Source organism: Micromonospora sp. NPDC048935, assembly GCF_043197875.1.
GTDB lineage: Bacteria > Actinomycetota > Actinomycetes > Mycobacteriales > Micromonosporaceae > Micromonospora.
The window spans coordinates 1-57,671 of record NZ_JBICTZ010000006.1 but is presented as its reverse complement, the minus strand read 5'-3'; the positions used below and the strand labels follow the sequence as shown (position 1 = coordinate 57,671).

Here is a 57,671-nt window from a genome sequence, read left to right as displayed (position 1 = left end):
GACAGGAAGACGGGCGTCGCGCCGGCACCGAGAATCTGCCCGGCGTGCTGGGCATGGCCGCCGCCGCGGTCGTCGCCGCGCCACGCCTGCACGACCCGGCCTACCGACAGCAGCGGTGGCACCTGCGCACGCGCCTGCTACAGCACCTCAGCGCCCTCGACGACACGCACGTCAACGCCACCGACCCCGTGATGGCCGAGACCATCAGCGTCTCCTTCGCCGGAGTCCGCGCCGACACCGTCGCCGACATCCTCGACACGCACGGCGTCTGCGTGTCCACCGGATCCGCGTGCCACGCCGGGCAGGACTCCCCGTCGCACGTGCTGACCGCCATGGGCATCAGCGACGAGCGGTCCCGCGCCACGCTGCGGTACTCGTTCGGACCGGCCACGACCGACGCCGACATCGACGCCGCCGCCCGCGCCACGATCGCAGCCGTGAACCAGTTGCGGCGGGTGTCCGGGCACCGCCGTCCCGCGACCGTGCGGCCCGCGGAGGCGGCCGGTGCCCACTGAACCCCGCGCCGGCCAGCCCTGCGCCGAGCGCAGCGCCGCCCAGCAGCCCACACCGAAACGGCCCCCTGCCGCACGGGTCGGCCTCAACGCGCCGGTGCGGTCACTGAAGATGCTGGAGTTGCAGATCGCCGCGGGCGCCACCGAGGTGTACCTGGCGTTGCTGCCGCCGGCTGGCGTACCGGTCAGCTTCGACGCGATGCCGGCCCGCCGCGACGGCGAGCCCACCCACGTCCCCAGTGTCGCGCTGCTCGGCGAACTCATCGCCGCGTCACACGCCGCGGGCCTGAGCGTCCACTTCTGCGCCGACGCCCCGGTCATCACGACCGAGCACGCGACGGCGTGGCGCGCCCACGTCGAGCAGGGCGTGACAGCCGGCGCCGACAGTGTCGTGGTGGGCGCTCTACCGGCAGTGGCGTGGCTGGCCAGCGACTGCGAGGTCCCGCTGGTAGCCGGCATGCCGATGGGGGTTTCGACAGTCGCCTATGCCGCCCACCTGCGTGACACCTACGGCGTGCGGCGCGTCGTGCTGCCCCACACCCTCACGTTGGCGGAGATAGCCGCGTTCTGCGACCTCGACGGCGTGCAGATCGAAACCCCGGTGCAGACCGGTGCCGGCCTGGACTGCACCCGCTGCCGACTACCCGACACCGCCGGCATCGGCCTGGGTTGCCGCGCCGGCTACACGGGCAACCGCGACGGCGATCCGACGCAGGACCTGGGCGCGTTCCTCGACGGCGCGTCGGACTGCGCGCTGTGCGACGTCCCCGCCCTGATCGAGTTGGGCGTGGACGCGCTGCAGATCCCCGGACGGGAAAGCCCGAACCTCCGGCAGAACGCCAAGATCACCCAGATGTACCGCAGGGCCGTGCAGGGCCACGCCACCGGAACACCCACCACCGAGGTCATCAAGGCCATCGACCGGGTGGAACTGATGTGGCAGATGGGTTGGATGCCGCGGCTGTGCGACCAGCAACGCTGTCGATTCCGCGACACCCCGCAACAACGGGCCTACGTCTAGGAGGGACGGCATGCACACCGTCGAGATCCGTCTGAGCACACCCGCCCGCCTGGACGAGGCACTGTCACTGCCAGCCGACGCCATCGGCCTCGGCCAGGAGGGCTGCCTGGCCAAACTTCCCGACACCGACCTGCTGCGTACGGCGGCCGACCGTGTCCGGGACGCCGGACGCAGCCTGGTCGTCGTCGCCCCGATCGCCTGGCCCCGTACCGCCGAGTTGCTCCTGACCCGGCTGCTCGCGGTGGCCGGCGACGGGCCCACCAGCATCGCCGTCAACGACGTCGGCACCGCCCTGGCCCTGGCCGCCACCCGGCCGACCGACTGCACCCTGGTGGCCGGCCTCGGTCTCACCCGCGCCCGCCCCCACAGCGCGAACCCGGACGATTCGGTCGCCCCACCCGCCACCCTCGACGAGGCGCTGCTGAGCATCCTGCGGCCACACGGCGTCACCGCCGTCGAAGTGGACACCGACACCGACATCCCCGCCGGCCCGCACTGGCAGGTCCGCCAACTCGTCGACGTGGTCCCGGTCGGCTACGGCCGATCCTGCCCGACCGCACGCCGCCACCAGACCGGCCCACCGAACTGCCAACCGCTGTGCGACACCCCGTACACCATCCACACCCACCAGCGATGGCAACTCAACCACGGTCACCGAGAGCCCCTGCCCGCCGGCACCCGACGGCCCGCCCTGACCGTGTGGGGCAACGCCGTCTACCAACCCGCCACCGCCGCCGCGAGCGTCGGCTACCGCATCATCGACGCCCGCTGGCACACCCCGGACACCCTCGCCACCACCGTGCGCCACCTGCACGGCCAGGTGCCCGTTCCCACCGGACGCTAGGAGCAACCCGTGGTCGACTTCACCCTCACCACCCGCCAGCAGGACCTCATCGACCAGGCCCGCGCCATCGCGCAACGCTGCCTCGCGCCCCGCGCCACCCAGTACGACCGCTCCGGCGAATTCCCCGCGGAGAACTTCACCGACCTGGCCGGCACCGGCCTGCTCGGCCTGCTCATCCCCGCCGACCGCGGTGGGCTCGGCGCCGACCTGGTCACCTACGCCCTCACCGTCGCCGAACTGGCCGAGGCATGCGGCTCCACCGCCCTGATCTTCGCCATGCACTGCGGCGCCACCCGCCTGCTGGCGGCCAGTCACGACCCGGCCGCCCACCAGGTTCTGCAATCAGTCATCGACCACGGCAAGCTGATCGCGTGGGGCTTCTCCGAGCCCGGCACCGGCGGCAACGTGCTCACACCCCAGCTGCGGGCCACTCGCACCGACGACGACAGGTTCACCCTCCACGGCACCAAAGCGTTCTGCACCGGCGCCGGCCACGTCGACCACTACCTGATCAACACCCACTCCGGTGAAACCGAGTTCCGCCGTAGCCAGTCGATGTTCCTGCTACCCGCCGACACGCCTGGCCTGACCGTCAAGGAGACCTGGGACGCCCTCGGCATGCGCGCCAACTGCGCCAACACGGTGCTACTGGACGCGCAGGTGCCGGCCGGCACCTGCGTTGGCGGGCACGGCGGCGGCATGCCCCTGCTCGCCCACGCCCTGCCCGCGCTCGTCGTCGGGCTCGCAGCCGCCTCCCTGGGGGTGGCCCGCGCCGCCAACACCTTCGCCACCGCCCACGTCACCCGTCGCGTGCACGCGAACACCGGCGCCAACCTCGCCGCGTACCAAGGGGTGCGTTTCCAGATCGCCGACATGACCACCACCCTGCACACCGCGTACCTGACGTTGCTGCACGCCGCCGTCACCGCCGACACCGACCCTCTCGACGCGCTGCCGGCGATGAACATGGCCAAGTACGTGTGCAACAACGCCGCGATCACCGTCGCCGACACCGCCATGCAGGTCTCCGGCGGGCACGGCTTCCTGCGCTCCAACCCCCTTGAGCGCCACTACCGCGACGCCCGCGCCGGCGCCGTCATGGGCGCCAACCTGGGCGCCCTGCGCGACATGATCGGCAAGGCCGCCCTCGGCCTGGACCCCCGCGATGCCTGACCCTGCGAAGGAGCAACCCGTGGCCGAGCCCACCAGCCCCACCGCCACCCACGTCCCCGACGCCGACGAGATCCTCACCGGCCTGCGGGACGCGCTGACCGGCGTGCTCGACGCCACCGATCTCGCCAGGATCAACCTCGACGCGATCGACGCCGACACGCCGCTGCTCAGCCTGCCCATCGACTCCCTGGCGCTGATGGACCTCATGACCCGCATCGAGGACCGATTCCGCGTCTACATTCCCGAGGAGCGCGCCTACGCCTTCACCACCGTCGGCGAGGTCATCGACCACGTCCGCGAAAAGGCAGCCGCCAAGGCCGCCCGCAAACGGAGCTGACGATCATGCCCACCAGGACCCTCCCCACCGCCACCGTCGACTACCGCGCCGTCGTCGCCAGCGGCCCGCCCATCGGCTTCTTCGACTCCCGTGCCATGACCGGCGAACTCGACCGCGGCGTGCTCCTCGACGACGCCCGCACGGCGGCGGCCGGGCTGGCCCAGCACGGCATCCACCGGGGCGACCGGATCATCCTGCTGGCTCCCACCAGCCCCGACTACCTCACCGCCGTGATGGCATGCCTGCTCACCGGCGTCGCCCCCTGCACCGTCGCCCCGCCACCCAAGCCGACCGACAGCAGCTCGGCCGGCGTCAAGCACCTGCACGCGGCCATCGCCGCCGTCCAACCCGCCGCCGTCATCATCGCCGACGCCCAGCTGAGCGCGGCGGTGCCCGCCGGAGTGGCCACGCTGCACCTCGACGCGCTACGACAGCACGGCACCATGCCCGCCGACGACCTACCGGCGCCCGACCCGCACCTGGTTCACCACATCCAGCTCACCTCCGGATCCACCTCCGCGCCCAAAGCCGTCGCCCTCACCCACGCCAACGTCGCCGCGAACCTCGCCGTGCTGGCCGCCGCCACCGACCTGCGACCCGGACGCGACGGCATCTTCAGCTGGCTGCCCCTCTACCACGACATGGGCCTCGTCCAGGTCCTCCTGGCCCTCAGCCACGGCATCGGCCTGGACCTCATGCCGCCCGTCGCGTTCATCCGCGACCCCCTGTCCTGGCTGCGGCACCTCGGGGACCGCCGCGCCACCATCACCGCCGCGCCACCGTTCGCCTTCCGCGCCGCCGCCGACCGGCACACCCGCCAGCCCGACCCCACCATCGACCTGTCCACCCTGCGGCAGGCCTACGTCGGCGCCGAACCCATCCCCGTCGGCGTCCTACAGGACTTCCAACACGCCTTCACCCCCAACGGGCTCGGCGGCGACGTCCTCATCCCGTGCTACGGCATGGCCGAAACAGTCCTCGCCGCAACCCTCGCCCTCAGCACCACACCGACGAGCGACACGTCCTTCGGCCGAGTACGGTGGCGACACTTCGACCGCGCCTGCCTCGACGAGCAGCGAACAGCCACCCCCGCCATCCCCGGCCGCCCCGCGCGCAGCATCGTCTCCTGCGGCACCACCGCGCCCGGACTCGTCCTGCGCGTCACCGACGACACCGGCCGGGAGATCCGCGAGGGGCAGGTCGGCGCCATCCACGTCCGCGGCACGTCCGTCATGGCCGGCTACCTCACCCCCGACGGCATCGACGCACCCCCCGGGGGCTGGCACGACACCGGCGACCTCGGCCTGCGCCACGACGGCGAGTTGTACGTCGTCGGCCGGCGCAAGGAGATGCTCATCGTCCGCGGTCGCAACCTGCCGCCGTACGACGTCGAAGCGGTCATCGAGGAGCACCACCAGGTCGCCGCCGGCGGCAGTGCCGTCTTCTCCTGTCCCACACCGGACCGGGGCACCGAACCGGTCGTCGCCGTCATCGAAACCCGGGCCGCCAGCCCCGACTGGCCCGCCCTGACCGCGGCCGTGACCACCGCGGTCCGCCAGGTCTTCGGCCTCTCCCTGCACGACGTGGTCGTCCTGCCGCGCGGCGGCATCCCGCGCACCACGAGCGGAAAGCGGCAACGCGCCGCGCTGCGTAACGCCTACGTCGCCGGCAAACTGCCCTAGCTGACCGTCTGCTCCATCAACCGGGCGCGAGCCACGATGACTGGCACCAGATGGGCAGCATCACGCCCGACGCCGTCCAACAGCGCCGACGCCCGCTGCGACTGCCACGGCAAACCAACGAAGTACAGGCCCGGCACCCCGCTCACACCGCGCGAGTGCACGGGCTGCCCATCGTCGTCGACCGCGGGAGGCCACAGCCACGGGTACGCGTTGCGGTAGCCGGTCGCCCAGACCACCGCGGACGCCTCGACCTGCCGCCCATCGTCGAACACCAGCCGGCGTCCCCGCACCGCGACCGTGCGAGGAGCCAACCGCAGCCGCCTCTGACGCTCGAGTCGACGCAGGTCCGTGCCGATCACCGGCTCACCACGTCGGCGCAGCAACCGCCCTCGCCACGAGTTGGTGGGGGCATGCAGCAACCTCAGCCGATGCAACCACCAGAACAGGTCGTGCCCACCGATCCGCTGGGCAACGTGCGGCGGCTGCCGACCGGACACCACCACCCGCCGACCCGCCGCCGCCAGCTCCGCCGCGATCTGTGCGCCGGCGTTGCCAGCCCCCACCACCACGGTGGTCTCCTGCGCGGGCAACTGGCCCGGGTTGCGGTAGTCGTGGCTGTGCACCTGCACCACACCGTCCAGCTCGGCGGCGAAAGACGGACTCACCGGCTGCTGGAAGGGGCCGGTGGCAGACACCACCTGACCCACGCGCCAACGGCCGGCAGAGGTGTCGACGTCGAAACCGGCACCGGTTGGACGCAGCCGCTCCACCCGTACGCCCTTCCGCACCGGCAGGTCGAACCGACGCGCGTAGGCCGCCAGGTAGTCGGCCACCTCGTCCTTCAGCGGATGCCTGTCACCGGGTCCGGGAAACGGCATGCCGGGCAGCCCGCTGTAGGCGGCCGGCGTGAACAGCCGCAGCGCGTCCCAACGGGACCGCCACGCGGCGCCCAGGCGGTCGGCCGCCTCGAAGACCACCACCCGCACACCCGCACCCCGTAGAGCGTGTGCCATGACCAGGCCAGCCTGTCCACCACCAACCACCGCGACGTCGGCGTCCATCAGCGGTCCCCGATCACCCAAGAGTCAGCGCACCTACCCGATCGCCCATCCCACCAACACGGTACAGCCTCCGCTGAACCAAGATGGGCAAGTCGTGGGCATGGGGCCCAGGCCGCTGGCACGCAGCGGCGGTTTCCGCGGCACGTGGCAGGATGCGCCCGTGCGCCCTCGGCCGTTCCTCCTGTCCGCCGCGGCCGTGTGCGCCGCCCTCCACGTCGCAGGCGTCCTGACGGCCCGTCCGATCTGGCGTTACGCCGAGGTGCTGAGCGTCGGTCTGCTCCTTGCCTACGCCATGGTCAACCGATCGCCGGTCTCCCGCTGGGCGCTGGGCCTGGCCCTCGCGGTCCTGCTCGCCGACGCGGTCCGGACGATGCCCGCCGCTCGGGACAGCGATGGCTACGGCGTGCAGGTGCTCACGCCGGGCCCGGCCCCGGAGATACCGTCCGCGTTCGAGTTGGGTCTCTCCCTCTGTTGGCCCTCGCTGACCGTGGTACTGGTGCTGCTCGTCGCGTTTCGCCGCGGTGGTTGGCGTTGGCGGACAGCGGTGCCGGCCGTCGTGGGAGCAGCGCTGGTCCTCGGGTACGCGGCCGTTCGTGTTGTCGCCACCTGGCGGAGCGCTGCCGCTGAACCTCCGCGAGCGAACGACACCGACGTGGCCGATCTGACGATGGCAGTGAGCACGGCGGTCCTGCCGCCCCTGGTCCTCGGGCTTGCCGCGCTGGCACTCGCCGCGGCGCTTCTCGGCCACGGTCGGCGGCTCGCCTCGACCGGTGCGGCGCTGCTGGCCCTCATGGCGCTGCCACTTGTGGACAGTTGCATCGCCGCGGTCCCGATGCCGGTGTACCTGTGGAGCGACAACGCCGGGTTGGTCTGGGATGCCATCACGCCCACGCTGTCCATGCCGCGACCGATGCCGGCGCTCACGGCGGTGGCCGAACTGACCGCGTACCTGCTGCTCGTCGTCGGCCTCACCGAGTCACCCGAGTCGGCGGCTGCGTCGCCGGCCAACGCGTGAGACGTGGTCAACGCCAGCTAGGCGGGGTGCGGTGATCGGGTCGCCGCGATCCCGCCGAGGACCACGGCGAGCACACCCAGCGCCAGCGCGGCGTAGCCACCCACGATCCCGCTGCCGCTGCCGGGACCTCCGTCGGCGGTGACCACTGTCCACCCCCCGAGGACCGTCCCGATCATCCCCGCCACCAGGGCTACTGTCGATCCCCGGCGTCCGACCCGGCGGGCGAGCACGAGCCCGCCGGCAACCGCGCCGGCCAGCGCCACGAACGCGGCGGTGGTGGCCACGAGGCGTCCTCCGGTGAGGGTGTAGGCGTCAACAGTGGACGCGGCGAGGTGCGGGACCGACATGGAGTTCTCCTTCGAACGGGCCGGACGTCGCCCAATCCTGTCCGTCGACACCGTCCACCGGCGTCGTGCGGACGCGGTCACCTCGCGCTGCCGCGGACGCGGTAGGAGCGGCGAACTACCGCACCCGCGGTAGTTCGCCGCTCCTGCGCGAGCACGAGTCGCCCAGGGCGGACTCCCGGCTAGAGTGCCCACATGAGCAGGGCCCGCATCGGCGTCCGGGACTGGGCGGTTGCGGTCGGTGTGGCGACCGTCGTACTGGTCACCGGTCTGTCCGAACCGCGCGGCCTCGAACCGCTCGGCGGTGTGCTGGTGGCGGCCGGGGGCCTGGCACTGGCCGCGCGTCGCCGCGCCCCGATCCCCGTCCTGGCGTTCACCGGGCTGTGCGCGGTGGCCGGTCAGGGCGCCGGGGTCGACGTGCCAGCCGTCGCGTACCTGTTCGCGGTGTACGCCGCCGTACGCGCGGGGCACCGCACCGGCACTGTGGTGGCCAGTGTGATCATGCTGGTGGCCCTTCCCGTCGCGGCCATGGCGTCGGGCCGGTACGACCCGGGTGCGGCGTTCGCGCAGGCCCGAAGCGTTCTTGAACTGGCCTGGCTGATCGCCGCCGGTGCGGCAGGCGAGGCGCTGCGCCAGGCCGAGCGGCGGGCGGACGAGGCCGAGCGCACCCGCGAGGAGAGTGCGCTGCGCCGTGCCGGCGAGGAACGGCTGCACATCGCGCGGGAGTTACACGACACCCTCACCCACCAGATCTCCGTGATCAAGGTGCAGGCAGAGGTCGCGGTGCACCTGGCCCGCAAGCGGGGCGAGCCGGTGCCGGACGCGCTGTTGGCGATCCGGGACGCCGGTCGCGAGGCGTCCCGCGAGCTGCGCGTGACCCTGGAGGCGCTGCGCGACGACGCAGACACGCGGTCGTGCGGGCTCGACCACGTCGCCGACCTGGTGCGGCGGGCCCGGACGACCGGCCTGGACGCGACCCTGACCGTCGAGGGACACCGCGCCGACGTGCCGGCCGCAGTGGACCGGACCGCGTACCGGATCGTTCAGGAGTCGCTGACCAACATCGTCCGGCACGCCGCGGCCGCCACGGCGTCGGTCCGGATCGACTACCGGCTCGACACGGTGGCCATCCGGGTCGACGACGACGGCGGGGCCACACCGGAGATGGTGCCGGTGGCCGGGGTCGGGCTGCTGGGGATGCGCGAACGGGTGGCCGCCCTCGGTGGCCGCCTCCGTGCCGAACCGCGCAGCGAGGGCGGCTTCACCGTCCAGGCCGAACTCCCACGAGAACGTACGTCGTGATCCGGGTCCTGCTCGTCGACGACCAGGTGCTCATCCGTAGCGGATTCCGTGCGCTGCTCAACGCCGAGGACGGCATCGAGGTCGTGGCCGAGGCCGCCGACGGTGCCGCGGGTGTGGCGCTGGCCAGGCAGCATCTGCCGGACATCGCGCTCATCGACATTCAGATGCCGTTCGTGGACGGCATCGAGGCGACCCGGCGCATCGCAGCTGACCCGGCGCTGGCCGGGGTGCACGTCGTCATCCTGACCAACTACGGCCTGGACGAGTACGTCTTCGACGCACTCCGTGCCGGCGCGGCCGGGTTCCTCGTCAAGGACATCCGGCCGGAGGACTTCCTGCACGCCGTCCGCGTCGCCGCCCGCGGGGACGCGCTGCTCGCGCCCACGATCACTCGCAAGCTGATCAACCGCTACGTCTCCCAGCCGCCGCACCTGGATCCCGGCCTGGCGCTGACGGTGCTGACCAACCGCGAACGTGAAGCCGTCACGCTTGTCGCAAGGGGTCTGTCCAACGACCAGATCGCCAACCGTCTGGTGATCAGCACGGCGACCGCGAAGACCCATGTCAACCGGGCCATGGCCAAGCTGCGCGCCCGCGACCGCGCACAGCTCGTGATCATCGCCTACGAGTCCGGTCTGGTGACCCCGCGCGACAGCTAGGGCCCAGGCGACCGCGCATCTCCTGAACACTTGCGCCCGAGCAGCGAAAAGCGAGATCATCACGCATGCTCGACCCCTCGCCCGAGGACGACGGGACCGCACCGACGGTCTCCACCCCGGATTTCGTGGGCCGTGCTCGGGAGTTGGCGGCGCTCCGGGGCGCACTGGCCCGGCCACCGGCGATCGTGCTGGTGGAGGGCGAGGCGGGCATCGGCAAGAGCCGGCTGCTGCGCGAGTGGTTGGCGGCACCGGACCAGCGCACCGCCCTGGTGTCGGTGTGCCCACCGCTGCGTGAGTCGCTGACCTTGGGGCCGATCGTCGACGCGTTCCGTGGCATCGACCACCCGGTGTCGCGGTTGCCGCTCACCGCGCTCGCGGGCGCGTTACGGCCCCTGTTCCCGGAGTGGTCGGCGGACCTGCCGCCCGCGCTACCACCCCTGGACGACGCGAAGGCCGCCCGGCATCGCCTCTTCCGCGCCCTGGACGAGTTGCTGCGGGCTCTGCATGTCGACGTCCTCGTGCTCGAGGACGCCCACTGGGCCGACGAAGTGACCCTGGAGTTCCTGCTGTTCGTCACCTCCCGGCAGCAGACGGACGGGCCCAGCCTCGTGATCTCCTATCGGCCCGAGGAGGTGGATGACGGGTCGCTGTTGCTGCGGCTGACGTCCCGGTTGCCCGCCGGCGTGACCCAGCTGAGGATCGCCCTGGCACCGATGCGACCCGACGACACCGCGGCGCTGGTGTCCTCGATGCTGGACGGCAACCCGATATCGCAGGAGTTCGCCACGTTCATGCACGAGCGGACCGGCGGCGTTCCGCTGGCGATCGAGGAGTCGGTCCGCCTCATGCACGACCGCGCCGACCTGGTCTTCCGCGACGGGCAGTGGGTCCGGTTGAAGCTGCGCGAGCTGCGGGTGCCGCCGACGGTGCGCGACTCCACCCGGGAGCGGGTGGGCCGTCTGTCACCGACGGCGCAGCAGGTGCTGCGAGCCGCGGCGACGTTGGCTGAGCGGTCGTCGGTGCCCACGATCGCGGTGACCGCCGGCCTGTCGCCCGCCGCGTGTCGCGACGCCATCACGGAGGCGGCCGGCGCCGGTGTGCTGGACGGAGACGACCGCGGGCAGTGGCGGTTCCGGCACGTGCTGGCCGCCACGGCTGTCTACGAGGCGATCCCGTTGACCGACCGCAAGCACTCCCATCTGCGGGCTGGCCGGGCCTTGGAGGACATCCACCCGCCGCCGGTGGCACGTCTTGCCCACCACTTCCGCGAGGCGGGCGAGACGCAGTCCTGGGCGCGCTACGCCGAGCAGGGTGCCGAGCTGGCCATGGCGTCGGGCGACCACACCAAGGCTGTCGACATGCTTGTCGACCTGTTGTCGTGGGCCGTGCTGCCGCCGGCGGACCGGGCACGAGTAGCGCGCATCGCCGGAGTAGCCGCACTGGGCCGTCGCGAACCGGTCGACCAGGTCCATCACCGGGTGATCCGTACCCTGCGCTCGGTGTTGGAGACCCCCGGCCTCTCCGCCCGCCAGCAGGCCGAGATCCGCAACCCGCTGGGTCGGCTCCTGATCACCGCGGGTGAGGCGCAGGCCGCACTCGGCGAGCTTGAGCAGGCGGTGGCCAACCTCGACCATGACCCGGTCGAGGCGGCCCGGGCGATGACCTACCTTGGCTGGGCCTACGCGGGGCCGTGGCCGGCGTCGACCCATCGGCGTTGGCTGGATCGCGCCGCTGAACTCACCACCGAATTCGCCTCGCCCGCGCAACGGCTGAACCTGGCCGGCAACCGGGCCGCGGCGTTGCTCATGCTCGGCGAGGAGGAGGCGTGGGACGTCGTCGCCGGCCTGCCCGTCGACGGCGCGACCTCGGCGGAGCGTCTCGACGTGGCCCGGATCCACACGAACGTCGGGACCGGCGCGGTGATCTGGGGCCGGTACGCCGACGCGGACGAACACCTCGCCGTGGCCATGCACCTCGCCGAGACCGAGCAGGCGTCCCGGTTGCAGCACAACGTCCGACTCGAACAGGCCAACCTGGCGTGGCTCACCGGCCGGTGGGAGGGTCTCGCCGAACAGGGCGCGGCACTCGCCGACGCGGACCGCGACCGTCCGGCGCACTACCTCGGCAGCATCCGACTCGCGGCCCGGTTGGCCGCCGCGGCCGGCCGGCGGCGCGCCGCGGAGGAGCAGTTTCGCCTGGTCCTGGAGGAGTCCGCCCGTCTCGGCGCCGTCGACGACACGATGGAGGCCGCCGCCGCGCTGGCCAGACTGTGGCTGACGGACGGAAACAGCGGCCGGGCGCTGCAGGTCACGAACGAGCCGATGGACACCGTCCGGAGGAAGGGCATCTGGATCTGGGCGACGGACCTGGTCCCCGCCCGGATCGAGGCGCATCTCGCCGCGGGTGACCTCACGGCCGCGACGCGCCTGGGTGACCAACTCGCCAGAGGGCTGCGTGGCCGTACGGCGCCCGCGCCTCGCGCCGCGCTGACCGGATGCCGTGCCCTGCTGCTCGCCGCGGCCGGCGACCACGCCCGCGCGGCCACGGCGTGGGATCGGGCGGCGCGCGCCTGGAGCGCGTTGCCGCGCCCCTACGACGCCCTGCTCGCCCGCGAGCGGCAAGCCGAGGCGCTCATCGCGTACGGCCAGCTCGACCACGGCCGAGAGTTGCTGGCCGCACAGTACGAGCAACTGTTCCGGCTCGGGGCCCGGGGCGACGCGGACCGTGTCGCGCAGCGGCTTCGCGAGCACGGCGCCGAGGTTCCGCGACTGTGGCGCGGCGGCCGACGGGGGTACGGCGACCAGCTCTCACCGCGCGAACTCGACGTGGTCCAACTGGTTGTCGCCGGCAAGACCAACCGGGAGATCAGCCGGATCCTGGCCAAGTCGCCGGCGACTGTGGACCAACAGCTGCGTGCCGCGATGCGCAAGTTGAAGGTGACCTCCCGGACCGCGCTCGCGGTCAAGGCGGTGGAGGCCGGAGTGTTCGCGGAAGAGGACTCCCTCGACGTCCCGTCGTGAAAATTGACGTATCCGCTGGATAGCGACGGCCACTGATCCCGCCGAGCATGGCTCCATGATCCATAGCCCCTGGGCAATGTGTGCCTGAGCGACAGATAGCGCGTGACGACGCCGCCATCGATCACCCGCCACCCCCTGAGCCGCCTCGCGAGCCGCACGTCAGCGCCCCCGACGCCCATGACGCCGACGGTGCCGACGACCACATGAACCACGACCCCTACCAACCCCTGTAGGTCGAAGGACTCTCATGAGAATCACAGCCCTCGCGGCCTCGCTGGCCGTAGCGGTCGGCCTGAGCCTGATCCAGGCGCCACCGGCGTCCGCCGCCGAGCCGGATCCCGGCGCCGCCACCAACAAGATCGCCGCGAACCTGAAGGACCGCTTCCGCACGGAGGCGAAGTCCGACTTCTGGATCACGTTCGACACCGGGGCCGACCTCGCCCCGACCAAGAAGATCACCGACTGGACCGCTCGCGGGCAGTTCGTCTACGACGCGCTGACCGCGGCGGCGAAGACCTCCCTGGCCTCCGTCTCCACCGAGCTCGACCGAGCCGGCGTCAAATACACCTCCTACCCGATCGCCAACACGGTGCTCGTCAGGGGCGGCAACGAGAAACTCGCCCTCAACGTGGCCGCGAAGTCGCAGGTCGCCGAGATCCACGCGACGCCACAGGTCGCGCTGGTCAAGCCCGTCGACGAGAAGAGCCCAGCCGACCAGGAGGCCCGTCCCGCCCCGAAGGCCGCCGCCGAGGCGGGCACCTCCACGTGGGGTCTGGACGCCATCCACGCTCCCGCGGCCTGGGCCATGGGCGCCACCGGTGCGGGCATCACCGTGTCCAACCTCGACTCGGGTGTCCAGTTCGACCACCCGGCCCTGCTACAGAAGTATCGCGGCACGAAGCCCGACGGCACTGTCGACCACAACTACAACTGGATGGCCGCCCGGGGCACGTGCGCCGATGCGCCGTGCGACGACAACGGACACGGCACGCACACCATGGGCACCATGGTCGGTGACGACGGCACCAACCACGTCGGCGTCGCCCCGGACGCGCGGTGGATCGCGACGAACGGCTGCTGTGACAGCACCGGCGTCGAGTCGCTGCTGCGGTCCGGCTGGTGGCTGCTCGCCCCGACCGACGTCCACGGGAACAACCCCGACCCGTCCAAGCGCCCCCACGTCATCAACAACTCGTGGGGCCAGACCGAAGAGCACAGCTTCAACGACTTCTTCCAGGCCATCGACGAGGCATGGAGCGCCGCGGGCATCTTCAGCGTCTGGTCGTCGGGCAACACCGCGCCGTACGCGGCCTGCGACACCGTCTCCTCGCCCGGCTCCGCCGAGAGCGCCTACTCCGTCGGCGCCACCAGGCCGGACGGCACGCTCGCGCTGTTCTCCCGCAAGGGCGAGGGTGAGGGTGGCCGGATCAAGCCCGAGATCTCCGCCCCGGGCGACGGTGTCCGGTCGTCGTACCCGGGCAACAGCTACGTCGAGATGTCCGGCACCTCGATGGCCGCTCCCCACGTCGCCGGCGCCGTCGCGGCGCTGTGGAGCTACGACCCGACCCTCATCGGGCAGGTCGAGGAGACCCGCCGCCTGCTCGGCGAGTCGGCCGTCGACGTCGACGACACCGAGTGCGGCGGCACCGCCGAGGTCAACAACAAGTTTGGCGAAGGCCGACTCGACCTCGTCCGACTGCTCGAACTCGCGCCCCGCAAGGGCGGCACCCTCACCGGCGTCGTCACCGCCAACGGCGCCCCGGTCCCCGCCGCCGAGGTGACGATCAGCGGACCGTTCAGCCGGTCGATCGGCACCGACAAGGACGGTCGGTTCACCACGAACCTCCCGGTCGGCGACTACCAGCTCAGCACCAGGGTCTTCGGCTACCTGACCGCGACCGCGAACGTCACGATCACCCTCGGCCAGGACACGTCCGTCAAACTGCCGCTCACGGCCGCCGTGCGGCACGACATCAGCGGCACGGTCGTCGACGACAAGATGCGGCCCGTCCCGAACGCCGACGTCTCCGTCAAGGACACGCCGCTGAAGCCGGTACGCACCGCTGCCAACGGCGCGTTCACGATCAGCGGCGTCCCCGAGGGCGGGTACACGCTCACCGTCAAGCCCAACGCCTGCTTCTCGCCCACGAGCGTCGCGCTGACCGTCGGCGCGCAGAACGAGTCGCGCGAGATCCCCGTCGGGCTCGTCGTCGACGAGGGCGGCTACAGCTGCGCCGTCTCCGAGGGCGAATACCTGCGCGGCACCGACCCGGTCGCGTTCAGCAGTGGCGTGTGGGCGACGGTGAAGCTGCCGTTCCCGATCGCGCTCTACAACGGCAGCCACGACACCCTCGGCGTCGGCCTGCGCGGCGTGATCTCCCCGGACACCAGCACCGGCCCCGGCAGCGGCGGTGCGGGCATCTTCCCGTTCTCCGTCGAGTCCCCCGTCGAGTTCGCTCCCGGCGGCGGTGTCTTCACGGCGGCCACCAAGGTCAACGGTGAGGACGCGTTCGTCGTCGAGTACCGCGACGCCAAGCTCTGGGCCTATCCGGACCGGACGGAGTACACCGAGCCGGTCAACTTCTCGGCCACGCTCACCCGCTCGGGCACGATGATCTTCGGGTACGGCGACGGCGTCGGGTCCGACGATCCGGTGACCGCCGGCGCGCACGCCGTCAGCGGCATCCAGGGCTGGGCCGGCGTCGACGGCATCCGGTTCTCCGACCACGCCCCGGTGCTGCGCGACGGGATGGTCGTCACCTACGACCTGCCTGACTTCGGGTATCTCGACGCGACGGTCGTCGACAAGAACGACGGGCTGCCGGTGGCCGGGGCCACGGTGTCCTTCACGAACAAGTCCGGGCTCGTCGAGACCGTCACGACAAACGGGACCGGCCTCGTGCACCGCCAGCTCCCGGTCGGCGACTACACCATGACTGTCGACGCGCCGAACTACACGACCGCGGCGTACCCGTTCTCGCTCGACAGGCTCTACGCGAAGGCGACGATCGACGCGCGGCTGACCACGGGTGCCGCCGGCCTGAAGGCCGACGGCCTCGACGCGCTGTTGGGCACCGACCAGAACGGCGTGGGCTCGCTGACGCTCACCAACAACGGTTCCGCCCCACTCACGTACAACCTGGGCGAGGCCGCGCGTCACCCCGACCTCGACGCCACCTCCGCCACGACGCGCACCGGGAAGGGTGCGAACAGCACGATCGACCTCACCGCGTGGAAGACCGGTGCCAGCGGCATGAAGCCGTCGAACGTCGACGGCAAGGCGGCGACGGTGAAGGCGGCCGAGGCGCAGGCGGCCGGCGCGGTCGGCGCGACCTCCGGCGGTGACGTCGTCACCCGGATCGCCATCCCCGGCACGATCGAGAAGAAGGAGCCCTCCGGCATCGGGTACGACGGCGACGTCTGGGTCCACGACTACAACGCGCGGACCAACACCGCCTACACGGTGACCGGCAAGCCGACCGGGAAGGTCTTCGACGCGTCGTGGAACCCCGCGTACCGGGCGTTCGACATGGCGCTCGACACCAGGACCGGCGACATGTGCCAGATGGAGGACAGCCCGGCCAGCTACATCCACTGCTTCAACCGGGACACCGGCAAGGAGACCCGGCAGATCAAGGGTGACTGGTCCACGTTGCAGCTGACCGGGCTCGCCTACAACCCGACGCAGGACGTGTTCTACGTCGGCGGCCGGAGGAACGGCCTGATCGGCACCGTCGCCGGCACGTCGCACGACAACCCGGGCGCGCTGCTGTCGTTCTGCGCGCCGCCGCTGCCCGAGGTGATGGGCCTGGCCTACAACCAGGCGTCCGACACCATCTGGTACACCGATCTCACCTCGAACCGGCCCACCCGCCTGTTGCAGGTCGACCCCGACGACTGCTCGCTGGTGAACGCGTGGTGGTTCCCGGGCCAGAAGGCGGGCCAGGGTGGCGGCCTCGAAACCGACTCGACCGGGGCGCTGTGGGCGGCCGACCAGATTGCCGACGACGTCGTGCTCGTCGACGTCGAGGACGACCTGATCACCGACCTGCCGTGGCTGTCGTTGTCCTCGACCGGCGGCACCCTCGCCCCGGGTCAGTCGACGACCGTCAAGGTCACGGTCTCCTCGAAGGGCGCCAAGCCGGGGGTCCTCGGCGCGAACATCGTGGTCAGGTCCGACTCCGGACGCCAGTCCAAGACCTACGTCCCGGTGACGCTCACGACCACGAAGTACCAGGTCGGCGTCAACGCCGGCGGACCGTCGTTCACCGACGGCTCCGGCTTCACCTGGGCCGGCGACCAGGCCGCCGGCAAGAAGGCGTGGGGCTACGAGGGTAGGACGAAGGCCGCCTCCACGAGGGCCACGATCAACGGTACGGCTGACGACGCCCTGTTCCAGTCGCAGCGCACCACGCCGGAGAAGGAGCTGTTCTACACGTTCCCCGACGCGCCCAAGGGCACCTACGCGATCGATCTCGGGTTCGCCGAGATCGAGAAGGTGGCCAGGGGCAAGCGGGTGTTCGACGTCGTCGTCGACGGATCGCTGACCGAGTACGCCTACGACGCGGCGGCGGCCGTGGGGCCCAACACCGCCGACTGGCGCACCGCCGTCGTGCCGCACCAGGGCGGTCCACTGACCGTGGAACTGCGGGGCTCGAAGGGCCTGAAGGCCCCGACCATCGCCGCGCTGCGGGTGACGCTCGACCCACGCGCGGACGCGGCGGAGCCGGAGCCCCAACCCGAGCAGCCGGAGCCGGGCCCCGTGCCGGTGGCTCCCGCCGGCCGCTCGTACTCGATGAAGGTGACCGACGGGCTCTACCGCCAGGGCACGCAGGAGTCCGGGTGGCACGGCGACGACCTCTGCGGCCCGCTCTGGTTCGACTCCAGCTTCCTGGCTCCGTTCTACGACACGGCCTGGGACGGCGTGTGCGTGACGACGAACGGCACGCTGACCTTCGACCGCGCCAGCACGCTGGGGAACAACACGGCGCTGCCGTCGTCGTACCCGATCGATGCGATCTATCCGCTCTGGGACGACCTCATCGTCGACGACGAGGCGGGCATCTACTACGGCACGACGAAGGTGGACGGGCTGGCGGCGCAGGTCGTCGAGTGGCGCGACGTCGCCTTCTACGGTGACCGGACGGCCCGGGTGAGCTTCTCGGTCACCCTGGTCGCGGACGGACGGATCCAGATCGGGTACGGCGACGGGGTCGGCGGCGACAACCCGCTCACCCGCGGGTCGTCGGCGACCGTCGGCCTGGAGAGCCTGAACCGCAACCAGGCGAGCCAGTACTCCTTCAACCAGCCGGTCCTGAAGGCCGGCCTGGGGCTGGAATACACCCTCCCGGCTGCGGGCACGATCGAGGGAACGGCCACCGACGCGAACGACGGCAAGCCGATGGCGGACGCGATCGTCACGCTCAACGGGCCGAGCGGTGAACGGGTCATCACGACCGACGAGTTGGGCCGGTGGAAGGCCCAGGCGCTGGTCGGCGAGAACACCGTGCAGGTGTCGGCGCCGAACTACGTCACCGCCAGCCGCCCGGTGACCATCGCGAAGAAGGATCAGGCCGAGGTGGTCGACACGGCGTTGACCACGGGCGTCGCCACCGTCAGCGGCGGTGCCCTCGACTGGCTCCTGGACAAGGACCAGAAGGCGACCGCCGACGTGACGGTGACCAACACCGGCTCCGCCCCGATCGAGGTGCGGATCGGCGAGCAGAAGCGCACCGACGACGGCGGGCACGAAGCGGCCGACCTTCCGTGGCTGACCCTCACGGGCGCGGCCGCGACCGGCACGGTCACGCTCGCGGTCGGCGGGTCCACCACGGTCACGGCGACTGCCGACAACGCCGGCGTCAAGCCGGGCGTACTCGTCGGCGACGTGCTCGTGGCGTCGAACGCCGGCAAGGGCGATGCGCAGTTCACGCCGGTCCGCCTGGCGACCTCGGCCTACTGGAGGGGCGTCGACGTCGGCGGATCCGGGCACGTCGGCACCGACGGCTTCGTCTGGTCGCCCGACCAGCAGCTCGGCTCGCGGCCGTGGGGCTACGTCGGCGGCAAGACGCGTACCACCAGGGCCGACATCGCCGGCACCGAGGACGACGCGCTGTTCCGCACCCAGCGGACCGGCGAGACGTTCAGCTACGTGTTCAAGAACGCCCCGGCCGGAAAATACCGCGTCGCCCTCGACTTCGCGGAGATCGAGAAGGTCAAGGCCGGCAAGCGTGCCTTCGACGTCCTGGCCGACGGCAAGGTCGTGCTGTACGACCACGACGTGCAGGCGAAGGTCGGCGCGCTGGCCGCGGACACCAACCTGGTCACCGTCGAGCACGCCGGTGGCGATCTGAGGATCGAGCTTCGCCGCGACAGGGGCGAGGACGACCCGATCCTCAACGCCCTCATGGTGCAGCAGGATCCGCGTCTGTGAGATAGCCGAGTGCTCGGAGCCTCCGCGGCGAAGGATTGCCGCGGAGGCTCCGACCACGGTGTCACGGTGTTGGCAGCCGGGAGGACCCCGTTGCGTCCGTGCGGCTGTATCGGGCCGGCGTGGTGGCGGTGTGTCGGCGGAAGTGCCGGGTCAGGTGGGCCTGGTCGCAGAAGCCGACGGTGATCGCCACCTCGGCCGGCGAGATGCCGGCGAGGAGTAGTTTGCGGGCGGCCTCGATCCGTCGCCCGATGATGTACGCGTGCGGACTGATCCCGAAAGCCTGGCCGAAGCTGCGGACCAGGTGCGGCACCGAACGGTCCAGGAGGCGAGCGGCGGCGGCGAGGCTGACGGCCTCCACCGTGTGCTCGTCGAGCAGCGCCCTCAGCGCGCGGGCGGCCTGCGGCTCCGGCCGGGCAGACGGCGAAGGCGCGGCGGCCAGGCGATCGGTGAGTCGTTGCCTGACCAGGGCAAGGCGGGCTTCGGCGTCCAGCGGGTCCTCGTCGGCAGCGAGGACCTGGTGGAGCCCGGCGAGGGCTCGGCGCAGCGGGCCGTCGCGGAGGACGGTGTGGTCGACGGCCGAGCCGATCAGACTGGCGGGCAGGAACGCCGGGTCGAGGTACAGGTTGCGCTTGCGGAAGCCGGGCACGTCGGCGGCGGGGCGGCCGTCGTGGACCACTCCGGGTGGCAGGACGGCGACATAGTCGGTGCCACTCACTGCACAATGTCGATTGTCGAGGGCGTAACGGAGGGCGCCGGCGTCGAGGATCAGCACCGTCCAGGTGTCGTGGGCGTGCGGCGGGTAGGCGTAGTCGACGATCTGGGCGTGGAACACCTCGCTGATCTCGGGGACCGGTGGTCGCCAGGCCCGGATTCGGCAACCGGGAGGGCGGTTGCCGTCGGCGTCAAGAACGTCCAAGACCGGCGCGGCGGCCCCGGGGGATGCTCGGTGCATGTCGATCACTCCCGCTCACCTGGCCGTCGTGAACCTGCCCGAGGCGCTCGCGTCGTTCGACGACGTCTACAGCCCGCGAATCGTGACTCGGATGAACGATTATGACGTGCGGATCGCCCACACCCGGGGCGAGCACGTCTGGCACGTCCACGAGGACACCGACGAGTTCTTCCTGGTCCTGGACGGTCAGTTCGATATCGCCTACCGCGACGCGGCCGGGCAGGAACACACAGTCGTCCTGCGCCAGGGTGACACCTTCGTGGTTCCCAAGGGCACCGCGCACAAGCCGTCCTCGCCGGGCGGGTCGATTCTGATGTTCGAGCCGACCGGGACCCTCACCACCGGCGATCGCCACGAGGGTGCGGTTCCCGACCACGTGGACAGCACGGCGGGGAAGGCCCTGGCGACTCCGGCGAGCGGGCCCACCCCCAACGCCCCCGGCGAACGGAGTGTGGTTCCAGGTGTTGGATCGCCACACCGATGAGCAGGTAGGCCCGGCGCCGTCGCCCGTCAGCGGCCCTGTAGGCGCTTCACGTTGTCACCGAAGGTCCAGCCCTTCGACCCGTCCCAGTTCGCCGACCAGGTCATCAGGCCCTTGAGGCCGGGCACGGAGTTCCAGGCCTGGGTGACAAGCGACGTCGACAGGTGGCCGCCGCCCGCCCCGATCTGCGCGGGCAGGCCGGGGACCTGCTTGTCGTACGGCACGCGGATGGTGGTGCCCTGGATGGTGAGGCCGTTGTTCAGGCACTGCGTCTGCACCGTGAAGCCCTGCAGGGTGCCCGCCGGGTACGAGTCGCCGGCGCAGCCGTACATGCTGCCGTTGTAGTACTGCATGTTGAGCCACCAGAGGCGGCCGTTGTCCACGTACTTCTTGATGATCGGCAGGTAGGAGCCCCAGATCGAGCCGTAGACCACGCTGCCGCCGGTGACGTACGCCGTCTCCGGTGCCATGGTCAGGCCGAAGTTCGACGGCATCCGGGCCAGCACGCCGTCGATGATCCGGATCAGGTTGGCCTGCGACGTGGACAGGGTGTTGATGTTGCCGCTGCCGGTCAGGCCGGTCTCGATGTCGATGTCGATGCCGTCGAAGTGGTAGGCGGTCAGGATCGGCACGATCGTCGCGACGAACCGGTCGGCGACCGCGGTGGAGCTCAGGTCGATGCCCGCGGCGGCACCGCCGATCGACATCAGGATGGTGGCGCCGGCCGCCTTGGCCTGGCACATCTCGGCCGGGGTGGCCACCTTCACGCCAGCGTCCATGCCGTTCTCCCAGAGGACCGTGCCGTCCGAGCGGATCACCGGGAACGCCGCGTTGATCACGTTGTAGCCGTGCTGGTTGAGCCGGCTGTCGGTGATCGGGATCCAGCCGAGGCCGGGGTGTACGCCGTTGGAGGCCCCGTCCCAGTTCTCCCAGTAGCCCTGCAACACCTTGCCGCTGGGCCGCGACTTCACCGCGCAGGTCCCACCGGTTGGCGGTGGCGTGGTGGGGGGAGCGGTGGTCGGTGGTGGCGTGGTGGGGGGAGCGGTCGTCGGTGGTGGCGTGGTGGGCGGTGGCGTGCTTCCCGAGCACGCGCCGAGGTCACGCCAGAGCGACGGGGTCGCGGCGGGGTTCCAGCCCGCGCCGGGGTGCGCGGTGTGGGTGACGAGCGCCTGGTAGAGCCGGCCGCCGTAGGTGACCTGGGCACCCGCCTGGTAGGTGGGGCCTTCGGCCCAGGCCGGGGCGGTGCAGGCGACCATCGGGACGGCGTCGGCCGAGGGCACGGCCGCCATGCTGCTGGGGACGAAGGCGACGGCGGCCGTGATGGTCATCGCCGCCCCGGCTACCACTGCGAAAATCCGACGGCTTCTCATGACTCACTCCCCAGGCTTCGACGACCCGTGACCCCCACATATTGACGTCCGTGCAGCCTAATATCAAGGATTGTTTACAGATCCCCGAAGAGCCCGCGTGGTTGCGTGTCCTACGACAAGGTGAAACCTGAGCGATTTTCCCCTTCCGTCCGAGATTCCCACTCGGCGCGAATATGGTGAGGCCGGGCGAGCAGGCACGTCATCGCGGCAGCCGAGCCCGGCCGACAGCGGTCCGGCGGTACTGCCGGCCGGATGCGGCCCCGCACATCTGCCCGTGCTCCGAAACCACTGACCAACGAGGGAGAAGAGACATGCTCGGTATCTCGCTACGTCGGCCGAAGACCATCGCCGCAACGCTCGCCGCCGCGACGCTGGTGACAGTGCTCGGCTCAGCCGCCCCAGGCGTGTCCGCGGACGGCGGTGTGCGACCAAGCCCGGACGAGGGGCATCGCACCAGACCGACCATCGTCCTGGTGCACGGCGCCTGGGCCGACGGTTCGAGTTGGAGTGGGGAGGTCCGCAGGCTCCAGGCCCGCGGTTTCGACGTCCAGGTCGCGCCGCAACCCAACCGGGGGCCATCGATCGACAGCGGCTACCTGAAGGACTTCCTGTCCACCATCGAAGGTCCCATCGTGCTCGCGGCCCACTCGTACGGCGGTTTTGTGGTGAGCGACGCCGCGACCGGCAACAACAACGTCAAGGCACTCGTGTTCGTCGACGCCTTCGCCCCGGAGAAGGGGGAGACCGTGGGGGAACTCAGCGCGGACTCCGGCTCGGTGCTCGACCCGGCCGCGACCGACCCCACGAGCGTCTTCAAGCTCGTGCCGTTCCCCGGTGCCCCGGAGGGTGCGGCCGACGCGTACGTCCTGCCGAAGGTGTTCATCACCGGCTTCGCCAACGGTCTGCCCCGGCGGCAGGCGGAGGTGCTCGCCGTGTCCCAGAGCGCCCTGGCCACGAACGCCCTGGCGGAGCCGGCCACCGAGCCGGCGTGGAAGACGATCCCGGTATGGGCGGTGATCGGCACCGAGGACCGGGTCATCCCGCCGGCCCGCCAGGAGGAGATGATGAAGCGGGCGGGGGCCGACATCACCCGGATCGACGCCGGTCACCTGGGCCTGATCTCGCATCCCGGTGAGGTCACCGAGGTCATCCTGGAAGCGGCCCGGACGACCGCCTGAGAAGGAGCGGAGCGAGCCACCGAACCTCGCACCGCTGGTGCGCGTACCGAAGCGGGCTTGAAAAAGGCCGGCCGTGGCATCGCGGTGAGCGATGCCACGGCCGCCTGCTCACTGTGGACCGTCGTCTCACGCCGAGAACTGGCGAGACGAGACGTACGTGCCGCGCCGTGGGCCCCGCAACACGTCAGGCTGGGCGGGTGACGATGGTCAGCGTCCTGCGGACGAACTCCAGTGCCTCGTCGCGCAGCGCCGGGGTCTCGGCCGAGACGATGAGGTAGCCGGCGCGCTCGGCGCTCCAGGTCGCCGCCGACACGACGTCACCGGGGTGCTTCCACCACCCGCACGTGACGAAGGCCGGGTGTGCCTCGATCTCGGCCATGCCCCGCATCTCGACAAGGATGCCGGCCGGCGCGACAGGGAGATAGCTCGCCGCGTACGCGACGGGGCCCGGCGGTGGTTCGGGTAGGGGCATCGCCATGGCGAGCCGGACGACCATCTCGAACCAGTCCAGTCCGTAGGTGAGGCTGAGCAGGTCCATCAGGTAGTCGCCGGGGGTCCGGACGGCGACCTCCATCAGGGTCGGCCCGTCGGCGGCGAGCCGGAACTCAAGGTGCACGATGCCGGTACGCATGCCGAGGGCGGCCACCACCGCCGTGCAGAATTCCGTCACCTCGGCGGCGGTTTCGGGGTCGAGCTGGATGCCGGTGCGGTGCGCTATCTCGACGAAGTGGGGCGGCTCGGCGGTCTCCTTGGCGGTGAGGTTGGCCAGCCACACCTTGCCCTCGCTGAGCAGGGCCTCCCAGCTGTACTCCGGCCCGTCCACCGCAGTCTCCACCAGGAGCGGGCCCTCGTCGTTGCGGCGTGCCACCGCGTCGGAGAAGGCGTCCAGGTCTTCGACGAGTTCCACGCCCTCGCTCCCCGCCGAGGACAGTGGCTTCACGACAACCGGCAGGCGGGCGGCGGCCCAGTCGCGCGCCGACTCCAGATCGTCGGTCATTCGATAGTCGGGTTGGCGGATGCCCGCCGCCGCGAACAGACCCCTCTGCAGAGCCTTGTTACGGGAGAGGGTCGCGGCGTGCAGGGACGGGCCGGGAAGACCGAGCCGATCCTGGAGCAGGGCCGCGCCGAGCACGTTGTTCTCGGTGAACGCCACCACTCCGGCCGGCCTGCGGTCCGCCGCGGCGGCCCAGGCTCCTTCGGCCCACTGCTCGTCGTGGTTGCCGGGGGCCACCCGGATGTGGTCGACGAGCCCGGCCGTGTCCGCCGCGCGCAACGCGCCCTCCACGGCCGCGACCCGCAGACCCAGCCGACGCGCGGCGGCGAGGTAGGGCCTGCCCATGAAACCGACCCCGACCAGCAACAGCTCAGACATGGCTGCCCGCCTCGGAGGCGGCCGTGACCTTGATCGCGGCGAACATGTCCCGCAGGAACTGGTCGAGCACGGCCGTGGGTGCCGGGCCGACGATACCGGCGATGGGTACGTCGTACTCGGCGTAGCTGAGGGTCTGACTGATCGGCTCGTCCTGGGTGCGCTGCACCCAGCGCCGGGTCAGCGGGCTGTGCCGGAACTCGTCCGAGCCCTGGATCGCGCAGAATCTCCCGCCCAGGGTGTGACCGGGGAAGATGAACCAGCCGTACCGGGCGTCGGGGCCGGCGTCGCGGGCCTCGGGGGTGGGGACGCCGGGCGTCGAGAGGGCCCGCAACTGCACCGACGGCATGTGTACGCCGGTCGCCAGCTCGAAGGTGTCGGCCACGCCGGCCCCGCCGAACCTGCTGGCGACCTCCAGGAAGACCAGGCCGTCGGGTGTCTCGATGCCTTCGAGGTGGAACAGGCTCGTGGTGATGCCGACGGCCCGCAGGCAGGCAGTGGTCCACTCCACGACGGCAGGCGGAGTGTCCGTCTGCACCGAGCCGAGCGGGCTGCCCTCGGCGTACCCGAGGCAGGTGCCGACGTACCGACTGGCCTGAAGCGTGACAGGTGTGCCGTCGACGGCCAGCCCGTCGACGTGGATGATCGGGCCGCCAACGAACTCCTCGATCTCGAAGCCGCTCGGGTCCGCGGCGGAGGGCAGCCCGTCGCGGCGTACCGCATCGAGGGCTGCCTCGGGGGTGTCGAAGACGCGGACGTCCTGGCTGGAGGCGCCGTCGAGCGGTTTGAGAACTGTCCTGTCCGACCACGGGACGGCGGCACCGGCGAGGGCCGAGGCGAGCGGGAGATAACGCGGCACACGCAGACCCGCCCGGGACGCGGCGGCCTTCATCATGACCTTGTCCCGGACGGGAAGCACGTCGACCTCGCGCGGACCGGGCACGCCCAGCGCCTCCCGGATGCGGGCCGCCGCGATCAGGTCGAACTCCGACTGCGCGATGACCAGGTCGGGTCGCGGCTGGCCGGCGAGCGCCGCCACCACCTCGGCCTCTGTGGCCCCGGTGCCGGGCCGTTCGATCCGGGTGCCGGGCAGCCGCGCGGGCAGCGTGGCCATGCGCTCGGTCGTACCGATGAACGTCACCTCATGAGCCGCGAAGTCGAGGCCATTCGCGTAGCGGATGATGTCATCGGTGATTCGGTGCAGGACCAGGATGCGCATGGGGATACCTCAGTTGAAGGACCAGCGGGAGCAACAGAACGGCGACGAGGACGGACCCGAGCACCGAGCCGAGCAGCACGGCCTGCGGACCGTGCGCGGTGGCGAAGACGGCGACGACGAAACCCGAGACGGGTAGGGAGACCTGGTTCAGCAGGACAATGAGGCCGATCGTCTTGCCGAGGTGTTCGCGGGGGATGCGGCGAATTCGTTCGGCGCGGATGAAGACGTTGAGGATGCCGACCGTGCCGATGAGCAACGTGTAACCGATGGCGAACTGGGTGAACGACGTCGCCTGGCTGATCGCGAGGCCGCCCAGGCAGATGATCACGAATGTGCCCAGGATCGCGACCAGCGGGCTGATCCGCCGGGACAGTCGCGGGATGAAGAAGAAGATCAACAGAGAGAGCGCGCCCTCGGCGAAGGACAGCACCCCGAAGTAACGGTCGGGCTTGCCGAACGTGCCGGTGGTGATGGCGGCGCTTGTCGCCATGCCGACACCGACCATGAGGTTCACCATCATCGTCAGCCCGACCAGGCCCACCATCGCGGGGAGCTTGAACAGGGTCCGCCCGCCCTCGACCACCGAGGCCAGCACGCCGCGTACCGTCGTGGGCTCGGCGTTGCCGACCGCGCTGCGCAGGCTGCCGCGCAGCGTCAGGACGTTGATCGCGGTGAGCGCGAACAGCGCCCCGGTCACCAGCAGGAGGTCCGTCGTTCCCAGCAGCGTGGCCAGCACGACCGCGATGGCCGGGCCGAGCACCGTGCTGGCCTGCTCGGTGCCCTGAATGACGGACTGGGCCCGCACCATGTGCTCGGCGGGCACGAACCGGGGGAGCGTGGTCTCCATCGCGATGTACGCCTGGGCGCTGGCCAGGGACATGGACGCGGCGAGAACGCTAAGCGTCACCACCGTCGCCCCCGGCCACGCCAGGACGGCGGCGAAGGCGGCCACGGCGAGCAGCGCCCGGACGGTGTCGGCGATCAGATAGAGCCGGTAGCCGTCGACCCGGTCGGCGAGCACCCCGGCAACGGGGACGAAGATGACCCGGGGAAGCCACTCGACCAGGAAGACGAGCCCGCTCGCGGCGACACTGCCCGTGGTCTTGAAGACCAGCAGCGGAATGGCGAACAGCAGAAACTGGTCGGCAAGCGCCGCGACCCCCCGGCCGCCGACGAAGCGCACGATCTGATGTGGCCGAATGTCGGTGGTCTGGGAATCCCTGTCGGTGACACGCAATGGCCCAGTCACCCAGAGATCCCCCGTCCGTCCATCGAGGAGCGTAACAGCGGCCCGTCAGCAGCGACAACCCCGGGCAATCGGTACGCGGTGAGCAGGCCGTGGCCGGTGGCCGGGTTCGGGCTCTCGCCGTCGCACTCGTCCCCGGTGATGGAACGGCCCCGCGTGACCGGCACACAGGAGGCCGCCAGGGACTCCACGGTGCTCGCCCGGCCCTGCTGGATCGCCAGTGCCACCACACCGGCGGCGTATGCCGTGGCACCTGACGTGCCGCTGGAGACGAGCCAGCCGTCCTCGGCACCCGTACCGTCGTACTTACTGTTGCGGCGGTCGAACAGGCAGCCGGGCTGGGTCGGGAAGAGGATGTAGTTGCCGTTGGGCAACATGCCGCACGGGCCGGACACGTCCGGCACGGCCCGTCCGGGAAAGACCGCCGAGCGGTAGCTGGAGGCGAGGTCGGCGGCCCGCAGCGCGCCGTCGGGGCCGATGTGCACCCCGCCGACGGTGATGGCACCGGGGGTGGCGACGGACTGGAACATCGCTGTCGGCCGGTCGGTCGAGCCGTTGCCCGCGGCGAACAGCACGGTGCAGCCCCGCCGGATCGCGTTGGCGACCTCGAGGTGCAGGTGGGGCTCCGCGCGTAGGGTGCCCCAGCTACAGGAGATGACGTCGGGTTCCAACTGGACCGCCCGCTGGAACGCGGCGACGGGGAACGAGAAGCCCTCGGTGGCCATCTTGACCATCGTGAGGGACACGCCGGGCGCGACCGCCAGGAGCAACGCCGACATCGCGGTGCCGTGACCGCGTTCGTCGACCGTGGGATCGAGCTGCGGCAGGGCGGCGACGACCGAGGTCCGGTAACCGTGCCGCCGGTGATGCGGGTGGTCGTAGAGGCCGGTGTCGACCATGACGACCCGGACACCCTGGCCGCGGATGCCGCCGGCGTGCAGTGCCTCGGCTCCGGCCACGCGGACCGCGTCGCCGGGAAGGCTGAGGTGGTGCCCGCTCCCGCGCACCGCCGGCGGCGACGCGGTCGCGGCCAGCTCGAAGCCGGATCGCGGCGCCGAGACCGCACTGATCAGGTCGGCGCACACCCGGGGGCGGAGCGGGCCCTCGGCGACGAGTTCGTACCGCGGGGAGTCGCGGATGTACTTGTTGCGCTTCACGGTGACGGCGCTGCCGAAGACCTCCCGGAGCAGGGTCTGCGCACCGCTGACCGTCAGGCCCACGTCGGTGCGCGCCTCGATCGCGAGGCCCTCCCGGGTGAGCGCCTCGGCGATCCGGTCGACGGTGGCCGGCGCGGGAAGGAACTCCTCGACCCGATGGCGGAGCAGCTCGGCGGGGTCGTCGGCGAGGACGCGCCCGGACGCCGCCCGGGGGACCACGGTCAGCACACCCCGCCGGGTGAACGCGGCGATCTCGTCATCGATCATCGGACGCCACCAGCTCGCGCAGGCGGCCCCTGTCGAGTTTGCCGGTCGGGGTCAGGCCGACGTCCCGCTCGTCGATCGGGACGATCTCGGCCGGGACCATGTACGGCGGCAACACCCGCGCCAGCTCGGCCGCCAGGTCCGTCTCGGCCCCGGGCCGGTGGGCGCCGAGGACGAAGAGAGTGATCACCCGGCCGGCGACCCGGTGCCGAGTCACCACCGCGCAGCAGTCGACCACCCAGTCCACGGCGAGCGCGGCGGCCTCGACCTCGGAGGTGTGCACGAGGTTCCCGGCGATCTTCACGGCATCGTCGCGACGGCCGACGAAGACGAGCTGGCCGGCGTCGGTACGCCGGACGAAGTCGCCGGACCGGTAGTACCGGATCTCCGGGGAACCGCGGGTGGTCAGCACCTCTTCGGTCTTCGCCGGCTCCGCGCAGTAGCCCACCATGACCTGCGGGCCGCCGATGAGCAGCTCACCCGTCTCGCCGTCGGGCACCGGTCGCAGGTCGTCGTCGACGACCAGGACGTCGACGGCGGGCAGCGGGGTCCCGATCGGCAGGTACTCGTCGTCGTGGCCGGCGATGTCGTCGGTCACGTAGAGGGTGGCGCTGTGCGTGGTCTCGGTCGGACCGTAACCGTGCACATAGGTCAGACCCGGAAGTTTCTTGTCCATCTCCCGCAGGAGCGAGGTGGGGCACGACTCGCCACCGAACCACAGGCGCCGCAGGGAGCTCAGGTCGCGGCGGTCGATGTCGCTGAACCGCCCCAGGAGCATTCGGATGACCGAGGGCACCAGCAACACGTCGGTGATGCGCCACCGCTCGCACGCCTGCGTGACCTGGCCGGCCATCGTCAGCCGGGGCAGCAGGTGCACGCTGCCGCCGACCAGGAAGGTGGAGTACAGGTCGACCACCGACGCGTCGAAGAACAGCGGCGCCACGTTCAGGTACCGCATCCGGTCCGGGAAGCCGACCACCTCCTGTACGCCTTCGAGGAGGGCGCACACACTGCGGTGGCTGATCATGACGCCCTTCGGGCCGCCAGTCGATCCCGACGTGAAGATGACGTACGCCTGGTCGTCCGGCGTCCTGTCCCCGTACACCGAAGGCCGGTAGTCGGCCTCGGCCCGCGTGTCCCAGGAGTCACCGGCGACCACCACGCGCCCGGCCGCCGTCCCGGCCACCAGCCCGAGATGCCGCGGATGCGCCACCGTCACCGTCGGGCGGCACCTGGCGAACAGCAGGGCCGTCCGGGCCGGCGGCAACGACTCGTCGACGGGGACGTACCGCGCGCCGAGCCGAAGCGCCGCCAGCATGCAGACCACCGAGTCGATGGACTTGTCCAGCACCATCGCGACGGTGTCGTGCCGGCCGACGACGGGAGCCAACAGATCGGTGAGCGCCTGGGTGCGCCGGGCCAGTGTCCGATAGGACACCTGGACGTTCGTGGCCAGGTCGACCACCGCCACGGCATCGTCGTCGTGGCGGCGGTCGAGGACCTCGTCGACGAGGCGGAGCGGGCCGCCGGTCACCGGTCGGCCGTCTCGAGTTGCTGGCACACCGCCTCCAGCAGCTCCGGGAAGGTGTCCAACTTCTGGTCGTAGGACCCGAAGTGGCCCATCCCCTCCATCAGGGTCAGGCGGCTTCCGGTCAGCCGGTGCAGCTCCCGGGCCACCTCGACGGGGACCCACGGGTCGTCGGTCGAGTGGAACTGGACGATGAAGCGCTGGTTGCGCCTGATCGCCGCCCAGTCCCACGGCCTGTCGAAGAACCCGCTGCGCCGTTCGAGCTCGAAGCCGCAGTCGGTGTGGTGTCCGGCCACCACGAAGGTGCCCAGCAGCGGCGCCGACTCGGCGTACCGCAGTGCGGTCAGGGCTCCCGACGAGTGCCCGACGATGACCGTCCGGTCGTCCGGCCGGATGACGTCGGTCAGGTAGGGCAGCCAGTACCGCATCCGGCCCTTGATCGGATCGGGGAAGGTCTGTGCCACCACGGTGTGGCCCCGAATCTCGAGTTCCCGTTTCAGGTACGGGAACCAGATGCCGTCGATTGTCGCTCCGGCGTTGCCGTGCACCAGGACGACCCGGACGGCATCAGACATAGGAGTCGTCGTTGAGCTGGTCCTCGAGCATCGTCGCGAGCGAGCCGAGGGTGGCGAAGTGCTCCACCGTCAGCAGCTCCGGTTCGAGTTCGATGTCGTAGTACGACTCGAAGGCCAGCGTCAGCTCGATCATCTGGGTGGAGTTGAGGGAGAGCCCGCCGTTGAACAGGGGCGTGGTCGAGGTCAGCTCGACGTTGTGGTTCGGGAAGACCTCGGCGGCGATCTTCCGCAGGTCGTCCTCGATGTCCGCGTGGGTCTTCCGGTCGGTGGTCGTCACGTCAGCCCGCCTTCGGCGCGGCGCCGGAGTCGGCTGGCCGGGTCGCCAGCTTGGACTGCAGGAAGACCGGGGTCCGGGGGATGTTCATCTCGTCCTGGTGGAACGGGTTGCGCTTGTTCTTCAGGGAGAGGTACATGGTGCGGCGGGCCCGCGCCTTCTCCTCGTCGGAGTAGAACAGGAAGGCGATGTTGCCGGCGTTCTCCCGGCCGACCTCGGTGAGGGTGATCGCCTCGTCGGTCTCGACCGCGTACCCGCTCTCCACCATCCAGTCGATCTCCCGGCGGTACTTCTCCAGGTTGGCGACGTCGGCCTTGCGGACGGTGCCGAAGACCGGGAAGAACACCATGACGCGGTTCTCGACCTCGTCCTCACTGCAGATCCGGCCCTGCTCGATGGGGATGATGCCGTCCTCGACATCCTTGATCCAGCGGTCCACGTTCGTGTGGTTGCGGTAGCTGCGCTCACCCATGTAGTTCTCGGCGGCCGGGCCGATGCCCAGGGTGTAACTCGCCCGGTAGCCGTTGCCTCCGCAGGCGTGGTCCAGCCCGATCGGGCCGGTCTCGTCCAGGTGGGTGAAGAAGTTGATCAGGAGCTGCTTGTCGTACCCGTAGTCGGCCAGGCTGTCCTTGATCAGGCGGTACTGGACCCGCTCGATGCTGCCCGACGGCAACACGTCACTCACCTTGCCGGCCCGGATCTGCTTGTCCAGCCGGGTCCCCTCCCACTGGTTGAACCGGTACGTCTGGACGAAACTGGGGCGTAGTTCGGCGCAGATGCCGTGGATGTCGGAGGCGAGGATCTCGTCGGTCTGACCGGCGAGGTTGTACATGAGGTCCAGGGCGAAGGTCCTGATCCCGGCTTTGCGGATGTTCTCCGCAGTCTGGTACACCTGCTCGACGGTGGCCTTGATGGTCAGCTTGCGCCGGATGTCCTCGTTGAGCGTCTGCACGCCGAACGAGATGCGGGTGATGCCCAGTGACTTGAGCATCTCGATGTAGCCGTCCGTGGACAGGCCGAGCGGGCTGCCCTCCAGCGAGATCCCGTCGACCTCGCTCAGGTCGAACTCACGGTGCACGGCCTGGATGATCGTCGCCATCGACTCCTGGTCGAGCGCCGACGGCGTACCCCCGCCGAACTGGACGTACTTGATCTTCGTGCCCTGGAAGTACGCCGAGCGGGCGTTGCGCTCGATCTCCTTCACCATGGCCTTGACGAACCGCACCCGCTGCTCGCCCTGGTACTTCGCCGAGGACTCCTTGAAGCAGGCACAGAAGTTGCAGAACGCCTCGCAGAACGGGATGTGGAAGTACAGCAGGATGTCCGTCTGCTGAGGGTGCGTCTGACGGTCGAGGAAGGAGAAGTACTCCGCCTTCTCCTGCTCGGTGCGCAGCGCGTCCTGGAAGCCGCAGATCTTCGGGTAGAACCAGGTGACGTTCGTCCGCTTCTCCGGGCTCTCGAAATCGTCCTTGAGGTAGAAGTTCGAGTCGAGACCGAGCATGAACGAGTTTTCGATGGTAGTGGTCATGTCTGTCGATCCCATCCCTTATGAGGTGGACTTCTTGCTGACGGAGTTGGCGTCGCTCTGGTAGATGACCGGGTACTGCTGGCTCAGTTCGCCGTTGATCTGGATCCACTCGAACTTGTCCTCGGGCAGTTCGACGTCGGCCCAGATCGCCTCCGGCGGGCATTCGGCAACGCAGGCGTTGCAGTCGATGCACTCCTCCGGATCGATGTAGAGCATCTCCGGACCCTCGTGGAAGCAGTTGACCGGGCAGACGTCCACGCAGTCGGTGTACTTGCAGCCGATGCAAGCATCGGTGACGACGTAGGCCATGATCTGGATCTCCTGATGGGTTGCGCCGCCGTGGTCAGGCGTGGACTGTGGAAACTTCGGTGAGCCGCCGCATCCAGCCGAACCGGTCGATCAGGTCGCCGCGGTGGATGCCCTCGACCACCTCGCGGAGGTGCGACGCCACGGCGACGGTGCCGGGCAGTCGGTATTCCTCCCCGCGGTAGCCGAGGCCGTTGATGGGCACGACACCCTCGATCGTCCCGGTGCCGAAGCACTCGGTGATCCGGCCGTCGCTGATGCCCTGCAACACCTCGGCCAACGGAACCGGCCGTTCGTCGACAGTGGTCCCGGCATCACGCGCCAGCTTGATGATCGAGTCGCGGGTGATCCCCGGCCGTACGGTGCCGTCCAGCGACGGCGTGGTCAGGACACCGTCGATGACGAAGAACGCGTTCATCGTGCCGACCTGCTGGACCCTGCGCTCCGGATCGCCGCCCACCCACAGCACGTGGTGGTAGTCGTAGTTGGCGGCGACCTCCCGCGGGACCAGCCCCTGCCCGTGGTTGCCGATGGCGTTGATGTCACCGGTGCCGCCGGGCCACGCCCGGACGTAGTTGTCGACCACCATCGCCCGCACCGGCAGTTCGGCCGGAGCCTGCCGTGTCAGCGGGCTCGCGACGATCGTGAACAGGCACTCCTCGGCAGGGGCCAGCGCGAGCGTCGGGCCGTTGCCGGCCAGCACGGAGTGCAGCAGCAGCGCCGACCCGGGCTCCGCCGGGATCCACGCCGCGTCCAGGTCCACGAGCCGGCGGATCGCGAGCCAGACGCGGTCGAAGTCCAGTTGTGGGAGGGCCATCCGCCGGGCCCCGTTGTTGAGCCGCTTGATGTGGCTGTCCGGGCGGTACACCGCGACGGACCCGTCGGTCATCCGGTAGGCCGCGAGGTCGTCGAACACCGCCTGCCCGTAGTTCAGGGCCGAGGACGTGGGCCGTACGGACGGCAGCCGGTCGCGGTCGGCGATGGTCAGGGCCTGCCACGACCGCCGCTTGCTCCACCGCATCGAGTACGCGTGATCGGTGAGGGCGCTGCCCGGGAGCGTCGGCACGTCGGCCTCCGGCTTCGGGCGAGGTGCGGTCGTCGTCTCGACGACCAGATCGTTGTCCTTGCTCACGATCAGTTGCCTTCCTTGTCGGATATATCGACCCGCACGTCGCGCAGCACGGCGCCGACCAGGTCCTCGACCCGGCCTGGAGCGCCGACGAAATACACCTGGGCGACCCGGTTGTGGAAGATGTCGTCGGGATCGAGCGCCGCACCGCGCTCGGCCTCGAAGACGACCCGTTCGAACTCGTCGGCGTCGAGGAACGGCTCAAGGCCGGACACCGTGCCGGCGAAGGTGCCCGGCCGATCGGTGGTGACGAAGGCCAGCCCGGCGCTCACCGACGACACGGGCCGGTCCTCGTAACGGCCGCCGCGAGCCGCCTCGGCCGCCGCCAGGTAGAGGTCCACCCCGGGCCCCGCCGCGATCAGTTCGGGGATGCAGTCGCCGGCCAGCCGGGCACCCACCTCGATCAGCACCGGGCGACCGTCCGCGGCGATGCGGGTCTCGATGTGGAACGGCCCGACGGTGATGTCGAAGGCGGCGACCACCTGCGCGGCGAACTCGTGCAGCAGCCGTCCGTGCGGTGAACTCGGCGGCGGTGTGGCGACGTGGCCCATCTCGAAGAACTGCGGCGGTGCACTGACCAGTTTCGTGGTGATGCTGACCAGATGCGGCCCGGCCGAGTCCACCCAGCCCTCCAGGGAGAACTCGGGGCCGTCGACGTACTCCTCGACCAGGGCGACCCGTCGTGGATCGTGGTGGAACTTGACCTCGCCGTACCTGTGGATCTCGGCGCAGGCGTGCCGGTACTCGTCGGCGTCCCGGACGAGGCGCACCATCAGGCTCCCGCCCCAGTCGACGGGCTTGACGACCGCCGGGAACGCGAAGGGGCATTCGCCCACCTCGTCGGCCGGGATCGTGATCGATGCCGGGACGGCGATGCCGTGCTTGACGCAACGCTCCCGCATGACGTCCTTCTGCCGGACGGCCTCGGCCGTGTCCTGGCTCAGCGCCGGCAGCCCGAGGGCGCGGGCCAGCTCGGCCGCCGGCCCGACGGCGTACTCGAAGCCCGCGATGACGCCGGTCGGCGTCACCCCCAGCCGGTCGACGACGGCCAGGAGAGCGGGCACCCCGTGGTCGGGATGCCAGTCGACGACGCGCGCACCGGAGTGGACCTCCGCCGGCAGCAGGTCGGGGAACTGCGTCGGGATCAGGCACGGGACGCCGGCCGCCACCAGCCGGCTCGCCAGCTGGATCCCGGCCGACAGCGGCTGGACGATTATCAACACGCCGGACCGGCCTTTCCCACGTGCAGGGTGAACACCATCGGCACCGGACCGAAGTTCTCCAGCGTCTGAAGCCCCTCGGCGCGCGCCGCCCGGTCGGTGGTCACGCAGGCGTCGTAGTCCCCGGCCGCGCAGACGGCGGCGGCCACGGAGTTGCTGCTCGCGTACGAGATCGTGCCCCGATTCGTGACCAGGCAGCTGGGGGCGGGATGGGTGACGATGGTGCGAACGGACTCCTGACCCGGACGCGCGGCGAGCACCATGTCGTACGTGTCCAGGATGAAGCTGTCGGCCATGGTGAGCCGGTGCAGGTTGCCGAACACCAGGTCGTGCAGGCGCGGGTAGACGGCACAGGCGAGGATCGCCTCGGTGCCGTCGAACGTCATGACGTCGAGCCCGTCCTCGACCTCGGCGTGCAGGACCACCCGGCCGGGGCGCTGTCGGTCGGCGAACCAGCGGTGCGCGGCCTTCTCCAGGTTGGTCCCCGTCGGCCCGAGCGTGTGGATGGTGGTGACGTGCGGCAGCGCGGTCGAGCCGGAACCTGCTGCGGAACGGCCGTTGGCGTCAGGCATCCGCCCTCTCCCTTACTGTCGGTCGGTCGAGCTGTGCACGGATGCACGGTCCTTGCGTACGCTCCGCAGCCATCCGTGGGTGTCCGGACGGATGCCGTGTTGGATCTCCATGAGCGTGTGCCGCACCCGGGCGGTCACCGCGCCTTCCTGACCGCCGCCGATCACCGTGTCGCCGTCTCCGTCGGCGATCCGGCCGACCGCCACGACCACGGCGGCGGTCCCGCACGCGAACATCTCGACGAGCCGTCCGGAGCGGGCACCACTCAGGACGGCGTCGATCGGGGTCGGCTCCTCCGTGACCGGGATACCGAGATCACCGGCCAGGGCGATGACGCTGTCGCGGGTCACACCCCGCATGATCGTCCCCTGGCACGGCGGGGTGGTCAGCCGCACGCCGTGACGCTCGTCGTCAGCGCGCCAGACGAAGAAGACGTTCATGCCGCTGAGCTCCTCGACCCAGCGAAACTCCAGGCCGTCGAGCCACAGCACCTCGTCGTACCCGCGTGCGTTGGCCTGCTTGCGGGTCAGCAGGCTGGCGGCGTAGTTGCCGGAACACTTCGCCTCGCCCACGCCGCCGCGCACCGCGCGGACCGCGCCGGCCGAGGTCAGCACGGAGATCGGCGCGAAGGCCCGCCCGAAACACGGGTCGGCCGGATAGGCCAGGAAGGTGCACCGGTAGCGCCGGGAGTCGCGCAGGCCGAGCGCGGACTCGGTCGCGATCATCAGCGGGCGCAGATAGAGGCCCTGGCCCGGCTCCCCGGGAAGCCACCCGTCGTCGGCGCGGACGAGGTCGGCGCAGGCGGCCAGGAACAGGGAGGCCGGCATCTCGGCCATCGCCAGCCGCCGCGCCGATCGGGCCAGCCGGTGGGCATGGTCCGCGGGGCGGAACAGAGCGGCGGAGCCGTCGGGCTGGCGGAAAGCCTTCAGACCCTCGAAGACGCTCTGGCCATAGTGCAGCACGAGGGTGCCGGGATCCATGGTGATCGGGGCGTAGGGCTCCAGGGAGTAGTCGGACCAGCCGTGGTCGGACGACCAGTGGACGACGGCGGTGTGGTCGGTGTGAAAACGGCAGAAACCGGGATCGCGCCGGGCGGCGGCACTGTCGGTGCTGGTCACGGCCCCGTCAGACATGGACCTCACTGCCCCAGAGGCTCAGGGATGCCCGGGGGCCGCCGCACCTGTCCGTCTTGCGCTCCGGCTCCAGAAGCAGTCTCTCGTACAGGAAATCGGTGATCTTCTCGCGATAGGTCTCGTCGTCGGTGATCGCCTCGACCTCCTCGATCGTCCGGACGAGCTCCTTGGCCGAGGCGACGATCTCCGCCTTGCCGGCCAGCCTGCGCCGGCCGTCGTCGCCGACCGTGAACAGGCCGTGCTCGGCGAGCCAGGTGCCGAGGGCGAAGCCGGTGCCGGAGTCGAAGTTGCGCAACGGGAGCGGCTCGGCCGGGTAGCGGAAGAGCCGTTCGAGAATGATGTACTCGAAGATGACGTCGCCGTACGGCACTGATTCCTCGTGGCAGGCGATCGCCGATTTCAGGTCGACCTTGAGCTCCTCGGCGAGACCGGTGCGCCATTTCGTCTTCAACGCCAGGTGCTGATCGAGGGGACGGGGGCCGGTGTGGTGGTAGTAGTCGTGCAGGTAGCCCCAGACGCAGCGAGCCTGATAGGCGTCCTCCGGGTCGACGTCGGCGGACGTCAGCACCGTGGAATCGGCGAACGGGGAGTCGGCGCCACAGAGGCGAGCCACGATTCCCAGCGTACGCGCGTAGATGGTCGTATGTCGGTTGAAGAAGAACCAGGCGAACGACTGGTCCACTGTCGGCGTGGCCGTCGGAATGTTTTCCGGAAAGAAGACGACGCAGTTTCCGTCGCGCAGGCCGGGAGAGGCGGAAAGGAGTCGAGTCGACTGGAAAACCGCTTTGTCGTGCGGATAGCGGGACTGTAGCTCGGCGGTGCAGTCCGGGTCCTGGCGGACGACGGTGAAGGCCTCGAGGAAGGCGCCGCGGGAGCCGTCGCCGTTCGGGAGGGTGACCGGCCCGACGAAGGCGGCGACCTCCCCGTCCTCGGGTGCGGGAACGGTGTCCCGTGTCGCATCGAAGGCCGGCTTCTCCAGGAAGCCGGCGGATGACCAGGCACGCAGGTCGTGGACGGTGGCCTCGATCTGGCTCGCCGGCATCAGCGGGTCGAGCTGCTCGACGTCGTGGCAGAGCTGGTCGAGCTGCGCGATCGCCTGGTCGCCGTCGCCGCGGACCTGGGCTGCGCGGATCAGGCCGACCACCGGCACTATGCGACGCTCGAATTCCAGGACCTGAGAGAGCGTACGTGGCTCCACATTATCCTCTCGGCAGCATCGACGCCGTCTCGGCACCCACCCGTGATGCACCCCGAAGTATGCACGAAAGTAGCCCATCCCCCGAGGAACCGCTTGATCAGAATCCTCCGGCGCTACCCCGGCTCCGTCAAACAGCTCTCGCTATTTGGGATATTGACGTCAATGTCTTGCGGAATCGCTGATCTTGGCCGCCTCTTGTTTTGCCCGATTGCGCGGCAATTATCGGCTCATGGTCAGTGTCGAACCACGGCGACGGTCAGCCAAAAGTCATTAATGCGGCATCGGCCGTCATTCAAATGATATGAACGGTATGTCCAGCTTGAACGCGCAGATAAAATAGGAAGGCGCTCAGGACGGTCGGCCGACGCCCGCGACGAAGGCATAAGCCAAATGCCGGCTGTGCGTCAGGGTGATCAGCCAGGAATCGACACCTGCCGCTTCGGCGAGCGTCGCCGCGCGCCCGGCCAGGGCCAGTGCCGGCGGCCCGGAGGGGCCGCGGACCACCTCGATCTCCCGCAGGGCCGCCCCGCTCAGGCCCGTCCCGAGGGCCTTCAACACCGCCTCCTTGGCGGCGAAGCGGACGGCGAAGCGTTGCGCGGGATCGCGATCGAGCAGGCAGTAGGCGCGTTCCCCCGGGGTGAAATGCCGATCCGCGAAGCGGGGCTGCCGGGCCAGCAGCGCCCGGATGTCGTCGACGTCGACGAGGTCGGTGCCCGCACACACGACCACCCGGCCCAGCACCTGACGGGCGGCGTCGGCGGCGGACGCGGCGATCCGCTCGTCACCCTGGCTCACGGCCGTGCCGCCCCTCCGAGTCGCTGCGGTCTGTCTACGATCGGCGACAATACGGTCGGTATTCTCCACCTGTCATCTGACAATTTTCCCCTGCGTGTTCATCCTCGGTGACCTGAGCGCCCAGGGACGCGGCCATTGAGAGGACCCGGCCATGAGTCTGTCGTTCCCGTTGCAGCAGAATCCGAGCCCGGCGAGCGCCCAGCGGCGAGCCGAGATCATGGCGAATCCGGGGTTCGGCAGGTACTTCACCGACCACATGGCACGGGCGGTGTGGAGGCCGGACGGCGGCTGGCAGGATTCCGAGATCGTCCCCTTCGGCCCGATCCTCATGCACCCCGCCGCGGCCGTGCTGCACTACGCGCAGGAGATCTTCGAGGGGATGAAGGCGTACCGGCACCGGGACGGCTCGATCTGGTCGTTCCGGCCGCAGGCCAACGGCGAGCGCTTCGCCCGGTCCGCCCGACGCCTGGCACTGCCCGAGCTGCCGGTGCCAGACTTCATGGCCTCGGTCGAGGCACTGGTCCGCGCCGATCAGGTGTGGGTGCCGGAGCGGGACGAGTACAGCGTCTATCTGCGGCCGTTCATGTTCGCGTCCGAGCCGTTCCTGGGTGTCCGCCCGGCGAAGGAGATCACCTACATGGTGCTCGCCTGCCCGGTCGGCGCGTACTTCTCCGGTGGCGTCAAGCCGGTCTCCATCTGGCTCTCCACCCACTACACCCGGGCGGCCCGCGGCGGCACGGGCGAGGCGAAGTGCGGCGGCAACTACGCCTCCAGCCTGGCGCCCATGGTCGAGGCCGCCGAGCACGGCTGTGAGCAGGTCTGTTTCCTGGACGCCGCCGAGGGTCGCTACGTGGAGGAGCTCGGCGGCATGAACCTCTACTTCATCACGGCCGATGGCAAGATCGTCACTCCGGCACTCGGCACGATCCTCGAGGGTGTCACCCGGGGGTCGATCCTCGTCCTCGCCAAGGATCTCGGCCTGGAGGTCGAGGAGCGCCCGGTGGAGATCCGGGAATGGCAGGAGGGCGTCGCGTCCGGCGCGATCACCGAGGTGTTCGCGTGCGGCACCGGCGCCGTGGTCACGCCGGTCGGGCGTCTGGTCTGGGAGGGCGGCGAGGTGACGGCCCCGAAGGCCGGCGCCGAGGACTCGGTGACCATGCGGGTGCGCCGCCAACTGCTCGACATCCAGTACGGCCGGGCCGCCGACCCGTACGGCTGGATGACCCGCCTCGTGTGACGACGAACGTCGCGGGCGGGGTCGGCGGCAAGGCCCGACCCCGCCCGCCGAAAGATTGCGGAGCATATTTCTGGTTGGCGGAAACCTTCGGGCAGCGGATCGCACGTGCCCCCGCGCCGGCTCAGCCGACCAGCCGGTCGACGTAGGACTGGATGTCGGCGTCGGTGACGACCCCGCGGGCGGCGAGAATGTCGAGGCACCGAATGACGAGTTCGAAGGAGAAGAAGACCGCGTCGGCGAAGATCGCGAGATTCTTCAGATGCTCGGTCGTCATCTCCGGTGCGGCCGGATTCCTGATATAGACGGCATCGCCGTCGACCGCCTGGTTCACCGTCAGCTCCTTCGGCAGCCTGCCGAATCGGGAGTGGTTGATGAGGGTCGACTTGATGAACAGGAACTTGTGGAGCATGAAGCCCTGTGCGCGCAGGTATGCGTCCAGGCCGCAGAGGTTCGGCTCGTTGTCGTAGAGCTGTAGGAACCGGACTTCCGGGATGATCGTGACCGCGCCCGCGAGCCGCTTCTCCGCGCCCCGCATCGCCTCGACCTCGTAGCCCTGGCAGTCGATCTTGAGCAGGTCGATGTCGACGACTCCCGGCAGGTCATCGATCCGATGGGTGTCCATGTCGATCGTCTCCACCAGCGTGGTCTCGTCGCGCCACCTGTCGAGAAAGTCGATCGACGGTCGATGGATCGGGTACATGCTGCTGAATGCGCCGTTCCGGAAGACGTGCAGGGTCGCCGGGCCGCCCCGGCCGATGGCGTACGGCAGATAGTGCTCGTTGTCCCGCCTGGTCCTCAGCAGCTCCCGGTACGCCCTCTCCTGCGGCTCGAAACCCCACACCTCGCACAGGCCCTGCTCGACGAGAGTCTCGTACGGGGGCCGGTCCAGGGGGTTGGCGAGCGGGTTGGCGCCGACGTCGAGGATGCGCGGCCGACGCTCGGGCCGCACGATCTCCACCAGCGCCAACGATCGTCCCGGGTCGATGTGGTCAGCCATGATCGGGTCACCTCCTGACGTGCGACGGATCCTGTCGGGTGCAACGGGTTCTGACGAGGTGTCATCGCGCACCGATCAGCAGTTCCGCGGCCAGCGCGGTGACCACCTCCGTGGGGGACGGCATGGCGGCAATCTGGTCGGCGATCCTGCCGGCGTTGTCGCGGTAGCTGGGTGTGCCGAGCACCGTGTCCACGGCCCGGGCGACAGTCTCCGGGGTGACGTCGTCGGGGCCGAGCCGCACGGCGGCGCCCGCGTTGGCCGCCCGGTCGGCATGCATGGACTGGTCCGCTCCCTGCGGCACGACCACCATGGGCAGGCCGGCGGACAGCACGCCGAGCACGGTTCCGGCGCCGCCGTGACACACCACCAGGTCGATGTCGGACAGCAGGTCGTGCAGTGGCACGAACGGCTCGAAGACGACCGCCGCGTGGTCGACGTCGAAGTCGTCGGCCGAGGCGGTGAGCCCGACGGGCACCCGCAGCGCCGCGCCGGTGCGGGCGAGCGCTCGCAGGATGGGATCGAGCCGCCGGGCGTCGGTGAAGAGGGTGCCGAAGGTGACCAGGATCCGTGGCTGCCCGAGAAGCGCGCGGAGCACGGGGATGCGCTGGCCGCGTGGAGCGCGGTGTGCCTCGGGGCGCAGTGGCCGCCATCGTTCGGGGGCCTGCCAGTCGTCGCGTCGCATCGCCGGAGGGCAGACGTCCAGCACCCAGCGGGGCGGCCGAGGCGTCAGCCCGCGGCTTTCGTACTGCCCGGACACCTCCTGCCGCAACCTCTGCTGGAACTCCGGCGAACCCTCCGGCCCCACCGTCAGCGTGGCGGTGGGCACGTCCAGGGCGCTGGCGACGAGCGGTCCGAGAACGTCCGTCGGATCGGTGACGATCAGATCCGGCCGCCAGGCCCGAGCCGCCGCCAGGCTGTCCGCCGCGGAGAGGTCGATCCTGGCGTTGCCGAATGCCTCAAGCTGGGCGGCGAGGGTCGCCCCCGCCATGACGTCCTCACCGGTACGACGGAGAACCTCGGCACGGAGGACATCCGCGTCCGCGCCGGTGGGAAGCATCTCGAACTCCTCGCCGCCGAAGACCGTCGTGACCGACTCCGGCACCATCAGCGACACCGCGTGTCCCTGGTCGGTGAAGGCTCGTGCGGTCGGCACCTGGTGCAGGAGGTGACCGAGCAGCGGCACCCCGGTGAAGACGACCCGCAGGTGTCGACGCTTCGGTGTGTTCATCCGTGCCGCTCAGACGAACGCGTGGTCGAGGGACGGGCCGAACGACACGATCCTGGTCTGCGAGAGCAGGTCGAGGTCTGCCGGCTGGTAGGTGTGTCGAGAGGTGTCGGTGTGGCGTACGTACACGTAGTTGAAGCGATCGGTCGCGTAGGTGGCGAACCCCTGTTGCGCCGCGTCGATGACGAACCTGATGTCCTCGCCCCTGGTCTGGTCGGCGAACTTCACCACATCGCACAACTCCCGGCGCATCAGGAGTGTCCCGCCGCACAGGGGTGTGCCGTAGACGTGCTCGGTGCCGGGGAAGATCACGCCGAGGGCGGGAAGCCGCTCAAGGAAGATGAATCTGGTCCATTTTCCGACGATGTCCGCCTCGGTGTACTCGAAGGCGCGCAGCTGGTCTTCCAGATAGTGCGGCCCGTAGTGGTCGTCGTCGTCGATCCGGGCGACGTACGGCGCGGACGCCGCCTTGATCAGCTCGTTGCACACGGACCCCAGGGACAGCTCACTCGGTAGGCGCACCACCGTGAGGTGCTTGATCGACTGGGCCGCCGCGGCGTCGCGGATGCGGGACTCCGGTTCGTCGACGCCGTGCAGGCCGAGGATCAGCTCAATCTCGGCATGGGTCTGTCGACCGACGTTTCTGATGATGCTCTCGTATCCGCCGTGTCGATGGGTCGGCGCCACGATCGAGACGCGGGGCCGCGGCTTCGGGCTGACGCGGAGGCCGACCGTCCGCAGGAGATCGTCGACGCGGTGCGCGTAGGTGTGTTCCCGCATCACCCACCGGACCCCCCGCACGGCCTGCCGGTCTCTCAGCTCGCTGCTGGCCAGGAGGGCCTTGACCAGCAACTGCGGCGATGACCTGTTCGAGTCGACGTCCACACCACCGGGGCCCACCATCGCGACGGCCTCCGGTGACGCGCCACTGATCACCGGAGTGCCACAGGCCACCGGCTCCAGGAGGGCGGGCGAGAGGCTCGTGGCGTCCGAGACCGGGTCCACCTGGAGGAAGACCCGGTAGCGCCGGTACGCGCTCAGCAGTTGGTCGTACGTCAGGTGACTGACGACGTGATCCTTGAGGTCGGGGGAGAGCGCGGGACGCGACCCGGCCTCCCCGAGCAGGAGGACGTGCAGCCCGAGACCGGCGGCGGCGCTCAGGAGCCCGGTGCCGACGTCGCGAGGTGGTGCGACGTACGCGATGTCGCCGACGCTGTCCGAGAAGGCTCCCACCGGATTGTGGACACGCGGTTGGATCGCGAACGGCAGGACGCCGACCCGCTCGTGCCCGAGGTCTGCCCGGTACCGGCGCGCGCAGCTCGCGTCCACGGTGAAGACCCAGTCGAAGTGACGGGCGACGGGCAGGAACGACTCGTAGCCCGAGGGGTCGTCGTTGTTCCAGAAGAGGGTGGGCACCGCGTGTCGCCGGCAGTGGTCCAGCAGGTCCACCACCCACGGGCGGAGCCCGCCGTCGGTGGTGAACGGCCCACCCGCGCCGTCGGCCGGGCAGCTCGACTCGACCAGGAGGAGGTGCGGCGGAGCCGGCCGGAAGGCCGCGCGCCACGAGTCGCCCGAGACCGGCTGCACACCGAACTCGTACCGCAGCGCCGTCCGTGACCGCTCGCCGAGGACGGCCGCGACGCGCAGGTCGGGCCGCCGCGGCGGCGTGGTCGGAAGGCTGGCCGACTCGAACCGGACCGCGTGCGCCGGCACGCTGTCGCCGGTCGCCACCTCGATGTGCCAGGGCCGGTCGGTCGTCGGCGAACCGCCGTCGACGGCGGGAGGCGTCGCGCTGGGCGGTGCCTGCGTTCCTGCCCGTTCGATGTCGCGGTCGCGCATCATGCGCAGGAGCGCGGCCGCGGCGTCGGCCGTCGAATCGGTGGTCCCGGTGGTGACGTCGCCGGGTCGTCTCGCGGCGTCGCTCCGGGTGCGGATGACGAGGAGACCGTCGTTCGACGCGATGGCGCAGACGTCGAACGCCTGGAGGACCGCCGCGATCAGGTCGGGAAAGCGCATCTTCAGGCGGTCGACGGGCTCGTCGTCACGGATCACGAACTCGATCGCGCCACCGTCGACCACCACGCGACCCAGTTCTTCGAACAGGCGTGGAAGTCGCGCGGCCTGGAGAGCGTCCAACCCGACGACGGCACGGTCGAAGGTGCCCGCCTGGAACGGCAGGATGTCTGGCGTCACACGAGCCGGCCAGAGGCCGGACGGCGGCGGGAGCCGGGAGAGGTCGAGCGTGCGGGTGGACGCCGAGGGCTCAGCGGGCATCTCGGGCTCCCGCCGCGTAGCCCCAGCGAGCGCATCGTTCCTCGATGTAGTCGGGAACGGGTTGGGCGGTCGTCGTCTCCGGCCGGGGCTGAACCTGACCGGAGCGGATGGCGTCGCCGAAGTCGCCGATCCCCGGCTCGAAGGGGCCGTGGTCCGCCTGGCCGTACTCCAGCATCGTCGGTTCCCAGTCGACATTGAGGTAGGCGCAGACGGCCTTCGTCGACGCGACCGGATCGGACAGCAGGTCCTCGTACCGGATCGTGAGCCCCGACAGCCCGCGCCGCGCGTCCTCGACTCCGTCGATCATGTCGAGCACGATCGGAATGACCGTGGACTCGGGATCAGGCCCGACCCGCAGCGCGGACCGCACGATGTCCGCCGGGTTGCGCAGCAGGAAGATGTAGCGGGCACGCGGCCAGCACTCGCTGAGCCGGCGCCAGGACAGCGAGTTGCCGGGTGTCTTCTCGACGAGCACCGACTTCTTGCTGGCCTCCAGCAGGCGATGCAGGATGCGGTCCCACAGGAGGAAGTTGAGTTCCTCGTCGGGGAACCCCGCGGTGCGCAGCGCCAGCTCGGTGTACCAGGTCGTGGTGTCGACTCTCGTCTGCGGCAGGTGCAGCTCGTGGGGCGCGCAGATCTGTGAGTGTGTGTTGAGAATGCATCGCAGCAGGGTTGATCCGGACCGGATGGCCGACAGGATGAAGGCTGGCTCCTCGACGAGCCGAGCTCCCGGGTCAGCGTGCACACGTCCTCCGTCTGTTGTTCACCTGGGCTCGTGCGTAATCAGCTGCCGACCAACTGGTCCACGGCGACGACCGTCGCCGCCCGAGCGGCAGGTGTCGTGGACCCGGTGACCTCGCGGAGCCAGCCGGGCAGCTTCCCCTCGTCGAGCAGGTCCAGTGCGGCGGCCTTGCCCATGGGATTGGAGAAGTGGATGTGCGCGGCCTGGCTGGGGGTCTTCAGCACCTCTTCGAGACGCGCGCGCTCCTCCCCGTAGCTGGCCGCCTTCCGGCCCTGTGTGTAGAACTCGTAGTGCCCGAGCAGGATCTGTAGGTCCCACACGTCCGGTATGGGCGGACCGAGGTTCTCGAAGAGCAGGGCAGTATGGTCCAGCGCCACGGTCTCGCCTTCGAGAAGCTGCACAAGCGTCCAGTAGTACTGGTCACTGAAGGCGTACCGCTCGTTGGTGTCGTAGCCGAACTTCCGCAACTTCCGCAGGAGATCGAACCGGTCACTCGGCGGCTGCGGGTATCTGTCGAGCAGGTCGAGCAGAACGCCGGCCGGGCCGATGTACCCACCGCTGTTGAGGAACGGGTACGGCGGGGTGGGGGGAGCGTCCAGGATGGCGAATCCGAGGGAACCCAGCGGCCAACTGCCGACTTCGGCGCTGAAGACGACGGGCTGCCCAAAGGTTTTGTAGGCCGCTTCGATGTGCTCCTGTCCGCGAATGAACAACGTGTCGTACGCATCGGTGAACACGATGAGCTCGTCGGCCTCGACGTGCTGCGCGAGGTAGCCCGTGATGATGGACCGCTTGTCGCTGTGCCGGAAATCGTCCTTGGTGGAGTGCAGGATGACCAGGTCGAGTCCGAGAATGCCGCAGGACGGGATCAGGAGGCGTTGGAGGAATGGCTGGTCGAGGTCGGATGCTATGGTGACAATCTTCATGTCGCCCCTCGGGTTTCAGACCGTGAATGACGGCCGTGGGCGGCCGATTCCGATTCCGCCGGCCAGGATCTGTCGTTCGAAACTGATGTCGAGATCCTGCTCCCAGCGCTTCATGATTTCCTGCTCACCGGGCCGGTCGATGTCGTCCAGAATGATTGTGTAGTCGTCCGCGAGCAGCGGAGCGAAGAACGGGATCGCGGGATACCGGGAGTGCTGCCGGGCGGCGTCGCTCGCCGGGGGGCCGTCAATGACGAGCAGGTCGATCGGCTGGTCCGCGATCCCGCGGCGAACGGCGTCCGTCTCGTACCACGCGTTCTCCTCGTGGGGCCACGCGGACGCCGTCGGCGTCAGGGGAGCGCGCACGACCGTCACCACGTCGTCCAGCGACTCGTCGGCGAGCTGCTGTTCTATGGTGTCGGCCCACCGTTCGTCGTGCTCGACCGTCCAGACCTGCCCCCCTCGCTGCCGCGCCAGGCGTCCCAGGTAGATGGACGAGATGCCACTGCCCAGCTCCACGATGCGACGCCGCCGGTTGATGACGACCTCGTTGAGCACGGCGACGACACCGCTGGGACGCATTGCCGCAACATTCCAGGGCAGATAGTTCGATGACAGCGGGGCTAAAACCTGTAGTGCCAGCAGGTCATGCCAAACTTGATCATTCATAAAGTCTCCGCCCGCGGTAGGGATTGCGCCACCTGGGGATCGCTTCGGCACGGCCTGGAGTAAACAATCGACGGCCGACGATGGCAGTCATTGTGCCATTGCTGAGGCGAGTACGGTAGATGCCGGCCGCCGAGTTGCGTTGGCGGCGGGCGGCTGATTCTCCCGCGATTTCGTCGTGGTGTGGCTTTGTCCGGTTCGATAGAGGAATCGCCTGTGTTGCGGGCTGGGTGGTAAATGGGTACGGCTTCTGCTGATCTTCGGTTGTCTGCGCCCAAAGATGGTGTTCAAATCCGCTGGTTGCGGCGTCGTCGCTGGTGGGACGTTTCTCCAGGTCGCCACCGCTGTGGCCTTCGTGGCCACAACGACGTCTTCGCCGTTCGAAATACGTTACCAAGCCGGACAAACGCTAACTGCGACGGAGTCTTGCGCGGGTTTCCCCTGCCTTGACCACCCGCTGGATCGTGGCTAACATATCAACGCCCATCGCTAGGCGGAACGAGTATTCGATGGATCGGATGCAGTTCGGGCGACGTTGCCTGCGATTTTCTTCTTCTGGTTTCTCGTTTCTCGGCTCCCGTGCGGTTGGGTGCCTGGCGGACACTGCTTCGGCAAAATCAGCACGAGGAGGGTCGAGTGTCGAAAAGGGGCGGTGAGTCGACCGCGGAATCGTCCTTCGGCGGCGACGACGCGGCACCGCGGGTTTCCGTTGTCGTGCCCACCCACAACCGCGCCCAGGACCTGCGCCGCACGCTCGAGAGCCTCTGCGAGCAGACGCTTCCCGTCAACGAGTACGACGTGATCGTCGCCGACGACGGCTCGAACGACGAGACCCGGTCCGTCGTTGACGCCTTCGCCGGCAGACTGCGGCTCAAGTACCTCTTCCAGGAGGATCTCGGTGCCCGAGCCGCGCAGGTGCGCGACAACGGGGTCACGCGGCTACGCAACGCCGGCGCGCGGCTGGCCACGGCGCCACTGCTGGTGTTCCTGGACTGTGCCACGTTGGCCGGCCCGGACCTGCTCACGGCACATCTGCGCGCGCACACACCACCCGGCGTGCCCGGCCGGGCGATCGCCGGGTACGTGTACGCATACCCTCCACGCAAGGTCGACGACCCGGACTACGCGCCCCCGGCCGGGCTGGCCGAGGCCGTCCGGACGCTGACACCGCAGCAGGTGGCCGACCGCTACCGGGACGAGCCGAGGTTTCGCGACCCGCGGCACGAGGAGTTCGAGAAGGTCGGGTTCGACCTGGGTGGCCGCATCTTCCCGGAGGAGTTGTTCTGGAGTTCGAACTGCTCGGTACCCGCCGTCGACTTCTGGGCCGTCGGCGGCTTCGACGAGGACTTCCGCGGTTGGGGCCTGGACGACGTCGACCTGGGCTACCGGCTGGCACGTAACGGCACCGCGATCCAGGTGAGCCTGGACGCGTGGGCGATCGAGTCGCCACACGAGCGCGACGGCGCGGTGAACTTCGCGGGTCTCCTGCGCAACGCGGAGAGCTTCTTCGCCAAGTACCGCTTCGCCGAACCATCACTCGAACTCGGCTGGCTGGTCCTGCAGTCGCCCACCGAACCTGCCCTGTGCACCGTGGAGGTGCTCAGCCGCCGGGTCGCGGACTGGACCCGCGACTGTGCCGGGCGCACCGTCACCGCCGAGTTGGAGAAGGCGTTCGAGTCGATCGCGCCGGACGCACGCGTCGCCGTGCTCGGGGCGGGGGCCGTCGTGCCCGCCGTCCGGCAATCGTGCGTACTCGCCGACTTCGACCGGCAGGTCGTGGACCGGCTTGTCGCCGACGGTGCCGGGAGCCGCCACGACGTGCGCCACAACGTGGGCGTCCGCACCGCGTTGCCGGACAACGCGGTGGACACCGTCGTGATCACCTCAAGACTCGACGGGCTGTGGAGTGATTTCGGACCGGCGATTCTGGCCGAGGCGCGCCGGATCGGCACGCGGGAACCCATCCGCACGGCGGATCGCTAGCATGACGCGCCTCCGGGGATCCGCGATGCGAAGCGACGACGACGCGCAGGGGATCGATGCGGTGGAGCGGGCCACCCCGCACGCGACGAGGCCCGTGCCCGCCCGCAAGGTCCCGCCGCTGAACGTCCGGGACGCGGGTGTCCTGGAGGGCGTCGCCTCGGGCGCGTCGAGTGTGCAACTGGCGGCCAGCCTCTTTCTCAGCCGGCAGGGCGTCGAATACCGCATCGGACGACTACTGCGTAAGTTCCGGGTGACGAACCGGACGGCGCTGGTCGGCAGGGCGTACTCCCTGGGCATCTTCGAGAGCGGATCCTGGCCGCCCAAGGTGCGGCGGGACCTCGTGGCCGGTGAGTAGGGTTCGTCGGCTCAGCTCGCCCTCCAACTCACGGAAAGACTGGGGATGAACGAGACGGTGAAGTTCTCCTGCGTCGTCGACGGCTCCCCGAGATACCGGCACGAGGCCTGGATCTGGAGTACGACGCTCCTGCGCATCGCCCGACGCCAGCCCCACGAGGTGGTCATGCACCTCGTCGAAGGGGTCGACGGCCGCGAGTTCGACCTCCTCCGTGACCTGGGCGTGGAGATCCGCACCGTCCCGCGGTTCGACGAACGCCATCCGTACTCGAACAAGCTGAGCCAGCTACACAGCGATGCGCTGCGGGATGCGGACCTGGTCGTCCTCACGGACTGCGACATCGCCTTCGCCGACGACGTCGACGGGCTGTTCTCCGGCCTGGAGATGGTCGCCGCCAAGACCGTCGACCTCGCGCGACCGTCGTACGACCACTGGCGGCGGATCTTCACGGCGGCGGGCTTCGACTCCGAACCGGAACTCGCCCTCGCCACCCACTCCCGCGAGCCGACCTTCGCGCGCAACTTCAACGGCGGGGTGTACGTGCTGACCCGCGAGGCGTTCGCGGCGATCGGGAGCGCCTGGCCGAGGTGGAACCGGTGGCTGCTGGACCGCCCGGAGGTCCTCGGTGATCTGACGTTCCACACCGACCAGGTCGCGTTCGGGCTGGCGACCCACGAGCTGGGCCTGGCCGTGTGTGACCTTCCGCCGAGGTTCAACTACCCGACGCACCTCGTCGACCCGCTGCCCGCGGATCCGGTGATGCTGCACTATCACCAGCACCTCGACGATGCCGGCTACCTCAGAACTGTCGGCCACGATGCCGTGGACGCCAAGATCCGCCGGGTCAACCGCGTCCTGGCCGCCGAGCGGCAGACGGCGTCGTAACCGCGGGCGCGTCCCGTCGTACCGTGGCTGGTGTGTGCCGTCCTCAGGCCGCACCACGGCGGCGCGCGGACGCGGCATCCAGCACCACCCGGGCCGCCGCTCGCGCACCGTCCGGGAAGCGCTCGTAGGCGGCCATCAGTTCGCGGGCGCGGGCGCGGTACGCCGGGCGGGTCAGCACCGTGCGCACGGCGTCGCGCATCTGCTCGGCCGTCTGTCGTTCCTTGCGCAGCCAGAGGCCCACGCCGGACCACCGCACCCGGGCGTTGTTCTCCATGTGGTCCTCCGAGTCGCCGACTGCGACCAGCGGCACCCCCTGCGCCAGGGCGGTCTGCACGCCGCCGAAACCGCCGTTGGTGACCATCAGGTCCACGTGCGGCAGCACCTCGGTGAACGGGATGTACGGCTCCAGCACCAGGTTCGGCGGATGGCGGTCCGGGGGCAGCACCTCCAGCGGATCGCGTCCACCCGACGTGGCGACCACCAGCACCTCCTCGTCGGCCAGACCCCTGACCGTCGGCAGCAGGAGGTCGTCCGGATCGGTGGCGGCGGTGCCCTGCGTGACGAACACCACCGGCCGGCCGGCGGCCCGTGCCTGCGTGATCCGCCCCCACCACGGGGGCTGCTCCCAGTCGTCCAACCCCTCCAGCCGCGTCGGTCCGCAGAACACCACCGAGTCGGGCAGGTCGCGCCGGGGATACTCGAATTCGGGGATGCTCGACTGGATGTAGCGGTCGACGATCTGCTGCGGCCACGAGAAGAAGAAGCCCGGCAGCGGTGGCAGGCCGAGCGCGGCCCGGATCCGCGTCGCCTCCCGCTGCGGCTCGCGCATGACGACCCGACGGACCACCTGGTAGAGAAGACGGTTGCGCGCCCGGCCCAGCGGCCCGCGCGCCGGCGGCAGACCGGTGCCGTACGGTGCCGTGTCCACACTCGACACGTGCAGTGCGCTTGTCGAGAAGGCCACCAGGGGGATGTTCCGTCGTTCGGCCGCGAACATCCCGGCCAGGAAACTGTGGTCGGACACCACCACCTCGGGCGCGAAGGAGTCGATCAGCTCGTCGATGTCCGCGACGAATGCCTCGACGGGGCGGACGAACACCTCCAGCACCGTGGCGCCGTAACCGTCGACCCCGCCGGCGCGGTCCGGCGCGTTCTGTAGCGCGTCCCCCGCACCGGCGTCGGCCCCGGCGCGCGCGGTCATCGGCGCGAACCTCGCGCCGGTCGAGACGACCAGGGGTTCGAACGCCCTCCCGGTGTACCAGAGCACGTCGTGCCCCCCGGCGACCAACTCCCGGACCAGGGGTGTCGCGTAGCGCAGGTGCCCGGTGATGGCGTGCGTGGTTACCAGAATCGAGGTCATGTGGGGTCACCCTCCTGCCACAGTGGCGAACGTCGCCGCGCCGGTGACGCCGGCACGGTCACTCGGCGGTACGCGCGAAGAGCCGTCCGGTGTAGGTGAGCGACACGACCGCACCGACGATCGCCAGGCCGTACGCCCAGGCGACCCCGCTGTTCCAGGCGTGTCCCGCGTACAACTCGCGGGCCCCCTCCACCACAGTCGTGAGCGGGTTGGCCAGCGACAGCCAGCGCAGCCAGTCCGGTGCGTACGTCATCGGCACGAAGATGCCCGACAGCAGTGTGAGCGGCATGGTGATCAGGCTGACCCCCGGACCGAGCACCTCGTTGGTCTTGAAGATCAACGCCAGCGAGTACGACAGCGGTGCGATGCCCAGGGCGAGCAGCAGCAGCAGACCCGCCATCTGCAGCACCTGGAGGGGGTACAGGTGCAGCCCGAACGCCACCGCCGGCAGGGTGATCATCACGCACTGCATGAGCAGCACCGACGCGTCGCGCAGGGTGCGCCCGAGCAGCAGGGCGAACCTGCTGACCGGGGTCACCTGGAACCGCTCCAGCACACCGAAGTGCGTCTCGGCGACAAGGGAGAAGCAGGCGTAGAGGCAGGTGAAGATGGCCAACTGCACAAGCAGACCCGGGACGTACAGGTTGAGCACCCGGTCCGGGTCGGCCCCGCGCAGGCTGCTCTTGAGCAGGGGGGCGAACAGGATCAGGAAGAAGAGGGGCTGGACCGTCATCACCACCACCCCCCGGAAGCTCTGGAAGGTGCGGATCATGGCGCGCTGGTAGACCAGCCAGGTCTCGGTGAGCAGCTTCACGGTGCACTCCTTGGTTGGTCGGGGAAGGCGTCACTTCGCATCGCGCAGCGACCTGCCGGTCTTGCGGAGGAACACGTCGTCGAGCGAGGGCCGCTCCAGGGCGATCGACCTCAGCTCCGCCCCGTGCGCGTCGAGCAGGCGCATCACGTGCGGCAGCGCGGTCTCGCCCTTCTCCACGAACAGGCGGACGGTCTGCGGATCGGGTTCGTCCGCGTCCCGAACGAACGGCTGCTCGGCCAACACCTTGCGGATGGTCTTCGCGTCGCCTTCCACCCCGACCACGATGATGTCGCCCGCGATCTCCCGCTTGAGATCCTGCGGTGTGCCCTCGGCGGCGATCTGGCCGCGGTCGATGATGACCAGCCGGTCGCACAGCGCGTCCGCCTCGTCGAGATAGTGCGTCGTCAGGAAGACCGTCATCCCCTCGTCGCGCAGCCTGCGCACCTGGACCCACAGGTTCGCCCGGCTCGGCGGGTCGAGGCCGGCGGTCGGCTCGTCGAGGAACAGCAGCTTGGGCGAGTGCATCATGCCGAGCGCCAGGTCGAGACGCCGACGCTGCCCGCCCGAGTAGGTGCCCGTGCGCCGGTCCGCGCACTCGCCCAGTTCGAAGGCGTCGACCGCCCACCTGGCGCGGGCCAGTGCCGCGGACTTGTCCATCCCGTGGAACCGGCACTGGATGATCAGCTCCTGCCAGGCCGTCATGGACGGGTCGGTGCCGCCCCGCTGACCGACGTAGCCGATGTGCTTGCGGACCTCGCGGGGCTGCCCGACGAGGTCGGCGCCGCAGACGGTGGCCCGGCCGAAGGAGGGACGCAGCAGGGTCGCGAGCATCCGTACCGTTGTCGTCTTGCCCGCGCCGTTGGGCCCGAGAAAGCCGAAGACCTCCCCGGCCTTCACGACGAGGTCCACTCCGCTCACCGCCTCGACCTTGCTGCGACGGCCGCGGAAGGTCTTGCCCAGCCCGATACTCTCGATCATGTCTCCCGCTCTCAGGGTTGTGGCGGTCTCCGCGCACTCACGCCACGTCGGCCCGCGATGCCGGTTCGATGAGCACGCCCATGTGCTCGATTCCGTAGGTGCCGGGCCGTGATCGCAGACGCGGCGGGCGCTCCGGGTCGATCGACATCCGGTCCAGATGCGGGTAGAGAGCGCGGAATGCCCTGCCCGCGAACATCTTGCCGAGCACGGCGCCCGGGCAGAAGTGCGGCCCGGCGCCGAAGGCCATGTGGTCTTCCTTGTTCGGGCGGTCCAGGTCGAACACGTCTGGGTCGGGGAACTTGCGCGGGTCGCGGTTGGCCGCGGCGAGCAACGCGTGCACGAGGGCGCCGCGGGGGATCACCGTGCCGTGCAGATCGACGTCCACCTCTGCGCGACGCAGCAACCATGGCGTCGGAGTATATAGACGAAGGTATTCGTCGATAAAGTCGTCCGTGCGGTCCGGATCGGCGGCCAGCACCCGGCCCAACTCCCGGTCCTCCAGCAGCATCCGCACTCCGCCGCCGAGCAGGTTCATGGTGGTCTCCATGCCGGCGGCCACATAGGACCAGCCGAGGCCGACCATCTCGTCGTGGTCGACATCCCCGGACTCCCTCCGACTGACCAGATCGCTGAGGATGTCGCCGCGGTGCGGGCAGCCCACCCGCTCGGCGGCCAACTCGTCGATGTAGCCCACCAGACCCATGAAGTCCTCGAAGAAGCCCGGCACCTGCTCGGGGTCGAGGCCGCCCATCACCGAGAAGACCTCGATGACGGCCTGGGACCAGCGCTGCATCTCGGCCTTGCGCTCCATCGGAAAGCCGAGCATGCCGCCGACGACCCGCAGGGGCAGCGCGGTGCTGAACTGGTCGACGAACTCCACCGAGCGCTGGGCGAGCAGGTCGCCGACGAGTTCCTCGACGGTCTCCTGGATCCATCCGTTCAGGGTGCTCAGGGCGCGCGGGCCGAAGGCACGGTTGGTCACCCGGCGCAGCCTGGTGTGGTCCGGGGCGTCCCGGTTCACCATGATCGGCAGATCGAGGAAGTCGCCCCGGCGCACGTGCGAGGAGAACTGCCTGCGGTCGCGCAGCGCCACGGCCACGTCGTCGTACCGGCTCAGGAGGTAGAAGTCCTCGCCGTCCGGGGTCGTGGCTGTCGTACGGTGGACCGGGGCCTCCTCGAGCAGCCGGCGGTACATCGGCCAGGGCAGGACGCGATGCGCGGGATCGGCCGGGTCATAGTTGATCGGCTCGTGCGTCACGGAGTGCACGGACTGCTCCCTTCGGAGGGTCGACGAACCGGGCGGAGACGAACCGTCGCAGGTACGTGTGCAGGAGCCCGCTGGTCAGCGGCGGGCAGGTCAGTCCGAGCCCGGCCAGGGTCTGGCGGGTCGACGCCGACTCGAACCGTGGCACCCGCGCGTCGTCGATGGTGTCCACGAGGAACGGCACCAGGCCGAGCAGAGCCATGGTCCCGGAACGCGACCCGGTGATCCGTTCACGCCAGTCGTCCCAGGTGGTCAGGTCGATCGGGTACCCGAACGCGCGGACCATGTCGAACAGCTGCGGCCAGGTCAGCTCGCTGTCGTTGACCAGGTGGAAGGTGGAGCCGTCCAGGTCGGGGCGGCGGGCCGCCTCCACCACGGCCGCCGCCACGTAGTCGATCGGCGCCGGCTGGAGGTGGATGTTGACCTCGCGTGGCCCCACACCGGCCTCGATGCAGCCCTTGAGCATCATGTTGAGGTGGTCGTGCCGGTTGAACGCCCCGGTGCGGCTGTCCCCGCCGGCGTTGACCCGGTGGATCGTCATGGGTACGCCCCGCTCGTGCGCGGTGCGGACCATCTGCTCGGCGACCCACTTCGACTGCGCGTACCCCACCGACAGCGGTCCGCTCTCGATCGGCAGCTGCCCCTCGTGGACGCTGTCCGGCTCGTACTCCACCGAGGAGAACACGCCGACGGTGGAGATGAGGTGCACCGGGCGTGCCGGGCCGGCCAACGTGGCGAGGCGCAGCACCTCCAGGGTGCCGTGCACGTTCGCCCGTTCCAGCGCCCGGTACGGATACGTCCACTTGACCTGGGCGCCGCAGTGCACGATGTCGCCGCAACGCGCGTGCAGGTCGGCGAACGCCTCGTCGCCCAGGCCGAAGCCCGGCTCCGTCAGGTCACCGGGCACCGCGACGATCCGGGACCGGTGCCGGTCGACGTCGATGCCGTAGGTGTCGAGGTTGGTGAGGATCCGTTCCAGCGCACGGTGGGCGTTGCTGGCCCGGGCCAGGCAGTAGACGTCGCCGTCACGCCGTTCGAGCAGTTCGGCGAGCAGGAAGGCGCCGACGAAACCTGTCGCGCCGGTCAGCAGGGTGTGACGCGGGGCGCTGTCGGGGTGCCGCGCGGACGTGTCGGCGGCGATCGACGGCGGCAGCGCGGCACGCGCGGCCATCTCGTCCACGCTCATCCGGGTCAGCTTGCCGGTCTTCAGTATCGACAGCGGGCGGGGCTGGGCGGCGAGGACGGGATCCAGCGCGGGCGGCGTCGGGGCCGCGACCGGGTCTCCGTCCGGCGCGGGCACCCCGGGGTCGGCGGCGCGGATCTCGTCGGCGAGCATCGTGGCGAGCGTGGCCGGCGAGGCGCTGTCGAAGAGGACGTCCATCGGAACCCGTACGTGCAGATCGCGTTCGACAGCGCTCCGGAACTCGGCGATCATCAGCGAGTCGGCCCGTGCGGTGACCGGCCCGGCCGGGTCGATGTCCTCCGGTTCGCATCCCTCGACCGAGGCCAGCAACGCCGCGAGGTAGCGCTCCAGGCGTTCGCGTGCCTGCTGCGGGCTCGTCCGGCGCAGTCGCGACACGTCGGGTCGGGCGACCTTCGGGCCCGTCTGGGCCCGGGTGGACGAGCCGTTCGACATCGGGGACGGCCCGGCGGTCAACCGCGCGACGGTCTCCCCGGTGAGTGGGCTGAACGACACGCCACTGATGAGGGCGTGGAGCAGCCCGTCCTCGTCGGTGATCGACACGTCGCCGACCAGAGCGTCATCCCGGCCGGGGGCGTCGCGCAGAACAGCCGTGCAGCGTATCTCGCTGTCGGTGAGGGCCCGGTGGACCGTCATGCCCTCGAACCCGGTGCCGACGTACACCTGCCGTTCGGGTCCGGCGTCCGCCCCGGCGGCCACCGCGATCAGTTGCACGCAGGTGTCCAGCAGGAGCAGGTCGGGCCGTACCCCGGCGGTCAGCGCGGCGCACGACGGGTCCGGCGCGGCGACGTACCCGACCGCGGCGGACCGGCCGCGCAGCGCCGACTGCACCAGCCGGAAGCTCGCGCCCAGGGCGAAGGACGGATGCCAGGCCCGCTCGTAGAACTCGTCGTGGTCGATGTCGTCGAGGCACCGGCCGCGGGCCCGCTCGAACCCCTCCGGTTCCAGCTCGTCGGCGTCGCCCGAGTCGGCGGCGACGATGTCGGCTTCGAGCAGTTGCTGCCAACCGCTGTCCGGGTCGTGCGCGAAGACGCGGACGCGGGCGCCACCACCGTCATCCGGCTCCAGGATGGTCTGCACCGTGCGCGCGGCGTCGTCCGCGAGGAGCAACGGTCGGCTGAACGCCAGGCGCCCGACGGCGAACGGCCCGTCGAGGGCGCGTTCCGCGCAGCGGTGCATCAGTTCGAGGAAGACGACGGCGGGGACCAGGATCCGGTCGTGCACGCGGTGCTCGTCGAGCAGCGGCAGCGCCGCCAGCGACAGGTGCGTCTCGGCGATGAGCTGCCCGGACGCCGTGTCGGTGAAGTGCGGCCGCAGCCCGGTGCCCGCGTCGGCCGGCGCCATCCCGTGTGGTGACGTCGGCACCGGGGTCATCTCGTGCCGCAACGTCGGCACCCAGTAGTCGCGGTGTTCGAACGGGTAACGCGGAAGTTGCGGGATCCGCTCCGGACGCTGGCAGACCGCGGACCAGTCGACCGGTACTCCCCGGGTCCAGAGCACACCCAGCGACTCGTGCATCAGACGCCGGTGTTCCGGGTCCGGGTCGTCGGGGGCGTACGTCGGCAGGTAGAGGGCGGTGTCGCCGCCGGGAGAGTCCCGGACGAGGCGCTCGAGACCACGCGGGCCGAGCTCGACGAGCAGTGCGGTGCCGCTGGCCGTGGCCGCTTTGACCGCGGCGCGGAACTCCTCGGGATCGCGCTCGGTGAGCACCGTGTCCGCGACGACCCCGTGCGTGCGCCACCAGGTGACCAGGGGTTCGGGGTCCGGCGACGCGGCGGGCACGAGGAAGGTGATGTGTGCGGTGGTGGTGGGTGGGGTGTGGTGGTGGGTGAGGTGGGGGTGGGGGGTGTTGGTGGTGAGGGCGGTGAGGGC

Annotated in this window: 47 protein-coding genes (1 of these 47 running past the window's edge); 17 read left to right on the top strand and 30 right to left on the bottom strand. The window is 70.1% G+C overall.

The genetic code is table 11. The features are described from left to right. The 6 genes in view from ACGFIW_RS18140 to ACGFIW_RS18115 are tightly spaced (at most 19 nt apart) and all read left to right on the top strand, a layout consistent with a single transcriptional unit that may run on beyond the window. A protein-coding gene (locus ACGFIW_RS18140) for a cysteine desulfurase family protein (RefSeq protein ID WP_393316636.1) crosses the window boundary here: on the top strand, positions 1 to 515 show its 3' end. 721 nt of this gene lie to the left of the window's left edge; 515 of the gene's 1,236 nt are visible here — the last part of the coding sequence; the start codon falls outside the window, past its left edge; the stop codon is at positions 513 to 515. Continuing rightward, positions 505 to 1,533: a U32 family peptidase gene (locus ACGFIW_RS18135; protein WP_393316633.1), complete on the top strand. Its 1,029-nt coding sequence runs from the start codon at positions 505 to 507 to the stop codon at positions 1,531 to 1,533. The genes ACGFIW_RS18140 and ACGFIW_RS18135 overlap by 11 nt, the downstream gene beginning before the upstream one ends. A gap of 10 nt (positions 1,534 to 1,543) precedes the next feature. Continuing rightward, positions 1,544 to 2,377, top strand: coding sequence for a hypothetical protein (locus ACGFIW_RS18130; RefSeq protein WP_393316630.1), 834 nt, complete (start codon positions 1,544 to 1,546; stop codon positions 2,375 to 2,377). A 9-nt stretch (positions 2,378 to 2,386) separates the two neighbouring features. After that, positions 2,387 to 3,550 carry an acyl-CoA dehydrogenase family protein gene (locus ACGFIW_RS18125; protein ID WP_393316628.1) on the top strand — a complete coding sequence of 388 codons (1,164 nt, stop codon included), beginning with the start codon at positions 2,387 to 2,389 and terminating at the stop codon, positions 3,548 to 3,550. 19 nt (positions 3,551 to 3,569) lie between these two features. Then, positions 3,570 to 3,887 (top strand): acyl carrier protein, encoded by a 318-nt coding sequence (locus ACGFIW_RS18120; protein WP_393316625.1) that lies wholly within the window; start codon positions 3,570 to 3,572, stop codon positions 3,885 to 3,887. Between the two features lie 5 nt (positions 3,888 to 3,892). Next, on the top strand, positions 3,893 to 5,569 hold the full coding sequence (locus tag ACGFIW_RS18115) for an AMP-binding protein (RefSeq protein WP_393316622.1): 1,677 nt from the start codon (positions 3,893 to 3,895) through the stop codon (positions 5,567 to 5,569). Here ACGFIW_RS18115 and ACGFIW_RS18110 read toward each other — a convergent pair. Next, a complete protein-coding gene (locus tag ACGFIW_RS18110; protein WP_393316619.1) occupies positions 5,566 to 6,630 on the bottom strand; it encodes a flavin-containing monooxygenase in 1,065 nt (354 codons plus the stop codon). The two genes, ACGFIW_RS18115 and ACGFIW_RS18110, sit on opposite strands and share 4 nt — an antisense overlap. Before the next feature lie 160 nt (positions 6,631 to 6,790). Here ACGFIW_RS18110 and ACGFIW_RS18105 point away from each other — a divergent pair, with 160 nt between their 5' ends. After that, positions 6,791 to 7,645, top strand: a complete 855-nt coding sequence (locus ACGFIW_RS18105; RefSeq protein WP_393316616.1) for a hypothetical protein — start codon at positions 6,791 to 6,793, stop codon at positions 7,643 to 7,645. 17 nt (positions 7,646 to 7,662) lie between these two features. Here the strand turns inward: ACGFIW_RS18105 and ACGFIW_RS18100 are convergent, their stop codons facing one another. Continuing rightward, positions 7,663 to 7,992, bottom strand: coding sequence for a DUF6223 family protein (locus ACGFIW_RS18100; protein ID WP_393316613.1), 330 nt, complete (start codon positions 7,990 to 7,992; stop codon positions 7,663 to 7,665). Positions 7,993 to 8,184: 192 nt separating this feature from the next. Between ACGFIW_RS18100 and ACGFIW_RS18095 the strand changes: the two genes are divergently transcribed. The 4 genes from ACGFIW_RS18095 to ACGFIW_RS18080 all read left to right on the top strand — a co-directional run bounded on the left by ACGFIW_RS18095 (position 8,185) and on the right by ACGFIW_RS18080 (position 19,403). Further along, a complete protein-coding gene (locus ACGFIW_RS18095) occupies positions 8,185 to 9,291 on the top strand; it encodes a sensor histidine kinase (protein ID WP_393316610.1) in 1,107 nt (368 codons plus the stop codon). Continuing rightward, positions 9,288 to 9,950, top strand: a complete 663-nt coding sequence (locus ACGFIW_RS18090) for a response regulator (RefSeq protein ID WP_393316607.1) — start codon at positions 9,288 to 9,290, stop codon at positions 9,948 to 9,950. The genes ACGFIW_RS18095 and ACGFIW_RS18090 overlap by 4 nt, the downstream gene beginning before the upstream one ends. A 65-nt stretch (positions 9,951 to 10,015) precedes the next feature. After that, the gene (locus ACGFIW_RS18085) at positions 10,016 to 12,970 is read left to right on the top strand and encodes an ATP-binding protein (RefSeq protein WP_393316604.1); all 2,955 of its coding nucleotides are present in this window, start codon (positions 10,016 to 10,018) and stop codon (positions 12,968 to 12,970) included. Positions 12,971 to 13,217: 247 nt separating this feature from the next. Beyond that, the gene (locus ACGFIW_RS18080; protein ID WP_393316601.1) at positions 13,218 to 19,403 is read left to right on the top strand and encodes a S8 family serine peptidase; all 6,186 of its coding nucleotides are present in this window, start codon (positions 13,218 to 13,220) and stop codon (positions 19,401 to 19,403) included. Between the two features lie 61 nt (positions 19,404 to 19,464). On the opposite strand, the gene ACGFIW_RS18075 is transcribed toward ACGFIW_RS18080, so the two are convergent. Next, the gene (locus ACGFIW_RS18075; RefSeq protein ID WP_393316598.1) at positions 19,465 to 20,355 is read right to left on the bottom strand and encodes a helix-turn-helix domain-containing protein; all 891 of its coding nucleotides are present in this window, start codon (positions 20,353 to 20,355) and stop codon (positions 19,465 to 19,467) included. On the opposite strand from ACGFIW_RS18075, the gene ACGFIW_RS18070 reads away from it, so the two are divergent. After that, positions 20,354 to 20,839: a cupin domain-containing protein gene (locus tag ACGFIW_RS18070; RefSeq protein WP_393316595.1), complete on the top strand. Its 486-nt coding sequence runs from the start codon at positions 20,354 to 20,356 to the stop codon at positions 20,837 to 20,839. The genes ACGFIW_RS18075 and ACGFIW_RS18070 overlap by 2 nt on opposite strands. Before the next feature lie 26 nt (positions 20,840 to 20,865). Here ACGFIW_RS18070 and ACGFIW_RS18065 read toward each other — a convergent pair whose 3' ends face one another. Further along, a complete protein-coding gene (locus tag ACGFIW_RS18065) occupies positions 20,866 to 22,206 on the bottom strand; it encodes a carbohydrate-binding protein (RefSeq protein WP_393316592.1) in 1,341 nt (446 codons plus the stop codon). Positions 22,207 to 22,517: 311 nt separating this feature from the next. Here ACGFIW_RS18065 and ACGFIW_RS18060 point away from each other — a divergent pair, with 311 nt between their 5' ends. Next, complete coding sequence (locus ACGFIW_RS18060) at positions 22,518 to 23,384, top strand: alpha/beta fold hydrolase (RefSeq protein ID WP_393316589.1); 867 nt, start codon at positions 22,518 to 22,520, stop codon at positions 23,382 to 23,384. 184 nt (positions 23,385 to 23,568) lie between these two features. Here the strand turns inward: ACGFIW_RS18060 and ACGFIW_RS18055 are convergent, their stop codons facing one another. The 15 genes from ACGFIW_RS18055 to acpS form a co-directional block, all read right to left on the bottom strand. Then, positions 23,569 to 24,756: an ATP-grasp domain-containing protein gene (locus tag ACGFIW_RS18055; protein WP_393316586.1), complete on the bottom strand. Its 1,188-nt coding sequence runs from the start codon at positions 24,754 to 24,756 to the stop codon at positions 23,569 to 23,571. Further along, the gene (locus ACGFIW_RS18050) at positions 24,749 to 25,972 is read right to left on the bottom strand and encodes an acetyl-CoA carboxylase biotin carboxylase subunit family protein (RefSeq protein WP_393316583.1); all 1,224 of its coding nucleotides are present in this window, start codon (positions 25,970 to 25,972) and stop codon (positions 24,749 to 24,751) included. The genes ACGFIW_RS18055 and ACGFIW_RS18050 overlap by 8 nt, the downstream gene beginning before the upstream one ends. Then, positions 25,938 to 27,221 (bottom strand): MFS transporter, encoded by a 1,284-nt coding sequence (locus tag ACGFIW_RS18045; protein ID WP_393316580.1) that lies wholly within the window; start codon positions 27,219 to 27,221, stop codon positions 25,938 to 25,940. Before ACGFIW_RS18045 ends, ACGFIW_RS18050 begins: the two co-directional genes overlap by 35 nt. Beyond that, positions 27,218 to 28,642 (bottom strand): S8 family serine peptidase, encoded by a 1,425-nt coding sequence (locus ACGFIW_RS18040; protein ID WP_393316577.1) that lies wholly within the window; start codon positions 28,640 to 28,642, stop codon positions 27,218 to 27,220. Before ACGFIW_RS18040 ends, ACGFIW_RS18045 begins: the two co-directional genes overlap by 4 nt. Then, complete coding sequence (locus ACGFIW_RS18035; protein ID WP_393316574.1) at positions 28,632 to 30,200, bottom strand: amino acid adenylation domain-containing protein; 1,569 nt, start codon at positions 30,198 to 30,200, stop codon at positions 28,632 to 28,634. Before ACGFIW_RS18035 ends, ACGFIW_RS18040 begins: the two co-directional genes overlap by 11 nt. Then, positions 30,170 to 30,742 carry an RBBP9/YdeN family alpha/beta hydrolase gene (locus ACGFIW_RS18030; RefSeq protein WP_393316572.1) on the bottom strand — a complete coding sequence of 191 codons (573 nt, stop codon included), beginning with the start codon at positions 30,740 to 30,742 and terminating at the stop codon, positions 30,170 to 30,172. Before ACGFIW_RS18030 ends, ACGFIW_RS18035 begins: the two co-directional genes overlap by 31 nt. Next, a complete protein-coding gene (locus ACGFIW_RS18025) occupies positions 30,735 to 31,019 on the bottom strand; it encodes an acyl carrier protein (RefSeq protein WP_393316569.1) in 285 nt (94 codons plus the stop codon). The genes ACGFIW_RS18030 and ACGFIW_RS18025 overlap by 8 nt, the downstream gene beginning before the upstream one ends. Position 31,020: 1 nt before the next feature. Next, positions 31,021 to 32,544, bottom strand: coding sequence for a coproporphyrinogen-III oxidase family protein (locus ACGFIW_RS18020; protein ID WP_393316566.1), 1,524 nt, complete (start codon positions 32,542 to 32,544; stop codon positions 31,021 to 31,023). Between the two features lie 18 nt (positions 32,545 to 32,562). After that, complete coding sequence (locus ACGFIW_RS18015) at positions 32,563 to 32,853, bottom strand: ferredoxin family protein (RefSeq protein WP_393316563.1); 291 nt, start codon at positions 32,851 to 32,853, stop codon at positions 32,563 to 32,565. A 34-nt stretch (positions 32,854 to 32,887) separates the two neighbouring features. Continuing rightward, positions 32,888 to 33,982, bottom strand: a complete 1,095-nt coding sequence (locus ACGFIW_RS18010) for an aminotransferase class IV (protein ID WP_393316560.1) — start codon at positions 33,980 to 33,982, stop codon at positions 32,888 to 32,890. Between the two features lie 2 nt (positions 33,983 to 33,984). Continuing rightward, positions 33,985 to 35,202 carry an acetyl-CoA carboxylase biotin carboxylase subunit family protein gene (locus ACGFIW_RS18005; RefSeq protein WP_393316558.1) on the bottom strand — a complete coding sequence of 406 codons (1,218 nt, stop codon included), beginning with the start codon at positions 35,200 to 35,202 and terminating at the stop codon, positions 33,985 to 33,987. After that, positions 35,196 to 35,771, bottom strand: coding sequence for a hypothetical protein (locus tag ACGFIW_RS18000; protein ID WP_393316556.1), 576 nt, complete (start codon positions 35,769 to 35,771; stop codon positions 35,196 to 35,198). Before ACGFIW_RS18000 ends, ACGFIW_RS18005 begins: the two co-directional genes overlap by 7 nt. A 12-nt stretch (positions 35,772 to 35,783) precedes the next feature. Beyond that, positions 35,784 to 36,902 (bottom strand): branched-chain amino acid aminotransferase, encoded by a 1,119-nt coding sequence (locus tag ACGFIW_RS17995; protein ID WP_393316554.1) that lies wholly within the window; start codon positions 36,900 to 36,902, stop codon positions 35,784 to 35,786. Beyond that, entirely contained in the window at positions 36,895 to 38,052 is a 1,158-nt protein-coding gene (locus ACGFIW_RS17990) for a DUF6421 family protein (protein WP_393316551.1), read from the bottom strand. Before ACGFIW_RS17990 ends, ACGFIW_RS17995 begins: the two co-directional genes overlap by 8 nt. A 396-nt stretch (positions 38,053 to 38,448) precedes the next feature. Beyond that, entirely contained in the window at positions 38,449 to 38,895 is a 447-nt protein-coding gene (gene acpS / locus ACGFIW_RS17985) for a holo-ACP synthase (protein WP_393316547.1), read from the bottom strand. 151 nt (positions 38,896 to 39,046) lie between these two features. Here acpS and ACGFIW_RS17980 point away from each other — a divergent pair, with 151 nt between their 5' ends. Next, positions 39,047 to 40,132, top strand: a complete 1,086-nt coding sequence (locus ACGFIW_RS17980) for a branched-chain amino acid aminotransferase (RefSeq protein WP_393316544.1) — start codon at positions 39,047 to 39,049, stop codon at positions 40,130 to 40,132. 121 nt (positions 40,133 to 40,253) lie between these two features. Here the strand turns inward: ACGFIW_RS17980 and ACGFIW_RS17975 are convergent, their stop codons facing one another. The 6 genes from ACGFIW_RS17975 to ACGFIW_RS17950 all read right to left on the bottom strand — a co-directional run bounded on the left by ACGFIW_RS17975 (position 40,254) and on the right by ACGFIW_RS17950 (position 47,013). Continuing rightward, complete coding sequence (locus ACGFIW_RS17975; protein WP_393316541.1) at positions 40,254 to 41,129, bottom strand: FkbM family methyltransferase; 876 nt, start codon at positions 41,127 to 41,129, stop codon at positions 40,254 to 40,256. 61 nt (positions 41,130 to 41,190) lie between these two features. Further along, entirely contained in the window at positions 41,191 to 42,357 is a 1,167-nt protein-coding gene (locus ACGFIW_RS17970; protein ID WP_393316538.1) for a glycosyltransferase, read from the bottom strand. Positions 42,358 to 42,366: 9 nt separating this feature from the next. Beyond that, the gene (locus ACGFIW_RS17965; RefSeq protein WP_393316535.1) at positions 42,367 to 44,628 is read right to left on the bottom strand and encodes a glycosyltransferase; all 2,262 of its coding nucleotides are present in this window, start codon (positions 44,626 to 44,628) and stop codon (positions 42,367 to 42,369) included. After that, positions 44,618 to 45,373: a sulfotransferase family protein gene (locus ACGFIW_RS17960; RefSeq protein WP_393316534.1), complete on the bottom strand. Its 756-nt coding sequence runs from the start codon at positions 45,371 to 45,373 to the stop codon at positions 44,618 to 44,620. Before ACGFIW_RS17960 ends, ACGFIW_RS17965 begins: the two co-directional genes overlap by 11 nt. Positions 45,374 to 45,411: 38 nt before the next feature. Further along, entirely contained in the window at positions 45,412 to 46,296 is an 885-nt protein-coding gene (locus tag ACGFIW_RS17955) for a glycosyltransferase domain-containing protein (protein ID WP_393316532.1), read from the bottom strand. 15 nt (positions 46,297 to 46,311) lie between these two features. Continuing rightward, complete coding sequence (locus ACGFIW_RS17950; protein WP_393316530.1) at positions 46,312 to 47,013, bottom strand: class I SAM-dependent methyltransferase; 702 nt, start codon at positions 47,011 to 47,013, stop codon at positions 46,312 to 46,314. 582 nt (positions 47,014 to 47,595) lie between these two features. Here ACGFIW_RS17950 and ACGFIW_RS17945 point away from each other — a divergent pair. From ACGFIW_RS17945 to ACGFIW_RS17935, 3 genes are read left to right on the top strand one after another with little or no spacing between them, the layout of a single operon-like run. Then, positions 47,596 to 48,942 carry a glycosyltransferase gene (locus ACGFIW_RS17945; RefSeq protein WP_393316528.1) on the top strand — a complete coding sequence of 449 codons (1,347 nt, stop codon included), beginning with the start codon at positions 47,596 to 47,598 and terminating at the stop codon, positions 48,940 to 48,942. A gap of 25 nt (positions 48,943 to 48,967) precedes the next feature. After that, positions 48,968 to 49,297: a LuxR C-terminal-related transcriptional regulator gene (locus ACGFIW_RS17940; RefSeq protein WP_393316525.1), complete on the top strand. Its 330-nt coding sequence runs from the start codon at positions 48,968 to 48,970 to the stop codon at positions 49,295 to 49,297. Positions 49,298 to 49,342: 45 nt separating this feature from the next. Further along, positions 49,343 to 50,182, top strand: coding sequence for a hypothetical protein (locus tag ACGFIW_RS17935; protein ID WP_393316523.1), 840 nt, complete (start codon positions 49,343 to 49,345; stop codon positions 50,180 to 50,182). 43 nt (positions 50,183 to 50,225) lie between these two features. Here ACGFIW_RS17935 and ACGFIW_RS17930 read toward each other — a convergent pair whose 3' ends face one another. The 5 genes from ACGFIW_RS17930 to ACGFIW_RS17910 form a co-directional block, all read right to left on the bottom strand. Continuing rightward, positions 50,226 to 51,542 carry a glycosyltransferase gene (locus ACGFIW_RS17930; protein WP_393316520.1) on the bottom strand — a complete coding sequence of 439 codons (1,317 nt, stop codon included), beginning with the start codon at positions 51,540 to 51,542 and terminating at the stop codon, positions 50,226 to 50,228. A 58-nt stretch (positions 51,543 to 51,600) separates the two neighbouring features. Continuing rightward, the gene (locus ACGFIW_RS17925; RefSeq protein WP_393316517.1) at positions 51,601 to 52,356 is read right to left on the bottom strand and encodes an ABC transporter permease; all 756 of its coding nucleotides are present in this window, start codon (positions 52,354 to 52,356) and stop codon (positions 51,601 to 51,603) included. A gap of 30 nt (positions 52,357 to 52,386) precedes the next feature. Continuing rightward, positions 52,387 to 53,334 (bottom strand): ATP-binding cassette domain-containing protein, encoded by a 948-nt coding sequence (locus ACGFIW_RS17920; RefSeq protein WP_393316514.1) that lies wholly within the window; start codon positions 53,332 to 53,334, stop codon positions 52,387 to 52,389. Positions 53,335 to 53,371: 37 nt separating this feature from the next. After that, entirely contained in the window at positions 53,372 to 54,601 is a 1,230-nt protein-coding gene (locus ACGFIW_RS17915; RefSeq protein WP_393316511.1) for a cytochrome P450, read from the bottom strand. After that, positions 54,567 to 57,671: thioester reductase domain-containing protein (locus ACGFIW_RS17910; protein WP_393316508.1), on the bottom strand; the 3,105-nt coding region annotated here is incomplete at its 5' end. The genes ACGFIW_RS17910 and ACGFIW_RS17915, both read right to left, overlap by 35 nt.

Coding starts and splice junctions, on each gene's coding strand:
- ACGFIW_RS17930 (WP_393316520.1), bottom strand. CDS start 51,542: ATGACCTCGATTCTGGTAACCACGCACGCCATCACCGGGCACCTGCGC.
- ACGFIW_RS18060 (WP_393316589.1), top strand. CDS start 22,518: ATGCTCGGTATCTCGCTACGTCGGCCGAAGACCATCGCCGCAACGCTC.
- ACGFIW_RS18130 (WP_393316630.1), top strand. CDS start 1,544: ATGCACACCGTCGAGATCCGTCTGAGCACACCCGCCCGCCTGGACGAG.
- ACGFIW_RS17980 (WP_393316544.1), top strand. CDS start 39,047: ATGAGTCTGTCGTTCCCGTTGCAGCAGAATCCGAGCCCGGCGAGCGCC.
- ACGFIW_RS18100 (WP_393316613.1), bottom strand. CDS start 7,992: ATGTCGGTCCCGCACCTCGCCGCGTCCACTGTTGACGCCTACACCCTC.
- ACGFIW_RS18020 (WP_393316566.1), bottom strand. CDS start 32,544: ATGACCACTACCATCGAAAACTCGTTCATGCTCGGTCTCGACTCGAAC.
- ACGFIW_RS18070 (WP_393316595.1), top strand. CDS start 20,354: ATGTCGATCACTCCCGCTCACCTGGCCGTCGTGAACCTGCCCGAGGCG.
- ACGFIW_RS18085 (WP_393316604.1), top strand. CDS start 10,016: ATGCTCGACCCCTCGCCCGAGGACGACGGGACCGCACCGACGGTCTCC.
- ACGFIW_RS18050 (WP_393316583.1), bottom strand. CDS start 25,972: ATGCGCATCCTGGTCCTGCACCGAATCACCGATGACATCATCCGCTAC.
- ACGFIW_RS18095 (WP_393316610.1), top strand. CDS start 8,185: ATGAGCAGGGCCCGCATCGGCGTCCGGGACTGGGCGGTTGCGGTCGGT.
- ACGFIW_RS18115 (WP_393316622.1), top strand. CDS start 3,893: ATGCCCACCAGGACCCTCCCCACCGCCACCGTCGACTACCGCGCCGTC.
- ACGFIW_RS18080 (WP_393316601.1), top strand. CDS start 13,218: ATGAGAATCACAGCCCTCGCGGCCTCGCTGGCCGTAGCGGTCGGCCTG.
- ACGFIW_RS17935 (WP_393316523.1), top strand. CDS start 49,343: ATGAACGAGACGGTGAAGTTCTCCTGCGTCGTCGACGGCTCCCCGAGA.
- ACGFIW_RS18040 (WP_393316577.1), bottom strand. CDS start 28,642: ATGATCGATGACGAGATCGCCGCGTTCACCCGGCGGGGTGTGCTGACC.
- ACGFIW_RS17955 (WP_393316532.1), bottom strand. CDS start 46,296: ATGAAGATTGTCACCATAGCATCCGACCTCGACCAGCCATTCCTCCAA.
- ACGFIW_RS17995 (WP_393316554.1), bottom strand. CDS start 36,902: ATGTCTGACGGGGCCGTGACCAGCACCGACAGTGCCGCCGCCCGGCGC.
- ACGFIW_RS18000 (WP_393316556.1), bottom strand. CDS start 35,771: ATGCCTGACGCCAACGGCCGTTCCGCAGCAGGTTCCGGCTCGACCGCG.
- ACGFIW_RS18075 (WP_393316598.1), bottom strand. CDS start 20,355: ATGCACCGAGCATCCCCCGGGGCCGCCGCGCCGGTCTTGGACGTTCTT.
- ACGFIW_RS18030 (WP_393316572.1), bottom strand. CDS start 30,742: ATGTCTGATGCCGTCCGGGTCGTCCTGGTGCACGGCAACGCCGGAGCG.
- ACGFIW_RS17920 (WP_393316514.1), bottom strand. CDS start 53,334: ATGATCGAGAGTATCGGGCTGGGCAAGACCTTCCGCGGCCGTCGCAGC.
- ACGFIW_RS18110 (WP_393316619.1), bottom strand. CDS start 6,630: ATGGACGCCGACGTCGCGGTGGTTGGTGGTGGACAGGCTGGCCTGGTC.
- ACGFIW_RS17970 (WP_393316538.1), bottom strand. CDS start 42,357: ATGAACACACCGAAGCGTCGACACCTGCGGGTCGTCTTCACCGGGGTG.
- ACGFIW_RS18015 (WP_393316563.1), bottom strand. CDS start 32,853: ATGGCCTACGTCGTCACCGATGCTTGCATCGGCTGCAAGTACACCGAC.
- ACGFIW_RS18055 (WP_393316586.1), bottom strand. CDS start 24,756: ATGTCTGAGCTGTTGCTGGTCGGGGTCGGTTTCATGGGCAGGCCCTAC.
- ACGFIW_RS18065 (WP_393316592.1), bottom strand. CDS start 22,206: ATGAGAAGCCGTCGGATTTTCGCAGTGGTAGCCGGGGCGGCGATGACC.
- ACGFIW_RS17940 (WP_393316525.1), top strand. CDS start 48,968: ATGCGAAGCGACGACGACGCGCAGGGGATCGATGCGGTGGAGCGGGCC.
- ACGFIW_RS17975 (WP_393316541.1), bottom strand. CDS start 41,129: ATGGCTGACCACATCGACCCGGGACGATCGTTGGCGCTGGTGGAGATC.
- ACGFIW_RS17965 (WP_393316535.1), bottom strand. CDS start 44,628: ATGCCCGCTGAGCCCTCGGCGTCCACCCGCACGCTCGACCTCTCCCGG.